The sequence below is a fragment of the Pseudomonas sp. FFUP_PS_473 genome (genome assembly GCF_002858665.1).
In the GTDB taxonomy this organism is placed as follows: domain Bacteria; phylum Pseudomonadota; class Gammaproteobacteria; order Pseudomonadales; family Pseudomonadaceae; genus Aquipseudomonas; species Aquipseudomonas defluvii.
The window spans coordinates 1-57,671 of sequence record NZ_PJQQ01000024.1 but is presented as its reverse complement, the minus strand read 5'-3'; the positions used below and the strand labels follow the sequence as shown (position 1 = coordinate 57,671).

Here is a 57,671-nt window from a genome sequence, read left to right as displayed (position 1 = left end):
CTGGGGAGTCCCAACGCCTGCGCATCGCCGCTGACACAACCGCTCAAGGCGATGTGTTCGATGAAAGCCCGAAAATTATGAACTAAATAGTTAGTCTTGTGACGATATCAAAAAATGAGGGTGGCTGCGACACGTTGTCATTTGCCAGAAAGGTCGATGTCAAAGCCGAACTTGGTCGCCAGCACCACGTGCTCACGAATCTTGCGTGTCTCTTTCTGAGGCGAGCCTTCCAGGCTCGTGAGCAGCATTCAGCATGGGTGCGAAGCACCCATTCGACCACCCCAGACCTTGCCCTCCAGCAATTTAGATAATATGTTAATAAAAATAAATCCTGGAGGCGCCATGTTCCTGTCATCAAGCGAGCAGATCGGATTCGAACGCTGGTGCCAGTCCCTACGCAGCATCTGCGGCAATTTCAGCACGCTGCCTTCTAGCCTTACCCGGCATTTCATCGGAGAAATCCACAGCCAGGCGATTGGGGCGCTGGATACGGCGCATATCCGTACTAATGCCAGTTTGATCAGTCGTGAGCGTATCGGTATCGACAGTGATGACAGTCACTGCTTCCTCATCTATCAGCGCAGCGGCCGCCAGCGGATCCGTCAGGCCGGGATGGAGGTGGAGTTGGGGCCGGAGGACATTGCACTGGTGGACTCGGCGAGGTTGTTCGAAATCGAGCCGCTGGGGTTGGTGGAGAACGTCTCTGTGCATCTGCCACGGGACATCGTCACCTGCAAATTCAAGGGCGATAACCTGTTCGGCAAACTGTCGCGCAATAATGTTTCCAGTCGCATGGTGCGTTCGCTGGTGCAGTCGATCGGCATGCTTGGCGACGGTGCCGCCAGTGGTGACGATGGACAGGCGATCCAGAGTGCGCTGGTCAGCCTGGTGCTGCCGGCGATATCCGGCCAGGCGCAAAGGCAGGAGCATCCGCTGGAAAGCAGTAATCTGTATTTGACTGCGCTGCGCCTGGTGGATGAGTCTTTGCATGATGTCGATCTGGGCCCGGCCTATCTCGCCGATCAGTTGCACACGTCTGTGCGCAGCCTTTATCGCCTGTTTGAAGAGCACGGTGAAAGCGTGTCGCGCTACATACTCCGAACCCGCCTGAGTAAAGTGGCCCATGACCTGTGCAGCCCGCCATTGCGCAGTCAATCAATCACCCAGATTGCCTTCAAGTGGGGCTTTGTCGATGTTGCCCATTTCAGCCGGGCGTTCAAGCGTCAGTTCGAAGTCTCGCCCCGTGATTACCGGGCGCATGCGTTCCAGAAGTAAGCCCAGTCGGTACTGGCAGAAAATGCCAACTGAATTGGCGGCCACAGTCAAGCGCAGCCCTCCCTCAAAACTTCTAATACCTCTACGTAGCGCAAGCCCTGCTATTGCGTGACCCGCGGGGGCGGTCTGCCCTGTGGATTCATAAAAACAATAAATGTGTCGTTGGAGTCAGAAACACATGAAAACCCTCTTTCTGCTGGCGGGTCTCCCATTGCTGCTTTCCTCCCTGCATGCCTCGGCTGTGGAAAGCACGCATCCTGCCCAGGTCGATACGAAACGCCTTGTCAACGCCAATCTCGAACCCGGCAACTGGATGAGCCACGGTCGTACCTATGATGAACAGCGCTACAGTCCGCTCAGAGGTGTCAATGACAAGAACGTCAGCCAGCTCGGCGTGGCCTGGACCACTCGCCTGGATATCGACAGCGGTACTGAAGCGACGCCCTTGGTGGTTGACGGGGTGATGTATACCACCGGTGCCTTCAGCATCGTCTATGCGATGAATGCGGCCACCGGTGAGCTTCTGTGGAAGTACGATCCGAAAGTGCCGCCAGCCAACCTCAGCCAGGGCTGCTGCGGCCCGGTCAACCGCGGTGTCGCGGTGTGGAACGGTAAAGTCTACGTCGGCAGCTTCGACGGCCGTCTGATCGCCCTCGACGCGGCTACGGGTCAGGAAGTCTGGTCGGTGGACACCATTCTCGATCGCTCCAAGAGCTACTCCATCACCGGCGCCCCGCGCATCGTCAAAGGCAAGGTGTTGATTGGCAACGGCGGTGCCGAGTTTGGCGTGCGGGGATATGTCACCGCCTACGACGCCGAGACTGGCAAGGAAGCCTGGCGCTTCTACACCGTACCGGGCGATCCGAAGCTGCCGCCGGAAAACCCGGCGATGGCCATGGCCCTCAAAACCTGGACCGGCGACAGTTGGGTAAAGTGGGGCGGCGGCGGCACGGCTTGGGACTCCATGGCCTATGATCCGGAGCTGGACCTTCTGTACATTGGCACCGGCAACGGCTCGCCGTGGAATTACCAGTTCCGCAGCGAGGGCAAGGGCGACAACCTGTTCGTCTCGTCGATCCTGGCCCTGCGCCCGGACACCGGCGAGTACGTCTGGCACTATCAGGTCACGCCGCAGGACCGTTGGGACTACACCGCAACCCAGCACATGATTCTCGCCGACATCAAGGTTGACGGCCAGGTGCGTAAGGTGTTGATGCAGGCGCCGAAGAACGGCTTCTTCTATGTGCTAGACCGCACCAACGGCAAGCTGATCTCGGCGAAGAACTACGTGCCGGTGAACTGGGCCAGTGAGATTGACCTGAAGACGGGTCGTCCGGTGCTGACCGGCGCCGCGGACTACTCCAAGGAGCCGAAAGTCGTACAACCGAGCTTCCTCGGTGGACACAACTGGCACCCAATGTCCTACAACCCCAACACCGGTTACGTGTACATTCCGGCCCAGCACACCCTGGCCGAGCTGAAGGCGGCCAAGGAGCCGGTGTTCGTCCCGAACAAGTCGGTAGTGAACTTCGGTCTGGACGTGCCCGACCTGCCGGAAGACCCGAAGATCCTCAACCAGATCCGCGACGCCTGGACCGGCGAGTTGATCGCGTGGGACCCGGTCAAGCAGGCGCCGGCCTGGAAGCAGGCGTACATCAGTGCAGGCAACGGCGGCACCCTGAGCACCGGCGGCAACCTGGTGTTCCAAGGCACCGCCGATGGAAGGGTTGTGGCTTACAGCGCCGACAAGGGCGAGAAACTCTGGGAGCACCGCGCCAACTCCGGCGTGATGGCTGGCCCCATTACCTACACCGTTGGCAACGACCAGTACGTGGCGTTCTCCGTGGGCTGGGGCGGTATTTTGCCGTTGCTGACTGGGCCGCTGACTAACAAGGGCAAGGTGCAGCCAGAGTCGCGGATCATCGCCTTCAAGCTGGGCGCCAAGGGTGAACTGCCGCCGCCGCGTCAGGCACCTGTGTTCCCCAACGTCGACCTGGAACTGACCGCCACGCCGGAGCAGTTGGTTCAGGCCCGCGGTATGTTCAACGGTTTGTGCGCCGGCTGCCATGGCCTCAACGCCATCAGCGGCGGTGTGGTTCCGGACCTGCGCTACCTGACCAAGGACAAACATGCGGCCTTCCCGGCGTTCGTCAGCGGCGCGCTGATCTATCGCGGCATGCCGAACTTCTCCGACATCCTCAAGCGCGAGGACATGGAGCTGATCCGTCAGTACCTGATCAAGCGCACCCATGACCTCCAGGCCGACCTGAAGGCCACTGCCGCGCACTGAGTCTCACCGCCGACCCAACCAAAGCCTTGGTGGCCCCTGAAAAGGGGCTGCCCGGGGCGCTTCACGCCAACAAAAACAACAACGAGAGTTCACCATGAAGATCATCAGTCCCTCGACCCTGGCGACCGGCCTGGCTGTGTTTGGTATTTCCCTGTCCGCGCTGGCCGACGTAAAGCCCGATCCGGGTGACTATACGGCGCTGCCCAAGGGCACCGACGTGGTCGTGCTTTACCAGCAGAACCCGCGCGGCGACAAGGTCTACTCCGGCGGCAAGAAGGTCGCCGACGACCTCGACCTGGACATGACCGTCGGCGTTCTGCGTCTGATCCACTTCACCGACTTTTTCGGCACCGGGTATACCTGGGACCCACAGATCGTTATCCCCTTCGGCCAGCAGGATATCGGCGCCAGCCATAGCAAGACGTCAGGGCTGGGCGACATCACCTTCGGCGGCACCTTGTGGACCATCGGCGATCTGGAACACAACGAGCACCTTGGCTGGTCGGTGTTCTTCACGGCGCCTACCGGCAGTGACAAGAACGAAGGTTTTGCCCTCAGCAACAACCGCTGGGCCGTGGACTTCCAGGTGGGCTACATCAAGGGCCTGACTGACAAAATCAGTTGGGATGTGATCGCCGAAGCTGAGTTCTATGACGATCAGCGCTCTACCGACGCGAAAAAGGACACGCTGCTGCAGCTGCACAATCACCTGCGCTACAACTTCACGCCTGACACCTATGCCGCCATCAGCTACAGGCACAACTGGGGCGCACGGGAAACCCTCGACGGCGAGACCCTGGCCACCAGCCACAACAATGGCACTGTCGGTTTCACCATGGCGACCATGGTCAACAAGCAATTGCAGTTGATGGGGCAGGTGATGCACGACACCTCGGTGCGTGAGGGGGTGAAAATCGATAATTCGCTGCAGTTTCGGTTGGCGTATTTCTATTGATCCGACTCGCTGGGGTAACGGGCCGCACGGCGGCCCCAACTTCCTGCCTTCGAGTGACCAACCTTCGTACCCTGCGCTTCTAAGTCCTGCTTAATAGCCATGTGCCTGTGAGCTTGCGCATGGTCTGCCTTAAACAGCGTCCAACCCAAGAGAGGGCGCCCCGGTACGTTGGAAAATGTCCAGCGCTGCCAAGTGGAACAACCCATGAAAAATAACCAGCGGCACCGTGCCGCACATCGCCGTAATGCATTCGGCGCACTTTTACTGACCACCACCGGCGCTCTGGCGGACTCATCCGTCGAAGTCGAACCGGTAGTCGTCACGGCTACCCGCACCGGTGACCAGTGGGCGCAGACCGCGCTGTCGGCCAGCGTCGTAGATGCCGCTGACAGCCGTGGCGAGCAGGCGTTGACTCTCGGCAATATGCTTTCCAGCGTGCCCGGTGTCGTCGTGCAGAGCCGCTACAACGCCGCCCAGGGCCTGCGGCCGGCGATCCGCGGTTTCGGCTCGCGCTCCAGTTTCGGCGTGCGCGGCATCCGCGTGCTGGTGGACGGCGTTCCCCTGACCATGCCCGACGGCCAGACTGAACTCGACGGCGTCGATATCGGCCTGGTGGAGCGTATGGAGGTCATCCGCGGCCCGGCCGCGGTGCTCTATGGCAACGGCGCCGGTGGCGTACTGGCGATCAACACCCGCGAGCCGGGCGACCATCCGAACGTATCCGGCAACTTCGGTTTTGGCAGCTCCGGCTATCGCTGGCGGAGCGTCGAAGCCAGCGGCACCGAAGGCAACTTCGGCACCTTGGTGGCGGTCAGCTCGACCCAGGTGGATGGCTATCGTGATCACGCTACCAGCGAAGCCAACAATCTCACTGGCAAACTGCGCTGGTGGGGTGAGACCGGCCGTTTGGCGCTGACCTTGCACGCCCTCGACAATCGATCCGAAGACCCCGGTGGTCTGACGCTCGATCAGGTTCGTACTGATCGTCATCAGGCGCGTCCGCAAAGCCTGAGCTTCGACGCTGACGAGCGCATCACCCAGCAGCGTCTGTCACTGGTTTGGGACGGCCAGTCGGTGGGCGAGGATACGTATCAGGTACGCAGCTACGTTGGTCAGCGCGACTTCACCAACCACCTACCGTTGGCGGCCAACGGGCAGACGAGCTACGAGCGACTGTTCGATGGTGTCGGCGCGCACTACAGCCATGTCGCAGACTGGTTCGGCCTGAGCCATACGCTGACGTTCGGTGCGGACCTGGAGTCCCTGCGCGACGACCGTGATCGCAACAACAACCTCATCGGAGGCGAAAAAGGTGCCCTGACCCAACGTCAGCGTGAAGAGGCCCAGAGCCTTGGACTGTTCATTGAAAACCAGACTGCGCTAGGCGAAAACTGGATGCTCAGCCTCGGCCTGCGCCATGACGAAGTGCGTCTGAGCATCGACGATCACTTCCTCAGTGATGGCCGCGATGACTCCGGTGATCGGGTCTTGCGCGACCTTAACTACAGCGCTGGCCTCAGCTACCGCCTGGACGAGCACCACACCCTTTACACGCGCGTTGCGACCTCCTTCGAAACCCCGACTGTCAGCGAACTGGCGAACCCCACGGGAGGCGGTTTCAACAGTAGCCTGGAGCCGGCCCACGCCCTCAACCAGGAAATCGGCCTGAAGGGCGAAACCGCGCACTGGCGTTACGAAGCGGTGGTCTACCGCATCGACACACGCGATGAGCTGGTGCCTTATGTCGATGGCCGTACCTTCTACCGCAATGCCGGCTCCACCCGCCGCGACGGCCTGGAACTGAGCGCGCGCTGGCAGCCCGACGAGCACTGGCAACTGACCACCGCCTACAGCCTCAATGACTACAGCTACCGCAGTTTCGAGAATTACGATGGCAAGCGCCTGCCGGGCATCCCCGTGACGAGCCTGTTTGGTGAGCTGAGCTATAGCCGGGACAACTGGTATGCACGCATCAACACCTCGGCCTACGACCGCCAGTACGCGGACAGCGCCAACACCGCACGGGTGGGTGGCTATGCGGTGGTTAACCTGCGTGCCGGTATGTCACTCAAGGGCAAGGCGAAAAATCTGGAGCCTTATGTGGGGCTGGATAACCTCACGGACCGGCGTTACTACGACAACTTGCGGATCAATGACAATGCTGGTCGTTACTACGAACCTGCTCCAGGGCGGACGTTCTATGCAGGGCTGAAGGTACAGTTCTGAGTGGGGAGGGCAGTGCTCAGCTTGCGGTACACGAACGCGTACCGCTGATTTAGAAACCGATCTCAAAGACTGTCCGGGTCCTTAACCGAGTCCGGTTCTTCGAATGCTGAGCGCACGGCTTCCACAACACGTTCTGCCCGGTGAGCGTCGTCCAGTTGCGGATACGCTTTTTTCAGCTTGCCAGATACCTGCCAGCCGTTCTCCTTGAGAGAACGAATGATCCGGCTCGCATCCTGATCCGGCATTTCCAGCACCTCTTTGAGCCGTTCCTGAGCACGCTGGAAAATAACCAGCACACGGGCCTCGTCTGCCATTTCGGTACGGACCGTATGCGCAACGACCTTAGCCGTGTAAAGAACGTGTTCGGTCAAATCGATAGGATGCTGCGTATCGTTGCATGAGTGGCCGCGAAAACACCTCCAGCGTACGGTCGTAGCGTGTCCGGAAATCGATCGAGCTCGTGATGGTGGCCGACACTGGCAGAGTCACGCCATCCGGCACCATGTTATCTCGGATCAGGGTGTCATTGATCAGGAAGCGGTGGATCCGGCCATTGCCGTCCCGCATGGGGTGGATGTATGCAAAAGCGAAAGCGATAGCCGCTGCTCGAGCCAGCGGCTCGGCGCCCCGCGTTGCCAGCTCGAACGCTTTCAGGCCTTCGAGCAGTTGCGGCAGCACCTCAAATTTCGGCGCAATGTAGTGCACGATGTGCTCGCGCATGGTCGCTTGCGCGACGAAGACCGGCGAGTGGCTTGAAACCCACCTGCAGTGTCGAATCCCTTAATGGGAGCTGGAAAATGATAGCCAGAAGAAGGTGGTACGTGAAAACAGTAATTTGTTGGGCGCGAAAACGCTAACGATCACTCAAATTTGATGACGAATCTGCTAGTTTTTCCGAAAACGATAACGCGCTAGAGGCCCCGCTCTACACTTGCCCTCAAGTCAGGCCCAGGCCCTAGTGGCACTTGGTGTGTTGGGGCCACAACATGCCAGCATGTGCTCAAGGTTGGGCTTAAGCCTGTAGGTACGCACTCACCCAGTCTTGAAATGCCGAGGCTGTGTGCCTTGCAACCAGGCGTTCAGCCGGTGAAACGGGCCTTTGATCCATAGCGGCAAGCCGGCCTCCTCGCTACCGAATAGCTCGAGCATTTCCAGTACCTCAGGCAGTGGGATACCGGCATGGTCGAAGAGGAACAGCTGGCGCTGGTAATCGCCGAACTGCTCGCGGAAGGTCAGTGTCTTGTCGATGATTTCCTGAGGGCTGCCGACTGACAAAGGGGTATCGCGCATGAACTCTTCCAGCGAAGGGCCGTGGCCGTACACCGGCGCGTTGTCGAAGAACGGGCGGAAACGCTCGCGGGCAACTTGCGACTGGCGGTTGACGTAGATGTGCCCGCCAAGGCCGACGATGGCCTCCTGAGGGGTGCCATGGCCGTAGTAGGCGTAGCGAGAGCGATAGAAGGTGACCAGGCGCTGGAAGTGACTCTTGGGCCAGAGGATATGGCTGGCAAAGAAACCGTCCCCGTAGCGCGCCGCCTGTTCGGCGATCTCTGGGGTGCGGATCGAGCCATGCCGGTCGATGTTTTCCTCCCGCCAGAGCATGGGTAAGCAGACAAGGAGATCCTTCATACCAGAAGTCATCGCCTATGCAGCCGCTGCCCGTTCCCAGTAGCAGAAGAATAAATTGCTGCGTTCGGTCACTGACTACGTTGCCAGCAGATTCGAAACTGCCCGCGAGCACATGGTGCAGATCGTCAAGGCGCAGCCTGGCGACAAGGCCAGGGGCGGGATCCCTTTCGACGAGCGCTGAAGGCCATACATGCGGCTTATTACAGAAAGATTGTACGACTACATTGAAATAGTACGTTAATGTGCGTACAGTCGTATCGTTCGATGTCGATACGGACCTCCAGGATTCATCTCACCCCAGCAGGGAGCTGAACATGAGGACAGTGATGCAGTGGCGTGACCTGCCTGCTGAGGCCGAGGAATGGGTAGCGCGTATCGAGGCGGTTCGGCCGCTGATTCGGCAGTATCGCGATTACGCCGAAGAACAAGGTGAAGCCCATCCCAAAGTCATTGCCGAGCTGTGCAAGCTGGGCTTTTCCCGTCTGTGCGTGAGCAAGGACTTTGGTGGCCAGCAACGGGATATCCGCGTCATTTCGCAGATCGTACAGCGCCTGGCCGCGCTGGATACCTCGGTCTCGTGGCCTCAGGTGCGGATGTTTTTCATGCCGCGCAGCGAGTGCCGCATCACCAACACCTACGTCCAGCAGGCCGATGGCGATGGCCTGAACGTGCGGGTCGGGCTAGCCGGGTCGATGCTCAACGAGCATGCCGTCAACACGGTCGGGCCAGTGCAGATGCAGGTTGGAGTTTTTCAAATGTTGAATTTCCAGGCGGTCGCCACCAGAGGCGACAGGGAGTAAGTCATGCGGGCGAAACACTATCTAGGGAAGGTAACGGCATCGGTGGTCACGCTTGCTGTGCTGGGCGGCTTGACGCTGCGTTACATGGCTCACGGAGAGGAACCGGCGCCCGCCCCTGCACTGGTACCCGCGGCACTGGCTCTGGTCAGGCAAGTGCCGTACACCTATTACCAGGTCGCCATCGGCCAGATCGAGGCTCGCCAGCAGGTGCTGCTGTCGGCCGAGGTCAGTGGGCAGGTGGTGGCGCTGGCCTTCGACTCGGGCGACCGGGTCAAGGCGGGCAATGTGGTGGTCAGGCTCAACACTTCGCCGGAGGAGGGTGAGCTCACCCGCCTGCGTGGCGAGTTCGAGGCCGCCAAGACCCATTACGCACGGCTGCAGGCGCTGGCGCGCAATGGTGCCGAGAGCCAGCGGGCGCTGGACAGCGCACGGGCGCAGTTCGATGCGGCCAAGGGCAACCTGGAGAACATCCAGGCGCAGATCGCGCAGAAGACCATCCGGGCACCATTCTCCGGCGAGCTGGGCATCCGCCAGGTTCATCTGGGCGACTACGTCCAGGCTGGCCGACCGTTGGCCACGCTCACCGACCTCAACGGGCTGCGGGTCAACTTCACCGTGTCCGAGCGTGACAGTGCCAGCATCGTCAAGGGGCAGGCCGTGGAAGTGGCGGTCGATGCCTGGGGCGGCATGACGTTCGAAGGCGTGGTCAGCGCCATCGATCCGCAGGTCAACAATTCCCATGTGATTCGTGTCCAGGCGCTGCTCAAGGACCATCAGGACAAGCTGCGCCCGGGCATGTACGCCAAGGTGAAGGTGCAACTGCCGGGCAAGGACGAGCTGGTCGTGCCGGAGACCGCGATCACCTACAACGCCTATGGCGAGAGCGTCTTCGTCACCTACGAGGAAAATGGCCAGAAGAAGGTGCGGCGCAAGAACATCAGCATCGGCGAGCGTCGCGATGGCTTGGCGGTGGTGCTCAAGGGGTTGCAGGCCGGTGAAGAGGTGGTGACGTCCGGGCAGATCAAACTGCAGGACGGCGTTGCCATTGAGCCCGTGACCGACACGGTGCGACTGAACGTCCAGCGCTGAGGAGCGATCATGCATTTCACTGATATTTTCCTGCGCCGCCCTGTGCTGGCGCTGGTGGTCAGCACGTTGATCCTGCTGTTCGGGATCATGGCTTTCAGCAAGCTTCCGGTGCGTCAGTACCCGATGCTGGAAACCTCTACCATCACTATCACTACCCAGTACCCCGGCGCCTCGTCGGAGCTGATGCAAGGCTTCGTGACGCAACCGATCAGCCAGGCCGTGGCCTCGGTCGAAGGCATCGACTACCTGTCGTCCACCTCTACCCAGGGAAAGAGCCTGGTGACCGTGCGCATGCAGCTCAACAGCAACTCGATCAATGCTCTGACTGAGGTGATGGCCAAGGTCAACCAGATCCGTTACAAGCTGCCCGAAGAAGCTTATGACCCGGTGATCGAGCGCACCTCGGGCGGCTTCACCAGTGTCGCCTACGTGGCGTTTTCCAGCGAGCAGCTGTCGATGCCCGAAGTGGCCGACTACATCTCGCGAGTGGTCGAGCCGATGTTCTCGGGGATCGATGGTGTCGCCAAGATCAACGTGCTGGGCGGGCAGACCCTGTCCATGCGCCTGTGGCTTGACCCGGACTTGCTGGCCGGCTACGGCATCACGGGCCAGGACGTGGCGGATGCGATCAAGGAAAACAACTTCCAGGCCGCGCCCGGCCGGGTCAAGGGCCTGTATGTGGTCAGCAACCTGCGGGTCAACACCGACCTGAGCAGCGTCGACGACTTCAAGGACATGGTCCTGCGCAACGACAACGGCAACATCATCCGGGTGCGCGACGTCGGTACCGTGGAGCTGAACGCCGCGTCGTTCGACACCAGCGGTGCGATGAGCGCGGTCCCGGCGATGTTCCTGGGCCTCGACGCGGCTCCCACCGGCAACCCACTGACCATCGTCAACGCGGTCAAGGCACTGATCCCCGAAATCGAGAAGACCCTGCCGCCAGGCGTCAAGGTGCAGATCCCGTTCGAGGTGGCGCATTTCATCCAGTCGTCCATCGACGAGGTGACCCATACCCTGGTCGAGGCACTGGTGATCGTGGTCCTGGTCATCTACCTGTGCCTGGGCACCTTCCGCACCGTGCTGATTCCCCTGGTGACCATTCCGCTGTCGATGCTGGGTGCAGCGGTGCTGATGCAGATGTTCGGTTTCAGCCTGAATCTGCTGACCTTGCTGGCGATGGTGTTGGCGATCGGCTTGGTGGTGGATGACGCCATCGTGGTGGTGGAGAACGTTCACCGTCACATCGAAGAAGGCAAGACACCGTTCGAGGCGGCCTTGCTCGGCGCCCGTGAGGTGGCCGGCCCGGTGGTGGCGATGACCTTCACCTTGGCGGCGGTGTATGCGCCTATTGGTCTGATGGGGGGGCTGACCGGGACGCTGTTCAAGGAGTTCGCGCTGACCCTGGCCGGCTCGGTGGTGGTATCAGGCATCGTCGCCCTCACGCTGTCGCCGATCATGAGCACCCACCTGCTCGATGCCAAGTCGAGCGAAGGCTACATGGCGCGCAGGGCCGAGGCTTTCTTCAGTTGGCTGGCCGAGCGTTATGGCAAGTTGCTGGGCATGTCGTTGTCCATGCGCTGGATCAGCCTGGCCATCGCCCTGGTGATCTTCTTCAGCCTGCCAGTGCTGTACAAGTCGGCGCAGAGCGAACTGGCCCCGCTGGAAGATCAGAACATCCTGCTGACCGCGATCAAGGCGCCGCAGCATGCCAACATCAATTATGTCGAGGCGTTTTCCCAGAAGCTCCACGAGGTGTTCCAGGAATTCCCCGAAGGCTACAGCGACTGGGTGGCCAACGGTACCGACGGCTTGTCCAATAGTGTCGGCGGCATCAACCTGGTGGATTGGGACAAGCGCGAGCGCAGTGCCAATCAGATCCAGCCACTGCTACAGCAACGGGTGAGCCAGATCGAAGGCACCAGCATCTTCGTCTTCCAGATGCCGCCGCTGCCAGGTTCCACAGGTGGCCTGCCGGTACAGATGGTGGTGCGCAGCGACCAGGACTACCAATTACTGTTCGACGTAATGGACAAGCTCAAGGCCAGTGCTCGCAGTAGCGGCCTGTTCGCTGTGGTCGACAGCGACCTTGACTTCAACAACCCGGTGGTCGAGGTTCAGGTCGACAGGGCCAAGGCCAATGCCATGGGTATCCGCATGAGCGACATTGGCAGGACGCTCAACAGCCTGATCGGCGAGAAGTACGTCAACCGGTTCGCCTACCATGGCCGTTCCTACGATGTGATTCCCCAGTCGGTGCCCCAGGACCGCCTGACCCCCGAGGCGCTCAATCGCTACTACGTCAAGGACCAGCATGGCAACCTGGTGCCGCTGTCGACCCTGGCTACCATCCAGGTCAAAGTCGAGCCGAACCTGCGTCCGCAGTTCAACCAGCAGAATGCCGCGACCTTCCAGGCCATCCCGATGCCAGGCGTGACCCTGGGCGACGCCGTGGCCTTCCTGAGCGAGCAGGCCGGGCAGTTCCCGGCTGGCTACACCTACGACTGGCAGTCCGATACCCGGCAATATGTGCAGGAGGGCAACACCTTGGTGCTGACCTTCGCCTTCGCCCTGGTCATCATCTACCTGGTGCTGGCAGTCCAGTACGAAAGCTTCATCGACCCGTTCATCATCCTGATCAGTGTGCCATTGTCGATCTGCGGGGCGCTGCTGCCGCTGGCGCTGGGCTACACCTCGCTGAACATCTACACGCAGATCGGCCTGATCACGCTCATAGGGCTGATCAGCAAGCACGGCATCCTGATGGTAGCGTTCGCCAACGAACTGCAGATGCAGCACGGCATGGGCAAGCTGGAGGCGATCCGGCATGCGGCCGAGGTGCGCCTGCGCCCAATCCTGATGACCACTGCGGCCATGGTGGTGGGGCTCGCACCGTTGATCTTCGCCACCGGCGCGGGTGCCAACAGCCGCTTCGGCTTGGGCCTTGTGATTGTCGTCGGCATGTTGATCGGCACCTTGTTCACTCTGTTCATCCTGCCGACGGTCTACAGCCTGTTGAGCACTGGCAGGCAGCCAAAGGTGCTGCCCGTCGCGGAGCACGACGGCCAGGTCATCGATGCCGCGGCGCGGGGATAATCCAATGTTGAAAATGACACGATGTGCACGGCCGCTGTCGCTGGCGGCCCTGGTGGTAATGGGTGGTTGCGTGAACTACGCCGGCATCGACCATCGTCAGACCCTGCTGACCCCCGAGGGAGCGCCTTCGGCGTCCCTGGCCGACGCGCGGCTGCCAGCCGCGCCTTGGCCGACCGACAATTGGTGGCAGCAGTATGCCAATGCCCAGCTCGACCGTCTGGTGGCCAAGGCCTGGGTGAGCAACCCCGGATTGCAGGAAGTGCGGGCGAGGGCGGACAAGGCCAACGCCTACCAGGAATACTACGACGCCGACCGTGCTCCACAGGTCGATGCCGCAGGTGGTGTGTCCCGCTCGCGGCTGTCGCGCCGTGAGGACTTCGCCGGACAGGGCAATCGCTATGTCAGTGTGCGCAGCCTGGGCGTGACCTTCGACTACGACCTTGACTTGTGGGGCGGCAAGCGCAGTGCCTGGGAGGCTTCGGTCAACCAGGCCCGGGCCGCGGAGGTCGAGCTGCAGTCGGCGCGCTTGCTGCTGGCCGCCAACGTGGTCAAGGCCTACAACCAGCTGACCTATGCTTGGGACGTGGTCGACCTGAGCGAGCGTGATCTCAAGCGTTTGCGCAACCTGCAGAGCCTGACCGGTGACCGCTTCCATAACGGTTTGGACAACAAGTCCCAGCTGCAGCGGGTCGATGGCCTGGTGGCGCGCGCCGAGGCGAGCCTGCTGGGGGCGCGCAGCGATGTGGAAATTGCCCGCCTGCAGCTATCGGCCCTGCTCGGCGCGGGCGTTGACGGTGCCCGCGACATCGTCCGGCCCAAGCCGCTGAAAAGCACCGAGGCGGCGCTGCCGGAGAGCCTGCCTGCCGAACTGCTTGGGCGGCGTCCAGACATCGTCGCGGCCCGCTGGCGGGTTGAGGCCGAGTCTCGCACGGTGGCCTCGGTGAAGACCCGTTTCTATCCCAACATCAACCTGCGTGCCGCAGGCGGTATCCATGCCATGTCTGGCGACAGTTTCAACGACACCGTCAGCCGGTTCTGGAACATCACGCCAACCGTGACCGTGCCGTTGTTCGATGCCGGTCGCCTGCGTGCCGACCTCAAACAGAGCAACGCCGACCTGGACCTGGCGATCGCCCGCTACAACGCCACGTTGAACACGGCGTTGCACCAGGTCGCGACGTCGGTGACCGAATTGCAGGCCGTCAACCGGCAGATCGGCCTGCAGCGTACTGCGCGCGATACGGCCCAGTCGTCCTTCGACCTGGCTGTAGAGCGGTTTGAAGTCGGGGAAAACAACTTCCTCGATTCGCTCAATATCGAGGAGCAATTGATTGAGGACGAACTGCGTCTTGCCCTGTTGAGCAGCAAGCAGATTGACTCGGCAGTGGGCCTGGTGACGGCACTGGGCGGTGGTTACCAGCCCGAGTCAGTGAACGTTCAGTAGATGCCCGTCTTCCGGCGCCAGGGTTGCATTCTGGCGCCGGCTTTACACCTTGAAACAATCCCTTTATCCGCCCCGCATGGTTTTCAACCCTTTGTTTTGCAAGGCCCAATGGGTTGCGCCTCAAGGGCCTCCGGTAGCACGTTTGCCGTGTCTGGCTCACGGAGCGCTGCAAAACTGGTGTATAGTCCTACATTGCTCGTACTAACAAACAGTCGCGATTCCAGATGCAGGCAGCCATAGGCTGACGGCCCGAGGTCAATGGGAGATTGCTTTCCCCCAAGGGCGCGACATGGAATCGTACCTGTTCAATACGAGGAAACCGCTGTGCCGACGCGCTTCCATGCTTCAGTACGCGGTGATCCTTGTAAGGTTATTGAGGTATCGCATGTACACTGCCAACCACCCCAGCATTGAACAGATCCGCCTGGAAAACGTCCTGACAGCACTTGGCAATCCGTTGCGCCTGACCGTGCTGAAGGTACTTTCCGATGGTGAGGAACACCCTTGTGGGCGCATTCTCAAGGGGGCATCGAAATCGACCATGACCCACCATTGGCGTGTCCTGCGTGACAGCGGTGTGATCTGGCAACGCCCTTATGGTCGCGAGAACCTGCTGTCGATTCGCCGCGAAGACCTGGAGAGCCGTTTCCCCGGGCTGTTGAGCTCTCTGCTCGAAGCCGTTGCGAATGACCCGCAGACCGTGCAGGTCATTCGCGACAACGAAGCACGTTTGGAGGAAGGCTGAGTCGCCTTCCTTCCTGGGCGCGCCCCTGGCTCAGATCGCCAGCTTGAGCGGTGTGCCAGCAGGCCCATGCAAGACTGGCCTAGTGACTGGGTAGAGGATGCTGTGGCCGCCCGCGCCGCGGATTTCGTTGATCCGGCAGTCGAAGCCCACCATTGCCTCGTCCATCGTTGGTGCGTCACTGCGGCCGGTGGACCACTTGGTGGCGAGGAAACGCTGTTTCATATCTAGGTGTTTATTGGCGAAAATTCCCGACAGGTGCTGATGGTCGAGACGGCGCTGCCGAGTCGGGCCATGGCATTCATGGCGTTTCATCAACCAGCGAAGGCAGCCAGGCGATCGTGCAGTGGTTGCTGGAGCAGCCGATACTGGCTGGTCTCATGGCGCGGCAGAAGAGCCAGCATGGTGAACTTGAACGGGCGGATGCAGGGCCGACCTATGAATAAGGCCCCACAGGTTTGTCGCAAGCGTCAAAGGCTATCCGGATCCCCAAAAAACATTTGGACGTTAATTTAAATCAATGGGTTATGAGTGTAGAAATGGTTTTATACCCCCAGATGTACCCCGTTTTGTAGTAATTGCGAGTGGACTATAGTGGGTGATTCAGGGTTAGGCGGCGTGGTACTGGGATCGGCTGGTAGGCGAGCAGACGCTTACTTTGCACCTTGATCATTATTTGGGCATTTCAGTGGTTGTTCCTGATGGCGCAGATGTGACAGCTCAACTTCGTCGCTGCTACCCGCCGCCGCAAACACCAGTGCTACATCACCACGGTGATGGGCGCAGTGAGCTCCAGCGCCATCGGCTCGGGCGCTAATTCGGTGAACAGCGCCAGTGCCGGTAACAGCAACTGCAATGCGCTGCTGAGTGCCGCGGGGCAGTGCCGCTGAACTGACGCTCTAGCCAGCTTCATTCGTGGAACTGGCGGAAGAAATCTTGAGTTCAATCGCACTCTCTCCACCCACGCTTTCGAACTCAAGCAGCCCAGCCGTGCTGGGCTCACCATCCCATCCCATCCCACTCCACCCCGCCGCTGTTCAAAGCTGATACAGCCCCCGTGTGACCGACGCAGTAATGCAGTTGCGCGGTGGCAGTCCTCCTATCGCAGCCTCGTGCATGCTTGCCAAACCCACCAGAAATTGGCAATCTCCGCTGAAATATCAAAACGATATCATGCAGTGCTCCAAGCCCTATGCATGGACGCTTTGGAGAAAAGGCAATTCCCATGCCGCACCCCGTGAAAACGATTACCCATGCGTTCGATGAGGCGCGTGCGTTGATGGCCGACTGGATCGCGTCTGAAGGTGCCAGCGACGCTGACACTTTGGGCGAGCTCGTCGGGGTACTGGATAATCGCACCCTCAACAATGCCATGCGCGTCATGTCCGGGCCTTTCCATCAAGGCATCAACCGCAAACTCTTGGCTCCACGCTACAAAGTCGCCCTCGACCTGCTGCAAAAATACGGAGTAATGGTCGACCCCAGCTCGCTCAGCGATGAAGCGGTCGAGCGCCTTCATCCGCGGGTCAACTACCCTCGCTTCAGCTACGGGCAAACCCTGCGCGAGTGGAGCGACGCAGTGTTGGGGGAGGGTGAGCAGGTGCAGTTCTTTCTGCCTCAGGCACCGCGGCGCAATACGCACCTGGCCACCGTGCAGTTCCTCAGTGATGACGTTCGCGAGCTGACCGACGCGTTAGTCAAAGCCGTCTGCCCTGCGGATGAAGCCGAGGCTGAGCCCGCCATCGAAGACCAGGCTTACGAGCCGCAAGTGCGATTGGCGCCACCGTCGGATTTCGCCGCAGAGGCGCAGGTCATTACCTCGGGCGCACGGCGTGGTGTCAATACGCTTATCGCTTTGGGTGAAGAAGCGCAGGAGCGCTGGTCGCCGGCCATGCGTGAGTGCATTGACGCAGTCTTGAAAAATCACCAGCAGGATGACGAAGCGGACACGCTGGAGGTGATGGTCGAGTTGGTCGATCGCCTGGACAAACTGGCCCGCGAAGCCCGTAAACTTCTGCAGGAACGTGATTCAGCCGCAAGCTGATGGGTTCGTTGCCCTGGCCCTCTTTTACCTAGCGTGTGGCAGTGCGTCGACACGTACAAGGACAGTCCCATGAATCAAGCTGTGAGCGAACGTCAACTTGCACCATCATCGCCGGTCGAGGTGGATGGTATTGCTGTTGCTTCTACGACTTTGGCCAATGTCTTCAAGGCCGCGAAAATTCCTTCCAGTGATGGCAACTTCATCTTTGGCCACCTGCGGCTGCCCGAGTATCAGCGGCCTTACCGCTGGGGCGAAGAGCAGCTTTCGCGGCTGCTCGACGACCTGAGGGCTTTTTTCAGTACTGACGCCCCAGCACACGACTTTTACCTGGGTAGCATCATCCTTCATCAGGACGGCGGCAATGCGCGTCAGCGCGGCCTGTTGAACATCATCGATGGGCAACAGCGCATCACCAGCCTTGCGCTGATTCATTACCTGCAGCATGGCGACAAGGGTGCGCCTGCATTGACCTACAGCTCACCAGAGAGCCATTCGCGCATCCACCGTAACCTCCGCTGGCTCGCACGCCAGCCGCTACCCGAGGTGGACTTCTCGCGTATCAATGTGACGCTGGTGGTCACGCGGCATGAAGATGATGCCTACCGCTTTTTCGAAACTCAGAACACGTCCGGTGTTCGTCTGGGCGGTGCAGATATTATCAAGGCCTACCACCTGCGTAGCGTACCCAACACAGCACAGGATGATTACGCCCGTGCGTGGGAGCGCATGGGTGACCTCAAACCTCTGGTCGCTACACTCATGAAGGCTCGGCATTGGCAAACGCTACGCTGGCGAAATGTAGCGAGTGATCGTGACCCGGTCCTTGAACGTAAGCAAATTGTTGCTGAGTTGGCTGAGCGTACATTGGCAGGTGGTGGCGATATCGCTTACCGGCCGCTGCAGGTGCACCGCGATGCCTGGGGGAAGGAGGCGCATGTCGCCCAGTTTGGTTACGCCATGCGTCAGCCGCTTGGGGCGGGCGTGAACACAATGCGCTTTGTGGAATACTTTCACGGTTTGCGGCAAACGTTGCTGGACACTGGCGCCCGCGCGCCCATTGGTTCATCGGCCTTTTACTACAAGCTTCTGGCCGTTGACGCACGCGGCAGCGTATTCCTGACCCGGGCCTATGACTGTGCGTTGCTCATGTACGCCAGCCAGTTCGGCAGTGCCCGATTGCTCGAAGCCAGCCTATGGATTTTCCGCATGGTGTTCGCGCCACGGCTGATCAACGATGTGAGCGTGCGAGAGGACGGGGTGCAAACCCACCTGCGCAACACGCCGCTGCTGGATTGGATTTTCACAAGCCATACCCACGAAGAGCTTCTGGGCTACCTGCGCGCGTACAAGTACTCTGTCAGTGCTCAGAATCTGGATGTAAACAGCATCAAGCAGCGCTTTGTTCGGTCAGTCTCTGCCACGCTCGGCCTCGAACTCCCATGGCCTAATTACGGCGAGGTCGCGGCGCGATACGACGCAGAGCTTTGCGCTGCCATCGACCGAATCTGTCTCGCTGACGCTGCCCGCCAAGGAGGCAAATGATGAATGCTCAGGTGCAATCCCAAGTACAAAGTGCAACAGTGCTGTGTGAACAGAACATTGCGCTGACGATTCCGTGCTACCAGCGACCTTATGTCTGGCCCAGTGAAGACGTGAAGGACCTGCTGGAGCAGATCATTCAGGCAAGCGCTGTTGATGAAAGCGGCACCCCTGAGCAATCGCACTACTTCATCGGTACCGTGCTGACCAGCCAGGTGCCGTCGGGCGTGGATTCGGCAGCAGACATAACCTACGAACTGATCGACGGCCAACAGCGCATGACGACGTTGATGGTGCTGGCATTGGCGTTTTGCGAGCAGATGCCTGATTCATCCTTGCGTTCGCTGGTTGTGCTGGGTAACGCACCACGCCTCACGTTCAACATTCGTGAGGAAGTCCAGGCGCGGTTGAGTGCCTGGGCGGGGCTGACAGACGAAGTTGCAGTGGATGACGAGGAAGCGTCCAACCCTTATCTGAAACACCTTTGCGCTGCGCGAAAAACGGCATCCGACAGGCTGGACAAGCTCTTGGCGGATGAGGGGCGCGAAGCCCTTGAGCGCGTTGGCCATTACCTTTTCAATCGGGTGACGTGGGTCAACAACGTCATGCCCGCCGGCATGGACCTCAACAAGCTTTTTGCCACCCTCAACACCAGCGGTGTGCAACTGGAACAGACCGATATCCTCAAGGCGCGTTTGATGGCGCGTATCAAGCATCATCGCGCCAGCTACGAAGGTATCTGGCAGGCCTGCGAGAACATGGGGGACTACTTCGAGAAGAACCTGCGCGATGTCTTCAAGCATACGGATTGGGGGGTACTGAAGTTCAACGACCTTGCTCAATATTCGCGGGAGCATTTCCACATCGAGCGTGCCGCTGCAGCTACTCAAGAAGGCCGCACCATCAGCGACATCTCATTGATGAAGCATGCCGCAGAGGCGCCATCTGAAACTGAAGAGGATGATGAGGCCCGCTATCAGTCCATCATCAGTTTCGGCTTGTTGCTGATGCATGCGTATCGCATCTACCAGCACGGTATCAAGGCTGCCGATATCGAGACACGGCTCAATGACAGCAACCTGAATGCAAGCTTTGCCGAGTTCGTCAATCGAGCCAGTGCCGCTGAAGCCAAGGCATTCATGGAGTGCTTGTGGCAAGTGCGTTTCCAGTTTGATCGCTGGGTGGTCAAGTGGGTGCGCCTGGGTGAAGAAGACGATCGTACGTTGCGCCTGTGCTCGTTCAATAACCGCAGCAAGGGCCACGGGCCGACCTGGCGCTCGGTCAATCAGGAAACCTCTGACCTGGGCCAGTTGCAAAGCGTGCGCTACTTCACCGGGGAGCGCAGTGCGCAGTATTGGCTGACGCCATTCCTGGGGCGGCTGGTTGAGAATCCAGCGTTGTCCGAACATCAGGTGCTTGCCCTGCTTGAGCAGATTGACAACGAACTGTCACTGACAGAGCTGACCCAGAAATACGCGAGTTACCAGTTATTGTCCCGCGACACCGTCGCATCGGCCCCGCTGGCAAGCAAGCTGGAATACCTGAAACAGGCGCACGGAACCGGGTTCGAGCATTACTGGTTCCAGAAGCTTGAGTACATCCTCTGGCGCGAGCGGCGCGCCTGCACCTGGATGGACAGTGACAAGTTGAATCTCTACCGCATCACCTCGAAAAACTCGGTAGAGCATGTGCATCCGCAGAACGAAGAGTTTGATCGATCACTCGCCGATGACTTGTTGCATGGGTTTGGCAACCTGGTGCTGCTCAGCCCGGGCGAGAACTCCTCGTACAGCAATCAGGCCGTGCTCAAGAAGCAGGCGGCATTCCTCGCCAAGCCCAAGTACGATTCCTTGAAGCTCGCGCACATGTTCCATGTGCTGGGTAATGGCAAGCATTGGGGCAAACCGCAGATCGATGCCCATTGCGAAGCGATGCTGGCGCTGATCGAGGCTCACTACAGTGTGTGAAACAACCCCGAGCGCGCAGAAACACCTGTATTGAGAGGTGGGTTGATAGATAAGTTGGGCAGGGCGACCCGCTATGCAGTCGCCCGCTCATAACGCTGTAATGTTCCTCGCAGCGTCTCGAGCAACTTATGGCGCAGTTCCACAGGTTGCTCGACCACCAGTCCATCGCCCTGCGACAGCATCCACCAGTTCAGCTGCCAGCTGTCACTGACTGTCGCAGTCAGGCGGTACCCACCTTCGCAGGCCTGCAGTGCCATGTCTTCTGCCAAGGGTGTTTCCCGCAGCAGGCGGGCGAGGCTTTCGCTGACCCATGCTTGCAAACTGATCTTCTGCGGGCCACCGAATTGCAAGGCATCGCTGGCAAGGTACTGGGGAAGGTCGAACTGAGCCGCGCCTTCGCAGGCAGCTGGCAAGATCTCGACGTTGAGAAACCGATGCACTGCGTACTGGCGCAGGTCCGAATAATGATCGGCGGTACCGATCAGGTAGGTGGCTACACCACGTTGCACCAGAGCCAGAGGGTTCAGCGTCAGTTCACTGGTCTTGTTGCCATGGGCGGAGTAGTAGCGGCAAGCGATCTGACGCTCTTCGAGAAGGGCCAGTTGAATCGTCTCGAGAATCTCCGCCGAGATGCTCGGCGCCTGCAGGTTGAGCTCTGGGCGAACACTGGCAACCTTGCTCATCCAGCGCGCCGCCAGGTTTTCATCGGCCATGTTCTCGAGCTTCTTGCGCGCATGCTGGAAGCGGCCCTGCAGTGCCTTGAGCATTCCGTTGGGCAGCAGCGGGCGAATGGTGTCTTCGATGAGTGTCAGGCTCAACGCTTCACTGACGCTCATACCGGGCAGGTCGATGCTTGCCCCCGGGGCCCAGTGCCAGCCGAACGGTTTGCCTCGGTCATTGCACGTCAGCGGGAACACGCGTGAAAGTTCGATCAGGTCGCGTTCGACGGTACGTTTGGTAATGCGATAGCCCGTATCCCGCATTTTTTCGAGCAATTCACCGCTGGTGATGCCGGGGCCCTTGGTGGGTAGCTTGTGTAGCAGTTCCCATTGCCGGCTGATGGTGTCGCGGGAGCTGATTTGTGGCAATTGCGAAGCTTCCTTGTCGAAGCCTGGGCGGCGGCATGCTACCCGGATGGGTAGGCCTTGGCCGCCTCCGGGCAGCAGATCTTTCAGGTAGGCAAACAAGTAATGCGCCTGCAGCGCCAGGCGCAAGATGCCCCGCCGCAGGGTGGGGCTATCGTGGGGCGTCAGCCTTGGAAAACATGCTTGATCAGGAATGCCTCCAGGTTGTCATCCAGGGTACGGACGACACCACCGTTGGGGGTAGCCCACAGCACGACCCGCTGACTGCGGTTGTCGTACAGGTAATATTGGCCGTCTCCCAGCTCCAGCAGCGGTACCGCAGTTGCTGGGTAGCTGGCGTCCGATGCCAGGTCCTTGTAGGCATTGAGTGCGTGCAGGAAGTAGTCTTCCGGCACGCCGAGGCCATAGGTTTCGTAGGCGTCATGGGCAATCACGCCGAAGCGCTCCAGGTACTCCCGGTACTCGTTGGCGAGTTCGAACCCCAGGTTCGATTCGAGCGTATCGATGTTTGCCTTGGTAGCAGGCCGGGTAGCTGCCTGTTGTTCTGCGACCAGCTTTTCCAGTGTTTTCATGTAGGCACTCGCTTACCGTTGGCTCTCGATCTGTTCGGCTCGCGCCTTCCAGTATTCCTTGCGTTCCTTGTCGAAATCGTCCCGTGCGATTTCCGACTCTTTTAGCTTGTTGTGCAGCACATTGTCATTGCCATTGCCCCTGTGCTCATCGCGTGTGAGCTCGGCCAGGGGAGAGTCCTGCTTTTGCCCAATATGGTGCAACTCGATCGGCCTGCCCTGCGCATCGAGCGGGGCGAGGCCCAGCTTCATGCGCTCCAGGTTGGTGCGGTCGAAAGCATCTTTCTGATCGTAATCGATATCGGTGCGGATCAATGCATCCTTGCCGTTGACCTGGGCCGGCTCCAGGTTGGCTTCTTCGTAGATACGCGCTTCGGCCTCGCTGTTGATGACGTCCAGCAATTCCTTGGGGAAGCCGAGCTTCTCCAGCCGTTCACGGGTTTCGTCACCCATGCCGGGCAGCTCGAGGCGGTTTTCCTGGGTCAGCACGATCGGCCGATCCAGCTGTGCGATGATCAGGCATTTGTCGGGTGTTTCCCTGGCGAGCAGGGCGAGGCGGGATGGGCCGTCAGCCTTCTCGATGGCAAAGTTCTCGAAGTTCACCGGACGCTTCCTTTTTCATGGTGCGCGTGCCACATCGCGTAAATGTCGAGGTGGCTTTCGTGCTGCAGGCTGTAGTCTTTCATCAGGCATTGCTGAGCGGCGAGGGCCAGCTCAGCTGAAAGGCCGTTGGCACTCTGTTCGAGCAGCCCGTCGAGCAATTGGTCCAGGTGCGTGTAGTCATTGGCCTCCTGGATGATCTGGTTGACCTGGCGGCGGCAATTCAGCGTATCCACCACCAAGCGCGCCAGGCGCTCGAAGGCTTCCGTTCGCCAGATGCCTGGTGCCTGCTGGTTACGGTACTGTGTGACGATCTGCAACAGGTTGATGCGGGTGCGAGCAGGCAATGGCAGCGCGCACAGGCCCTGCTGCAGCAGGTCGCAGTCAATCTGGGCAGGCGTAACCACGCGCTGGCTGAGCAGCAGCTTCAGCAGTTGGCCGTTGAAGTCACTGCGGGCGATGCCCGCCGTAGCTTGCGGCTGGTATCGGTAGGGCGCTTCTTCGCCTTTGAACTTGCGCACCTGGCACATTACAGGTTCGAGCCAGTCATTCTGATAGACGATGGCTACACCTTTGGGGAGCCGGGCAATCTCGTCCAGCTGCTCGTCATCCAGCGCCACGGATTTACCGATCAGGCGGCGATCGGTTTCATCGGGCAGGCGCATGATAATCTTGGTGTTGGTGTTGCGAATCGCGGCAATGTCCACGGCATGGGGCGATTGGTCTGCGATGATGAAACCTTCACCATAGGTGCGCATTTCGGCAATGGCATTGGTCAGCATTTCTACAGACTTGGCCATCAGCCCCGCACCTTCGGCGCCGCCTTCCGGGCTGCGTTTGAAGATGTTGTGGGCTTCTTCGAGCACCGTGACGTGGCGCAGGGGCTGGTTCATGCCGCCGTGGGCCATGCGGTGCTCGCTCAGGCGCATCACCAGGATACCCATGATCAGCGCCTTGGTTTCCGAAGAGCCGATGCGGCTGAGGTCGACGATCACATTGCTGTCGAACAGTACGTCGTTGTCGATTTCGTCGGCCACGAACAGTTGGCCATTGAGGCCGTTGGTGAGTGACCGAATCCGGGTCGACAGTGAGCCGATATAGTTGCCTTTGAGCTCCTGGGAATAGGCCGACGCCTCGATCACTTCCTGTAGTGTTTCCAGCAGGTCGACGAAGGTGGGGAATATTTCCTCGTTGTAGCGGTTGCTCGAGCTTTCCAGGTCCCAGCCGCAGCGCAGGTAGGCTTGCAGGATTGCGTCCTTGAGCACTGCGGGCATGGCAGCGTACATCGGCCAGCAGACGTTGAAGATCTCCACCAGGCGGTCGACATGCTCGAGCACGTGGATCGCTGCCGGGAAGCGGAACGGGTTGATTCGCAACAAGGCGCTGTGCGCCGGGTGGGTGCCGAGCACAGTCACGTCGCTGCGATGGCCGAACACATGTTTGTATTCGCCCTTGGCGGGTTCGATGACAAGGAATGGCACGCCAGCGGCGCTGACCTGGTCGAGCATTTCGTAGAGCGTGTTGCTCTTGCCTGCACCTGTGGAACCGCTGATGAACACGTGGCTGGACAGCTGGTCCATGTCCAGCTCGATGGTCTGCGGCAGGTTTTCCCACAGGTGACGGATATTGCCCAAGGACAGCTGTCTGGCGCCTGGGCGCCGCGTGGTCTGGCCGTCCAGGCGCTGCACCTTGCGTCCGAATGCCTGGGTTTCGACGACCGACACGGTTGAAGTGGAGCGCCGTGGCAGGCTCAGCTGGATTGCCATTTCCTTGCCGGAAATCAGCGTAGCAGGGGTCACGAACGGCACCGGCACGCGGCTGGCGAACGCAGGTTTGAGTTCGGGGTGGCTGAGGCGCGTGAGCCATTCCAGCACCGCAGACTTGTTGCTCGACGTCCAGGTGGTGAGCGCAAAGTCTTCGTGGCTGGATTTGCTGCCGCGTACCAGGCCCAGGAAGATACTTGCCAGCGATTCGGACGAGGCGCTGCTGTCACCGATGAAGTAGGCAGCAGAATTCCAGCCGCCGTAGGTCTTGGCTTCGTCGATACGTTGCAGATGGTGATCAATTCTGCCCAGCAACTGCTCGATGGTCTTGTCCACCGATTCGATCGACAACTGCCGGTTGCTACCGCGGGTACGGTTGACCGATTGGCTGTCGGTCGTGCTGCTGGTGTGGGTTGTCGACTGTGTACGGGCAGAGGACTCACTCCAGGATGTGCCATGGTTTTCGCTGGTGCCTCTGGTAGCCGAATGGCTGGTACCTGTGCTGCGTGTTTCATTGAATGCAGCCGCGATGCCTGACCCAACCTGGGCGCCGACCACCGCGCCCACCGGGCCCAGGAAAGACCCGGCAAGCGCGCCGATGGCGCTACCGGCAATGGCGGCTGCCTTCGATGCTTCGGTTTGCGAACTGAAGCTTTCAGTGGTGCCGTTGGTCTCGCTGGTGGAGGTACCGGTCGTGTGGCTGGTGCCGCGGGTTTCGGTAAGGCCAAGGCTGTGGCCAAGGGAGGTGCTCAGGCCTTGGCTGATACTCAGGCCAATGCTGTCGCTGTCTTGCTCGCCATAGGAAAGCTGCTGTTTTGCCAACGGAGAAAGTTGGGTCGCCACCTGTTCGTAGCCGATACGGATGGTATCCAGTTTCTGCGAAGAAACGGGTTCCGCCAGGATCAGTGCCTGGTATTCGCGCCGCTCTGCTGCGTCGATGAAGCGCTCCAGCCCCTGCATGAAGTGGTCGCGGTTTTCAGTCGACAATGCAGGTACGCCCGTGACAGCGGTAATGCTGGCAGATGGGTTGCTTTTCTCGTTTTCGAGCTTGTCGAGCAGCGCATTGGCGTCCTGGACCCTCAGCGGTTGCAGTGCACTACCCGGGAAGTGGCCTTTGAAGGTCTCGCGCAGCAACTCGCCGGAGTTGTGGCCGAGCATCTTGCCGGGTTCGCCACGGGTGCCAATGAACAGTTCAGTCTCGATGCCATTGGAGCGCAGGAACAGGAACACCGTATAGCCAGCGGCGCCCAGTGCTGTATAGGCGGCAGTGGTGCTTTCCAGCACCGACTGCTTGTTGTCCTGGACGATGCGCTCGACGCGGAATATCCGCAGGTCGCTGGCGCGGTTCAGGCTGATCCGCTGGTTTGAAGCGATGACCGGGTACAGCTCCAGTTCGCTTAGGTAGCTACGGTTGATCAGCGCACGCCCAGCGGCCAGGGTGAGCGTGGCGTTTTGCTGGATCTCGCGGATTGCCAGCGGGGTCAGGGTCGAGGTTGCCATGGCGTTATTTCACCAGCGCAACCAGGAAGACCACCAGCGCAGCTAGGGCGCCGCCGACAAGCAAAGCGGCTTTGAAGACTGGGTTGCGGTCGTTGTCTGCGGCGCGGGGCTGCGATTGGTGGCCTTGGTGAGCCTGGTGCGACCGGGAGTTCTGCGGTTGAGGGCGGTGCGAAGCGGGTGCGGCTTGGCCAGCGTTGGCGCTGGCGCTGGCACGTGGTTTCGGTTGCACGGGCGCGAAGCCCTCTACGCCTTGATGGCGCAACAGATCACGTACTTCGATGAGGTGCAGGAAGCGTTCCTGGGCGTAGTTGGTCTTGAGGTAGACAACCTGCAGCTCATAGTACTCGCTCGTCCACAGCTTCTGGTCAGACTCCATCGCGCGAGCGAATGACTTCTCAGAATAAGCTTCCAGAAGCGCTGGAACCTGCTTGGCCGCCCAGGCCAATGCAGCACGAAGGTCGGCAGAGGTCAGGCGATTGTCATCCAGCTCCATGCGCAGCGCGGTCCGGATCGTAAGCAGCTCGCCTTCCTGTACGAATTTCTTGAGGTTGGAGGAGGGCTCATAGTTTGACTGCACGTTGACGTCACTCTCGGCTTGAGGTTTTGAAGGCGTTTGCGTAGGCACAAAACCTTTCACCCCGGTTTTGCGCAGATGCTCGCGAACGGCAAGCAAGTGCTCAATGCGCTCCCGGGCGAAGTTCTGCTGAGTGAGCCACATTTGACGAGTCAGGTAGTCTGCACTCCAGCTCACGGGGTCGGGGTCAAGGGCATTTTTCCCAACCCCTGGCTCGAAGGCCACAAGCAGCTCCGGGGACTGTTTCTCGGCGCGATCCAGAAGGTCATTGAGCAGGATGGTGCTGGCGTTAGGGTCCTTGATTGACAGCAGATAACTCTTCCTGGCTTCGGCAAGCATATCGGTGGTCATGTTGGGGCTCCTTAAATAGCCAATGTGCTGTCGAGCTTGGTTTTGAAATTATCGATCCAGGCACGCAGTGCCTTGGCTTCGGAAACTGCAACCTCGCGGGCGTTTCGGTCTGTGGTTTTGGAGCTCAAGGACGTCAGCAGTTCGGCAAATTTGAGGTCAAATTCGCGGGTCATGAATGCAACGTATTGTCCGATCAAACGGTCCTTGCCAACTTCAATTTCCCTACGAGCGTTTTCGACCAGGCGTGTGAATTCGGCCTGGATTCGAGTGGAACGCTCCTGCCAGAACTTCTCGAGATCGACGTAATTTTCGTTGCCGTAATCCCGTACCGTTCGGGTCGAGCCCCAGGAGAAGGGGTTCCACCAAGAGCTGTCGCTTACCTCGCGTGTCCCAATGACAACGCGTTTTACTTGAATATCATCCTGGCATACGGACAGATTGAACGAGATGTTCGAGGCCGCCTGTTTAAGCCCCTCGAAAATTGGCAGGTTCAAGCTCTCGGTGCCTTGGAAGATTTCTGTGACGTAACGCTGATACTCGCTATGCAGGTCTTGGCGGATAAGCTCTTGGCTGGAGACGAACACCGACTCGTACTGGTTCACCAGCTTCCGATGGTTGAACTGCAGCAGCTCTTCCGCTTCTTGCACGCGCGCTTCGGCAATGCTTACCCGAACGTCGTTTTGCATGAAGTTTGCGCCCAGCTGCTTGATGATGGGCCCAATAACGGCTTCCAGCTTTGCCAGCTCAAGCTCTGTGTCTCGGGGGAGCGCCTTGCCCTCACGCTCCAGCTTGTCTTTGTAAGCTGCGGTGTCGAAACCTTTCTCCTGCCGCTGCTGCAGGCCCTGGATCTCCTCGTTCAGATGAGCCAGGGTCCTTTCATCTTGTTGCAATTGTTCGATCAAGTCAGTTTCATTCAAACCCACTCGAATGGCGTGACCCAGGGCTTCATAGGCGCGTTTGAGGCGGTGCGGCAGGTTGTACTTGTCGATGTACTCATCAATCATCGCTTCGACTGCCGGCAAGCCGCTGCTGAGCAGCAATGGGGAGTGGCGTTTTCCCTGCAGCGAGCGATGCACGCGAGAGGTGATCGGCATGTACTGCAGCATGTTCATGCTTGGCTCTTCGCTGAACATGTCTGCCATCGACTTATGCTCGTTGCGCTCCTTTCGCGTGTGCAGGTCGCTCGGTTTGCGGATCAAGCGAGTGAGGTTGGCAGAGATCGGATAAATCAGGGGGTTCTGAATACCATTACTGGTGAGATACTGGTTCACACGCTTGAGTACAGAAGGGATATCTTCTCCCTGCTCAGGATCAAACACGTCCATTTTGTTGATCACGAAGATGAAGCGATCCTTGCTTTGCTTACCACCCTTGCGCATGGTCTCGGCGACTAGGCTGAGCAGATTGCTGTCATCGTTGGTGCCCAGCTGGCTGGCATTCAGCACATACAGGATAAGCGGGTTGCGCCGGGAATCCTGAATGAAACTCATGGTCTTGAGCTGATGCTCTTGATCCTGGCTATTGTTGGGGCCGGGGGTATCGGTCAGGACCAGGCGCACGTCCTCGCGCTCGCGAATCGCTACGATGTTGCCTTCGATATCGATCAGCTGGGTGTCCTCGAGTTGGTTCCACTCTTTGAGGCATTCCAGGTCGACATTGTCAGCCGCACCCACTTCTTCACCTTTGCGATTGAAGCGTTTGGCCGTGAATCGATCGGTCATCCGATCATTGTCCGTGATCCGGGCAATTGTCGCAGTCGTCGCTTCGTTCGCCGCAGGGAGGAGGTCGCGCCCCAGCATCGCGTTGATCAATGTCGACTTACCCGATGACATGGTCGCGACGACATAAACATCGAAGTCACGGTTGAACGCTTCTTCGATGGACTTGCGAACCTGCTCGTTATCAGCGATGAACTGATCGAACTGAGGGTGCTCGCGCGCCTCGGCCATCAAGGCGCGGATCTGCTCCAGGCGTTGTTCGGTAGGTACGGTCTGGTGCCACTCCAGTTCCACCTGCATGCCATTGGCAATGGCCACGTTAGCGGCTTCCTGGATATCCAGGAAGTCAGACTCAACACCTGTAAAAGCGACATAGAAGCGATTGTCGCCATTGAACAGTTCGCTCAATTCGTCGAACAGTTTTTCGACCCACAACTGCAGGCGCGACTCCTTGTAGCTCGACAATTTGCAGCCGTCTGCCGGGGCCTGGTCGTTGATCGAGAAAATCGTTTCGACGGTGAAAGGGTTGTGCGTGATATGGATGCGGTTCATGGATTCTTGATCGATTGACGTTGATGTTTGATCAGGGCTTCTACGGTCTTCAAACCGCTGATGGCCACCAATTGCTGCAAATCGTTTTTTTCGCAGGCTTGCGCGTTGAGCGCTTTGAGCTGACGTTGCCGTTCCAGGCTGTTGAGTGCCTTGAATACGCCTTTCTTGATGGTGTCTGGCACCACCATCGCATGAAGTAGCGAGCGCTTGTTTTCCTGCAGGTCGGCAAGCGCCTGGTGAAGCCTCAGCCGCTGCGAGCGAGTCATGGCCTGGGCCTTGAGGGCCTTGCGGGCATAGAGCGCGACGTTGGCCATGGTCGGGATGATGATTGGTTGTTCAAAGCCAGTGGCTGTGAGGTAGCGGTGAGCCTTGCTGACATAGGCATCAATGGTTTCACCCATCTCAGGGTCCAGCAGGTCGACTTTGTTTAGGATGAAGTAGATCGTGTGGTCAGGTCGGGTCGCGAGTTCATCACGAATTTGCTCCAGCAGCGCGCGATCATCCTGCGTGCCCAGTTGGCTGGCATTAAGCACATAGCACAGGGCTTTGAAAGAAACAGTCCGTACCGCTTCGAGCATCAGCTCTGCATGCCTGTGGTCCTGGCTGTTGTTCGGTCCGGGGGTGTCATGCAATACCAGGCCAGATGCAGGGCTGGGTACGATTTTGAAGTTGCCTTTCAAGCAGATTCGCTTCACTTCGCTGTTGGCATTCCAGTCACGAAGCATTGCGGCTGAAGTGTCCTTAAGCCGCGCAATCTCTTGATCATCATGCGAGTAGCAAGCACCATCGAAGGCCCGCGCGCCTTGGCGATGTTCGACACGCGTTATGCAAGCGGTAGTGGCTTCGTTGGCGGTGTGCAGCAATTCTTGCCCGATCAGGGCATTGATGAATGATGTCTTGCCTGCACTCATGGTCGCCAGTACCAACACATCAAAGGGGGCGCTACTTGTCTGACGAGGCTTCGTTTTTCCCGAGCGGGCCACTGACCTTGTTGCATGCTTCATGTTTCTCACGGTCCTGTTGAGCTGATGGCATTCATGGCGATACGGAGAGTGCTGTTGAAAAATACGGGAGGCGAGGGCGTTCGCCCTGTCCCCTTAAAACAGGCTTGCATGAAGTTGCGACAAGTTGAGTCGCAAGCTCCATGCGACTGATCAGATCATCGGGGCGGCGTACCAGGTACGCGAACTACAAGGCGAGTTTGGGGCTGCATCCAGCGGCTGATGCTTCCGGTCAGGCTGGAGGAGAAAAAAGACTGTGAGCAGGCGCAAAGAAACGTCCTTGTGTCAGTTGGTGGCATATTGCTACTTGCGGCAGTATCGCATCTTACGAGCTATCAACGTCAAGCAGAGAAACTTGAATGCCACCATGGTCTGAGAGTGTCGCATCGGGCGCTACTGAATGCAGAAAGGGAGGTTGGAGCCTGTTGTGGTTACGCAAAAGGGGTAAGAGTCGTGCGGCTGCGCAGGCAAGGGCGACCCAGTTGAACAGGGCACGAGAGGTGACGCCGTTGATGAGTTTGTGCTGGATCGGGTAGGGCATGAATAGATGCCTGAGATTGTCCCCGGGACTCTGGCTTACTGCAGCAATTGTGCTTCTACAGGGAGTGCGCCCTCTACATCCATTCCATTCATGATGTTTTCAATGATGGTATCGCGCACGTCACGTATTTCTTTGGGGTAGCGGTTGGTGTGTTGCTTGTAGTACGTGGCCATCAACTGCTTGGCGTGCTTTTTCTCCGTTACCGCGATAAATGCAGACTGTCATCGCGACAATGTGATGGTCAGGATATTGTCCAAAGGCTTGTCAGTTTCCGGGCCGCCTCTACAGGACAATAATGACCAGGGGGGGGACCCGTCTCAAAGCCGATCGCCTGCACCACGGGGGCGCCTGGAAGACATCGACTACCGCAGCGCTCGCGCGCTGGCAAAGGCCTTGATCCTGAGACTGAACAGGAAGCGTTGGCTACGCGATGGGCTGAATTTGATAATTGGCGGCCCGACCGGAGTGAGGGAAACCTCGTTCGACTGTGCACTTGCCCAACTAAACCCGTCGGCTTGGCTGCAATGTGCGTTACTTGCGCTTACCACGCTTGATGGGAGAGCCGTGTCTGGCTAACGGCGAGGGTCCACTAGCGAAACTGACACCGACTACACTGTGGCTGGCCTATGATTCTTGAAGGGTGGTCAGGGCATACTTCAATTACTAGGCGGTGCTGGGAACTCGGTCGCGTCTCGATGGTTTTCGAGTTGCGGTCTGTTGCTTATGGTGGCCCCCCCCCAAGCGACGTAGACAGAGGAACAGGCTTCAGTAGCACGTTATGGACGCTGCTGATCTTTACCCAGAAGGACGCTTTGCGTCACGTACTTGAGGCAGGGGTGGATGCGGGGGCGCTCGTCTTTGGCACCCAAGAGGAACAGCGTGGTCGGCAGATTACCGAAAGCGCTGAGCATCTTCGGTTAGGGGTATCCTTTTCGAACCATCCAAAGCATGCCCTCAAATTTGCCCCAAATGTAGCAATTAGCTGGAAGTAAATGGCTATTCGAGGCTAGAAAAAGGCAGAAATGATCAGCTAACAAGCATGCGCGACGCCCCTAAAGACTCTCAGGATCCCCAAAAAACATCTGAATCCGCGAACGCAGCCAGCGTTCACCCGGGTCGTTGTCCTGTGCGCCGCGCCAGGCCATGTGCAGCTCAAAGCTGCGGACGTCGATCGGCAGTTCTTCGGCGCGCAAGCCGCCTGCAGCGGTCAGCACTTCGGCGGTGTAGTCGGGCACGATGGCCAGGATGTCGGTGCCGGTCAGCAGGCTACCCAGGCCATTGAACTGTGGCACGGCCAGTACGACATGGCGCTTGCGGTCGAGTTTGGCGAGTTCTTCGTCGATAAAGCCACTCAGGTCACCGGCGAACGACACCAGTGCATGGGGCCGGCAGCAGAAGTCGTCCAGGCTGAGGCTGCCCGGCATGCTGTCGGCCCGCAGCAGCTTGGGTTTGCTGCGCCGCAGTACCTTGCGCTTGGCATTTGCCGGCAGGTCACTGGTGTAACTTACACCCACCGAGATCTCGCCCGAGGCGAGCAAGGCCGGCATCAGAATGTAGTTCACCCGCCGCACGACCAGCACGATACCCGGGGCTTCGGCGCGAATGCGTTTGAGCAGTTGCGGCAGCAGGGCAAACTCGGCGTCGTCGGAGAGGCCGATGCGAAAGACCGCCGTGCTGGTGGCTGGGTCAAAGTCGGCCGCACGGCTGACGGCAGTGGAGATGGAGTCCAGCGCGGGGGAGAGCAGGGCGAAGATCTCTACCGCACGCGCCGATGGCTCCATGCTACGACCGGTGCGAACGAACAGCGGATCGTCGAACAGCGTACGCAGGCGCGACAGTGCGGCACTGATGGCCGGCTGGCCGAGGAACAGTTTCTCCGCTGCACGGGTCACGCTGCGTTCATGCATCAGGGTTTCGAAGACGATCAGCAGGTTCAGGTCGACGCGGCGCAGGTCGTTACGGTTCATCGCTTTGCTTCACTGGATGGGGCAGGGGTGAATCTTAAGGGGAAAGGCTGCTACCCTGCACCGAATAAATTGAACGTATGCCAGTACCTTCAATCAATGACAGGCATGTCGACTATTAATAGCCACGGATGGCCTAACCAGGAAAGCCCCGATAGAGTTCAGGGTATTAGCGATTCACTTGGCGAGGTTTGCGATGTCCCGCATGATCCGTTTCCACAAGTTCGGTCCGGCCGAGGTGCTCAAATGCGAAGAGCAGGCAGCGCCGACCCCGGCTGCCGGCGAGGTGCAGATTCGCGTCCAGGCGATCGGCGTCAGTTGGTACGACGTGCTCTGGCGGCAGAACCTCGCCTCGTCTCAGGTTCGCCTGCCGGCCGGCATCGGGCATGAGATGGCGGGCGTGGTCATGGCCGTGGGTGAGGGTGTCGATGACCTCGCCGTTGGTGACAAGGTCGCCAGCTTTCCGGCCAGCAGCGCCAATACGCACCCGGTGTACGGTGAAGTCATTGTGTTGCCGCGAGATGCCTTGACGCGCTACCCCGATGTCCTCAGCCCTGTCGAGGCCAGTGTTCATTACACGCCCTTGCTGATTGCCTATTTTGCCTATGTCGACCTGGCCAGGGCCAAGGCCGGGCAGACGGCGCTGGTGACCGATGCCAGCCACTGTGCCGGGCCTGCCTTCGTGCAACTGGGCAAGGCGCTGGGCATTCGGGTCATCGCTGCCACCAAGCAAGCGAGTGAGCGTGACTACCTGCTTGGTTTGGGTGCCGAGAAGGTGATCGTCACTGAAGAGCAGGACCTGCTCATGCAGATCAACAAGTACACAGAAAACCGTGGCGTTGACATGGTGCTCGATGGGCTGGGCGGGCCGCAGATGTCGTTGCTGGGCGATGTCCTCGCACCGCGTGGCAGCCTGGTGCTGTACGGCTTGCAGGGCGGTAACCAGACGCCGTTCCCGGCGTGTGCGGCCTTCCAGAAGAACATTCAGTTTTTCGTTCACTGCATTGGCAACTTCACCGGCAAGCCGGAACTGGGCATTGTTCAGGACCATGTGGCATTGCAGCGTGCGCTGCGTGACATCAACCAGTTCACCGCCGACCACTTGCTGACACCCCAGATCAGCAAGGTCTATCCGTTCGAGGCGTTTGTCGCCGCGCATCGGCATATGGATGAGTGCCCGTGTGGCGGGCGGATTGTGCTGGAGCTTGCTCCGCACTGACGGCTTGGGCCTGGTTGAACCGCGGCGTCCGCATCGTTTGATTTAGCGACAGGTCAGGTCTTACGGCTCCGGTTCGTACTGCTGTGGCGGGGCATCGGTAGCGCGAACGCTGCTTTCGATCTGCTCTGCCAGGTAATACACCCCGGCCATGACTCCCGAGGCTCGGTTTTCCAGCAGTGTTGCCCATTCTTCGTCCAGGGCGACGTTCAATATGACCCTGAGCTGCTCGACCATTTCAGGCCGCTCACTGTCATGCATCAGCGCACCAACGCCCGTCACTACCAGTGAAATCATCATTCCGGCAACCCGGCCTACGGCGGCCGCCGTTGCGCTCGCCGCACCGCGCACGGGCAGGGTGGACTCCAGTTTTTCGCTGGTGCGTTTTGCAACCGAGGACAACACCGCATCTGCCTGGTCTGCGCCACCTGCGCCCGTCGCGGTGCGCACCTGCGTTACCAGTGCCGCATACGCCGGCAGTTTGCTGACTGGGTTGGTGTAGACCAACTGGTAAAGCGATGCGTTGAGGGCAGGGGGTGGCCCCAGGCTGATCGCAGGGATACGGCTGAGCCGCAGGTTGAATTGGTCGGGCGGTAAACGGTAGCGCTGCACGATACCCTGAAGTTGCGGACCGAGCAGTTGGGCGTACAGCGCGATGGCTTGTTGCATGACCGCATCGGGATCAATCTCCTTGGCGACCGGCTCCAACACCCGTTCGTGGTATTGCTCTTGAAGGTATGCAGCCAGGCGCTTTTCGCCGGGTTCAGTGTCATTGCCGGCGTTCATTTTGTACCAGGCAACCTTGATGGTCAGCCATTGCTGGGTCCAGTAGCTGGTGAACCAGGGAATGAAGTCGGCTTCGGTCTGCTGGTAGACGCGGTCCCGCCAGGCTTTCATCGAGCGGCGTGCGTAGTCTTTGACCGACTCTGTGACTGCTTGCGAAGCACTGACAATTTCCCAGTCCACCTGCTGCCAGGTGGATTCAGGTATCACCACGGGCGCTTGCGTCTCGGGTGCCGGCGCTTTTGAGGCGCAGCCAGGGATTCCCGCCAGCAGTGCAATGATCAGGGTCACGGTCAGGGCGCGTCGATTCAAGACCGCGGTCCCCCAGAAGAGGTTCGAGAATGGGTGGGTTCTGCTATGCCTGAACCCCCGCCCGTACGCTACTTGTTAAGTATAGGTGGCGAACCGTTCGTTCAGCGCCCGTGCGGTACGGCGCCTTCTGTTCTGCTCAAGCCGCTGTCCAGTGGCTAACAGCGTTGTATGACGGCTGTTGCGCGAACAACAGTGGCGGTGTTCTTCCTGAAAAAATATTCAATAAAAACAATTGGATACGATTGGCACAAAAGCTGCTGATAGTCCTGCAGCCTGTCCGCCGGACATACCGAAACAGTGCCTTAGCCGGTGCGGTGTTTAGCCCGCACCCAGGTCCAATCGAAATCGACAAGGAAGAACCGCATGTCAATACACTGGCTTCGCCATGCAGCCCTGGGGGGGCTGCTGCTGGCGGCGAATGGCCTCGCTCTGGCGGCAGACAGCCCTTGGCAAGTGCGCCTGGGCGTCAGCAATATCGTCCCAACCTCTGACTCTGGCAGCATTCAGCCTGGCACGGTCGATATCGACAGTGATGCCGGCCCGACCTTCAACCTGGCGTACTTCCTGACACCAAACCTTGCCATCGACGTACTGGGTGGTCTGCCGTTCAAGCACGACATCAAACTGGGCGGCAGCAAGGTTGGTAGCACCAAGCAATTGCCACCGATTGTCTCGCTGCAGTGGCATTTCGCCCCCGACGCCCGTGTGCGGCCCTTTGTCGGTGTCGGCCTGAATTACACCTATTTCTACGACGAACATCTGGATAACGGCGCCAAGCTGGAGCTCTCCGACTCTTGGGGGGCGGCCTTCCAGGCGGGGCTCGACATTGCCATTGATGAGCACTGGAGCCTCGGCGGCGATGTGCGCTACGCGAAAATCGACAGCACCGTGAAGATCGATGGCCAGAAGGTCGGCAGCGTCGATGTCAACCCAACGGTGTACAGCCTCAACCTTGCCTATCGTTTTTGAAGGAAACTCGCCATGACTGACTTGCACACCCCATTGGCCGAGCAGGCCGACGCCTTTATCCAAACCCAATCAAGCACGCCAGCACAGCGCCTGACCAGTGAAGCCCAGGCCATTGAAACGGCCCGGCGCCTGGCCAGCGAGTTTGCCCGTGAGGCCGTTGCGCGTGATCGCGAGCGGCGTCTGCCGGTAGCCGAACTCGACGCATACTCCCAGAGCGGGCTATGGAGCATCGTGGTGCCCAAGGCGTACGGTGGCCTGGGCGCCGGTTACCGAACGGTCGGTGAAGTCTTCAAGCAGATCTCGTCGGCGGACGGCTCACTTGGCCAACTGGCGCAGAACCACTTCGTTATCCTGGCCCACATCGCCTTTGACGCCAGTGAGCAGCAGAAGCGCTTTTTCTTCGACCTGGCACTGTCAGGCGCACGCTTTGGCAATGCCTTCTCCGAGCGTGGCAGCAAGCACGTAGCAGACTTCCAGACCCGTATCAGCGCTGAAGGCGACGATTTTGTAGTGAGCGGCCAGAAGTTCTTTTCCACGGGGGCGCTGTTGGCGCACTGGGTGCCGATTGTCGCGGTTACCGAGGAAGGCTTGCCGCACCTGGCCGTGGTGCCACGCAATGCACCGGGGCTGAAGGTGGTGAACGACTGGTCCAGTTTCGGTCAGCGCACCACCGCCAGCGGTACGGTGCTGATCGATCAGGTAAGGGTACCTGCCGCGCAGGTGGTGCCGATCTGGAAGGCGTTCGACCGTCCGACCGCAGGCGGTGCCATTTCTCAGTTCATCCAGGCTGCCATCGATGCGGGCCTTGCCCGCGGCGCGTTCAACGATACCCTGGACTATGTGCGCCGGCATACCCGTCCATGGATCGACTCGGGGTTGGAGAAAGCCACGGATGATCCGTACATTATTCAGCAGGTGGGTGATTTGCAGATTCGCTTGCGTGCCGCTGATGCGGTACTGGACCTGGCGGCTGATGCGATTGACCATGCACTGCGCGAGCCGACAGAAGACAACGTGGCGCAAGCCTCACTGCTCACCGCCGAAGCCAAGGTGCTGACCACCGAAGTAGCAATCCTGGCCAGCAACCGCCTGTTTGAATTGGCGGGTACCCGGTCGACCCTTGAGGAATACGGGCTTGACCGTCATTGGCGCAACGCCCGCGTGCATACGCTGCACGACCCGGTGCGCTGGAAGTACCACATCGTTGGCAACTATGCGCTCAATGGCGTCAAGCCACCTCGCCACCCCTGGAGCTGATCGGCGTGTGCTGGCTAGGCACTGTGTGGTGTTGTAATGCGACCTAGATGTCCTGTTTTTATCCAAACGCTGGCGCCATCAGTGCCCGCTGTGGCGACCAAATGGTCGCCTTTGGGCAGGCGCATCCACGACAGGGTTGAGAGCAGGTCGCCATCAACCTCCACCTCACCGGCCAGCACCAGCAATTCGGCGCCATCCGGGCATGCCATCTCGATGTGCGTGCCTGGCACCAATACCTCCAGACGTACCGTTTCGTGACCGTCCTGGAACAATGGGATAACGCCTACACCCGGGCGTTGGGCATCCGGTATCAGCGTTGCGTGGTTCATGTCGATCACGCAGTGATGACGGTCTGCCGGATCGAACTGCCAGAGTTTGACGAAGATGATGCAACCATTGCTGGAGCGAGGTGTGTGCCGCGAGGTTGGAGGATTGCGCACATAAGTGCCGGCAGGGTAGTCGCCATGCTCATCCTGGAACACACCCTCCAGTACGATGAACTCCTCGCCGCCGTCGTGGGTGTGAGGGCTGAACTGACTGCCAGGCGCATAGCGCACGATGGAGGTGGCGCGTGCAACTTCGTTACCGATGCGGTCGAGCATTCGTCGCTGCACGCCCTGCATAGGGGAGTCTACCCAAGGCATGTGTGCTGCGTGCAGCACGATACGCTGGTCGAAGTCGGCGTTGATTTCCATGCAGGGGGTGCTCTCTTTGGCGGCGGTTCGGGTTACCTGTCACCCGTTAGTGTTGTGCCAACGCAGCGGCCGCGTAAGGCGTTAGTACTTGCCGTTGGGTAGCAGGCTCTTTAAATAAAAAACCCTTGCGTTCTGGCCAGGGCTTTTCCACGTCTGAGGGTGGTTATTCTTCGACAGTTTCGAGGGTGTTCTTGATGTGCTGAAACAGCGTGTCCTGGCACGTCCGGTATTGGCGTTCTAGTTCATCAAGCTCTTGCATTCTAGAAAGCCAAACCTCGTCGGATACAGTACTTAGATGTTCCACGGTGTTTTGCCAAGTAGCTTTGGCGCAGTCGGTGGCATTCAGCAAGGCTAGGAAGTGTGCGTCTACAGGCAGTGCTTGCGCAGAGTGTTTCCGTGACAACATTAAAAAACCCGGTAATCCATTGATTTAGTGTGGTTAATGTTAACCCTCTGCGAGCAAAAAATCGTGCTGTATACGACGAATGGATAGTGGGCTATCAATCTGTGCGCGGTGCTGTCAGAGGTTTTCCCCGGCCTGTCACAAGGCTTAAACATGGCGTCGGCAAAATGACGTCAAAATGCTTACGTGGCGATATTAAAGTGATATTATCCTGCGCTGGCGATGTGCAGGTCTGAGCTGTGAGGGTGTGCGTATCGGCCCAGGAGCAGATTATTTATAAGCGTATTCACGGATGGCATCGTAAAAAGAACCATCGGGTTTGTAACTTTCACATACCGCATTCATAACCGCTCAACTTATTCAGGGTTTGCCGTGTGCCTGGCGATTTAACGTCATGAACGCTGCGACGCAGTACCGCTCGCCTGAAAATCATCGGATATAAAGTTTTTGCCAGCGCGTTTAACACGTCGTGGCCGCCAAGGATTATGTGCATGTTCAATCAGCTAAAATTCAGCCAGAAAATTCTGCTCGCTGCCGCTGTGGTAGTGGTGATGATTTTCTCTTTATCCAGCCTCTATAGTTACTCGTTGCAGCGCGATGCGGTCAGCAAGAGCCTGGAGAACTATCTCAACGATGTTGGCGGCGCCACTGCCAAGGGCATCCAGAGCTGGCTGGCAGGGCGCATTTTGCTGGTGGAAAACACCGCCCAGTCGATTGTCCGTAACCCGGCACCTGAGGAGGTCGTTGGCCTGCTGGAACAAAAAACGCTGCTGTCGAACTTTGTGTTCACCTACCTGGGTAGTGTTGACGGCCGTTTTACCATGCGCCCGGACAGCAAGATGCCTGATGGCTATGACCCGCGCACACGACCTTGGTACCTGGCCGCCAAGGCGGCTGGAGGCACCATCCTGACCGAGCCCTATGTCGACGTGGTCACCGGCGGGCTGACCGTAGCCATCGCAACGCCTGCAGGCAGCGCGGGCGTGCTGAGCAGCGATCTGAACCTCAACGTGCTGAATGACACCATCAATTCGCTGAACTTCAATGGCTTGGGTTACGCGTTCCTCGTGAGCAGTGATGGCCGGATTCTGGTTCACCCAGACAAGAGCCTGGTCATGAAGAACCTGAAGGATGTGTACCCTCACAATACGCCACGTATCGGCGACAACTTCAGCGAGGCGAGCAACCAGAACGGTACGCGCATTCTCAGTTTTGCCCATATCGACGGCCTGCCTTCCGCTGACTGGTACATCGTACTGTCCGTTGATAAAGCCAAGGCCTACTCGCTGCTCAGCGAGTACCGCACGTCAGCGATCATCACCACGCTGGTCGCGGTCGCTGTGATCATGCTGTTGCTCGGCGTCCTGATCCACGTGCTGATGCGCCCGCTGAACGCCATGGGGGTTGCCATGCGTGACATTGCCAAGGGCGAAGGGGACCTGACCAAGCGCCTCACGGTACATACTCAGGACGAATTCGGTGAGCTGGCCACGGCCTTTAACCAGTTTGTCGAGCGCATTCATGCCTCTATCCGTGAAGTGTCGTCGTCGGCTTTCCATCTGAGTGATGTGGCGACCCAAGTAGTCACGGCTTCCAATTCGTCGATGCTCAACTCCGACGAACAAGCCAGCCGTACCAATAGCGTGGCTGCGGCCATCAATGAATTGGGTGCTGCTGCCCAGGAAATCGCACGCAATGCCGCAGAGGCGGCACATCAGGCCAGCGATGCGCGGGCGCGGGCGGAAGAAGGCCAGAGTATTGTGGACGCCACTATCAAGACGATGAACCAGCTGTCCGCCAGGATCAGTGACTCGTGTGGCAACATCGAGGCGCTGAACGGCAAGACGGTCGACATCGGGCAGATCCTTGAGGTCATCCAGAGTATTTCCGACCAGACCAACCTGCTGGCACTCAACGCCGCCATTGAGGCAGCGCGTGCCGGTGAAGCCGGGCGCGGCTTCGCTGTGGTCGCCGATGAAGTGCGCAACCTTGCCCATCGCACACGAAGCTCGGCGCAGGAAATCCAGCACATGATCGAGGAGTTGCAGGTTGGTTCCAAGCAGTCGGTAGAAACGATGGTAGAAAGCCAACGCGACAGCGAAAGTAGCGTCTTGATCGCCAATCAGGCCGGCTCCAGCCTTGGGGTTGTCACCGAGCGTATTGGTGAAATCGACAATATGAACCAGTCCGTGGCCACGGCGACAGAAGAGCAGACATCGGTGATCGAGGCGCTCAACCTGGACATCAACGAGATCAATACCCTCAACCAGGACGGTGTCGAGAACCTGCAAGCGACCTTGCGCGCCTGCAACGATCTGGAGCGCGAAGCCAACCGCCTCAAGCATCTGGTCGGAACCTTCCGCATCTGATTGCGGCGCAGCCGCTGCGCCAAGTGGGCCAAGGCGCAGTGTTGGACGGGTAGGGGCTTGCCCTTACCCGTCCTGGTGCTGGCGTGCGCCGTGCCGCAAACTCATCCAGTTCTCACGACTCAAGCGGTACATGCGCACTGGCCGGCCATGAAACTCGCGTAACTCGAATGTCGTAAAGCCGGTTTTTTCAGCCACCCTCAACGAGGCGATGTGCTCCGGTTCGATGACTACAACGACAGACGCCAGTTGTTTTCGAGCAAAAACGTCATCAACAACAGCGTTGCTCGCTTCGCAGGCAAGCCCTTGGTTCCAGTACCTTCTGGCCAGGCGATACCCCAGATTGGCCTCTTCTGCGCCATCAATCACTTCTGGCCCAACGCCACAAAATCCGACGAGGTCATTCGTGGCTTTTTCGACCAAGGCCCATGGGCCTATGCCGAGCGAGGCGTAGCAGGCCTGGCACCATTCAATAAAACGCCGGGTGGCCTGCTCGTTACATACCCCGCGCACCGAATACCTCATCACCTCAGGGTCGCTCAGCATTGCTGCCAGCGCGGGTAGATCGTGCTGTGATAGATGCCGCCCAATCAGCCTCGGCGTTTCAAATACATGCACTCATCTCTCCTTGTGCCTGCCCTTAAGTTGACCGGCGCGCGGGTGCGCGTCGTCCTTGCATGCAGCGTCAGTCGTCAATACGGTAACATCCTGGCCGCCGCTAGGTAGATCAAGCAACAACCGTTTACCTCTCTGGAAAATAGCGAGTAGCGCCCATGCACCTGCCGAGTGTGAACTGATGACCGCCTTGACTGCCCGCGAGGTGTACCAATGCTTGCGAGACGCCGCCCTGGGCATTCGACCCTTGCAGCGCCTTGACCAGCCGTCTGGGCATGGCCTGTTAAAGGTTGGCATTGAAGGGTGGCAACTGACGCTCGACTTCAGCGGCAACAGCCTGCACCACTGCCTGCATGGTCAGAGCCCGGATGGCCGAGTAGGGGCCTGCGACAGTTGGCAACGTACCGACCCGGTCAGTTTGCTCAGTACCTGGGAACTGGCCCAGGTCGAGCGGTTGCTGAAGGGCGCCTGAGTCAAGGCTGCACGAGTTCGTCGGCACACTGCTTGAGCCAGTCAATCAGCACCTGTACACGCTGGGGCATGGCTTCGCGGTTGGGGTAGACGAATAACCTGTGGCCACGGCGCTGCGATCAAGGGCTAGTGTCCAGCCAGTAGTGTACGGCCCCGGCTCAGGTAGGCGTCCATTTCTTCGTCCGGGACCATGCTGCCGCCGGTGCCCCACATGATGTGCGTCGCCTTGGCCATACGTGGGTCATCCAGCCCCAGGCGTGCCCTGTAGCCTTGTTGCTCCTGCAACACCCGCAGGAAACCGGGCAGCCCGGCCAGTGCCGAGGGCTCCAGCTTCAGGCCTTCGGTAGCCTCCATCAGGGCCAGCAGGCGGTAGAGTTCGTCATCGGTGACGGTGTAGTAACCGTCGATCAAGCGCTGCATGGCGCGCCCGACAAAGCCTGATGGCCTGGCCACTGCCAGGCCATCGGCGGCGGTGCGGTTGTCGATGCCGACGTCGTAGACGCTGACCGCATCGTGCAACCCGGTGTAAACCCCCAGCAGCATGCAGGGCGAGTGCGTCGGTTCAGCAAAGACGCAGTGCACCGCATCACCGAAAACCTGCTTGAGACCGAACGCCACTCCGCCAGGGCCACCGCCGACACCGCAAGGCAGGTAGACGAACAGTGGGTGCGCCTGATCTACCGTGATGCCTGCGGCGTCAAGCTGGCGTTGCAGCCGGCGTGCGGCCACGGCGTAGCCAAGGAACAGGTTCAGAGAATTTTCGTCGTCGACAAAATGGCATTTCGCGTCCATCTCGGCCTGCTTGCGGCCTTGCTCCACCGCTACACTGTAGTCGGAGGCGTATTCGATCACCTCGACCCCGCAGGCGCGCAGCCGGTCTTTCTTCCATTGCCGGGCATCGGCGGACATGTGCACGGTGGCCTTGAACCCCAGGCGGGCGCTCATGATGCCAATCGACAAGCCCAGGTTGCCGGTGGAGCCGACCGCGATACTGTACTGGGCAAAAAAGGCCCGGGCTTCATCGCTGTCCAGTGTGCTGTAGCTGTCGCCGGGTTGAAGCAAGCCGCCGGCCAAGGCCAGGTCCTCAGCGTGCTTGAGTACTTCATAGATACCGCCCCGGGCCTTGATCGAGCCAGAAATCGGCAGCAGGTTATCGGCCTTCAGCCATAGTCGGCCTTGTATCGGCAGCTGATGCTCCGCGCACAAGGCAGCCTGGAGCTGGGCCAGCGGCAGCAGCGGTGACTCGATGATACCGTCACTGGCCTGTGTCTCGGGGAAGGCTGATTGGATAAATGCCGCAAAGCGTTCAAGCCGGGAGGCGGCGTCGTCGACATCGGCGACGTTCAGCGGCACATCACCCAGCGCTTGCGCTGTCGGTGCCAGCGCCGGATTGAACCAGGTGGTTGGTTCAAGACGGATCAATTCGGCGAGCAAAGGATGGTTTTCGCACCCGTTGTCGATCATTTCATTGAGGGTCATGTTCTGCCCTTTGTTCTCGTCAGTGCGTGAGGTTGTGTAGATCGCAGTTGCAGCGATTAAGCCTCGGACGCTGGGGCTTTACAACGGATGTATGTTCAACGGATAGCTGATCTGTGGTCACCTGTGCAGGTTCGGCTGAGCACGTCGGGCAGGGCTTCGAGCCAGTGCCTGTCTACCAGGCTGCGCCATCACAAAGGAAGAAGCCTGTTCTGGATGACTTGCTTCATTACCAGCGTGGAGGTCAGCCGCTGCACATTGGGCAGTGTCGAAAGGCTTTCATCGTAGAGCCGCTGGAAGGCCGGCAGGTCCTGAGTGATGACCTGAAGCAGGTAGTCCGGCTCGCCAAACAGTCGCTGAGCGTCGACCACCTGGGGAATGTCAATCAGCGCCGTCTCGAACGCCTCGACCGCGCGCCTGTCGCCCTCTCGGAGCGTGACAAACACCATGGCAGAAAAGTTCAGGCCCAGTGCGCCGGGATTCAGCTGTGCTCGATAACCCAGCAACACGCCAGACTCTTCCAGTGCCCGTACTCGCCGATGGCACGGGGAAAGGCTCAGGCCCACGCGCTCGGCCAGTTCGGTGACCGACAGACGACCATCTTTTTGAAGCTCAGCAAGAATCTTCCGATCAGTCCGGTCCATGCAGAAGAATCTCCCCGTTAGCAGCGTATGCATGATGATATTCGAAAGAAAATTCTAGCAAGATTTCACTAATCTTCCTCGCACCCTTAACGGCTGTACTTTTCTGGCGACCAGAGGAGGGCGGCGTTTGATTCACGGAGCGAGACGATGCAGATGGCGATGAGTAAGCAGCAGGGGCGGGTGGCCCGATGACGTTCAGTGTGGTCGTTGCATTCTGGGCGGTGTCGATCCTGTTCATTATCACGCCCGGCGCGGATTGGGCGTATGCGATTTCGGCGGGCCTTAAGGGGCGTGTCGTCATACCTGCGGTGGCCGGGCTGCTGTCTGGCCACTTGATTGCAACCGTGATTGTGGCAGGCGGTGTCGGCACGCTGGTTGCCAGCCACCCGGTAGCCCTGTCGGTACTGACCGTTGCCGGGAGCACTTATCTGCTTTGGTTGGGCATCAATATGCTTGCCCATCCGGCTACACCGCACGCTGATGCCCGTCAGGCATCGGGCTCCTGGTCGCGCTGGGCAATCAAGGGGCTTTGCGTGAGCGGGCTGAACCCGAAAGTGTTCCTGCTGTTCCTGGCACTCTTGCCTCAATTCACGGATGTCACCGCGCCATGGCCCGTTCCCATGCAGATCATTGCGCTGGGGCTCATACACGCCTTGAGTTGCGGTGTGATCTATCTGCTGGTCGGGTTTGGTTCACAAGCCGTTCTTCGGGCACGCCCGGCTGCAGCGCACCTCATCAGCCGGCTCTCTGGTGCAACCATGATCATCATCGCGGTAGTGCTGCTCGCCGGGCAGCTGTCCGGTTAATTCTATTTCAGCGAGGCGACCCCCGATGAGCGACCAGCCTTTACCTTATGGCAGTGCCCCTCGTGCCCAACAGGCGACCCGCGTCAGAATTTCACACCTGAAACAGATGAAAGTTGACGGCCAGAAGTGGGCGATGCTCACTGCGTATGACATGTACAGCGCCGCTATCTTTGAAGAGGCCGGGATACCTGTCCTTCTGGTGGGGGATTCTGCCGGGAACAATGTCTATGGCAATGAGAACACCCTATCGGTAACCGTTGATGAACTTATCCCGCTGGTACGCGCGGTAACTCGCTCGACACAGCGAGCACTAGTGATTGCGGATCTGCCTTTTGGTGCTTACCAGGCTTCGGTGGAGCAGTGCTTTAACACGGCCGTCAGGTTCATGAAGGAGGCCGGTGCGCACGCTGTGAAACTGGAGGGCGGTATCGAGGTGTTGCCGCAGGTTGAGAAGCTTGTCAGCTCGGGTATCCCCGTCATGGCGCATATCGGTTTTACTCCACAACTGGAACATCAATTAGGTGGATACCGCGTACAGGGCCGTGGCGAAGATGCACAGCGACTGATCGAGAGTGCCAAAGCCTTTGAAGCCGCGGGCGCGTTCGCTATCTTGATCGAGATGGTGCCGGGGGACGTGGGTGGCGCGATCACTGCAGCTGTTTCGATTCCTACTGTCGGGATCGGCGCGGGTAACCAATGCGATGCCCAAGTGCTGGTCTGGCAAGACATGGCCGGGCTGCGCACGGGGCGGCTACCGCGGTTCGTCAAGCAGTACGCCGATCTACGTTCGATCCTTCACACCGCGGCAAGGGACTTTGCAGGTGAGGTAGAGGCAGGAACATTTCCCGGCCCCGAGCATACGTTTTAACCGCCGACTATCAGTAGCCAAGGAACCCCACATGAAAAGCCCGAGAGAACGTGCTGCTGAAGGTCTTCAGGTCGGCGACTGCTTTACAGTATCCCGCTGTTTCTCAGAGGACGATGTTCGTCAGTTCGCACAGATATCTCGGGACTACAACCCGGTTCACTGCGATGCCTGCTATGCCGAACTGCGCAGGTTCAAGGCGCCCATTTCCCACGGTCTTCTGACGGCCAGCCTTCTCACTGAAATCGGCGGGCAGATTGGTTGGCTGGCGACAGGGATGCAATTCGAGTTCAAACGCCCGGTTTACCCAGGCGAACAGATCACGTGCCATTGGCGCATCACTGACATCAACGAGCGGGGGCAGGCAAAGGCCGAGGTGATAATACTCAACGCAGAAGGCGTCACGGTGCTGGAGGCTTTGACCTCGGGTGTGCTGCCGGGCGTACAGGAGCGTGAACGCCTCAAAGAGATGCTTTGTGAGGGGGACCCCACCAACGGTGCCGCCGCGTCTGTGAGTTGATTGGCGGCCATGAACACCAAGCGGGCAGGGCGCTATGCCACTACCCGCATACACCGCTAGCGTGCTTCCGGCCTTGACCGGTCGGCCTCCATGCCTCCGAGTAACGCCTGCGCCAGCCCTTGAGCCATATCAACGGCCGTGCACGTGGACCAGAGCAGATGACGGGTTTCGCTGTCGACCACCTGACAGGCCTGTTCGTTGGTGGCGTAGGCGGAACGTAGCAGGATGGTGAGGTGGATCAGCACGTCTTCGACGTTGAGCCCGGCGCGAACACTGAACAGCGGATCGTGAGTGTCTTCGCAGGAACCGAACGTGGCGCAGGCGGTGGTTTTCAGGATGTTGGTGTGCGGGGGATCGGGGACTATCTTGGTCATGGTGGTGCTCCTGGAAAATCTGACCGCTGACCTCTTGCGCTAGGTGGACGGTCTCGCTGAGACCCTGTTCAGTCATGTTAAGGCTCAATAATGTCAATGGGCCGCTATGCCAAAAGGACGAGGTCATGCCGCTGCAAACCCGCAATTTTATTCTTGAAGCACTTGGCGACCTGGCCATTGGAGATTACAACGCGCGCCCCTTCGACTGCGCTTTCGAGTTGCTCGCGGCACCACCAAGCCGCAAGCGTCTGATCATGGTCGGCTTTAACGGCTCTCTTGCCGATGCCGTCCACACCAACGCCGGTTCAATAGGTGCAGGTTACGATCAGCCTGAGTTTTCCAATGTTGCCTATGGCCTTGATGGCGGTTGGGGGCCGAAAACCCTGGCTCGGCGCCTGACAGAGTTACCCACCGCACTGGGTTTTGAGTGGCGCGATACCGTTTACACCAATGCGCTGTTGATGTGCTCCAAAGATGCCGCATCGATACAAAAAGTTGCGCGAGGATCCTCTGCTGCGAGCCTGGAGTCACTGACACGCAAATCAATGCAGTTTTTCCAACGGGTGACGATGTCGCTCGCTGAACCAGAACTGATCATCGCGTACAGCAATGGGTTGGGGAGCCCGTCCGCCGCGAGGATCATGTGGGAGGCATTCGGCAACGGTGAGGCATTGGACCATGTCGATTCGTCTTCCTACCTTGCGACGTACGGGTTCACCGCTACCATCGCAGGGCGGAGGGTACCGGTTGTGGGAATACGGCATATGTCCAGGTTTGTACCAAGCGTTGAGAACATAAAGCTGGCCTGGACAAGGCAACGAGAGCGGGCTTGAAAAGCTGAGTGGCCAGTTAAAGCAAGACAACCAGCCACTTAGCCAGCGCCTCAGGCAATGGTGGAGGTCGAGCTTTTATTCGCGTAAATCTGAAAGAAAGACGTTTCAGTAGGGGGCTCACCACTCAGGCGGGTTTGTTGGTGGTCCAGACACAACAACGCTGCTCCGCGCGTTCGGGGCGTGATGCGTCTGGAGGTTTCGGTCAGTCGTACGCTCTGACAGCCGTTCCGACCTGGCTGAGAGAGGCTTACTCAAGAACGCCAGGGTCGCGGCGGATTTCCTCGCGTGCCATGGCTTCCCACAGGAACGGGAAGCCATTCGTATCGGTGCGCGTTCCGGTTGCGAGAGCGACGCTAGCGGGCAATGGTGAGCCGCCACCTAGCGTTTCGACATGCCAGGCCAGACGGCTGCGCCACTCCAATGTGATAGCGCGCAAGTGCGCCTGGCGAATGCCATTGGCCACCACCAGTACGCCGTGGTTTGCGAGCAGCGCCCATTTATGCGTGCCCAGTGCATCTACGACAGCTCGGCCCAATGCAGTGTCTTCCACCGTGCCTCGATACTCGTCATAGAGTACCGGGTCAGTATCAACCAGCGCGGATGTCTGGTCGTAAATCGGCGGAATTCGTCCGGCCGCCGACCACACCGATCCCCATCGCGGATGGTTATGGATCACCACGCCCACATCATGACGGGCTACGTGCACATCCATATGCAGATTGATGGCCGGCGTGATGTTCCATTCCCCCTCGATCACCTTGCCTTCCTGATCGAGGCGCACGATATCCGAGGCGGTCACTTCTCCCCAGGTGAGTTCCCAAGGGTTGGCCAGGTAAGTGCCATCGTCCTGGCGAACGGTGATGTGACCGGCGATGTGGTCGTTATAGCCTTCGCGAGATAACACCCGGCAAAGTAGCGCCACGCTCTGGCGCGGAGTCAATTCAGGCAGCAGCGCATAGCGACCTGGCCTGGGTATGTAACGGGTCAGCAAGTCGTAGTTCAGTTCATCCTTCAGCATGGCTGTTTCCTTGAGAGTCACGCGTGGAAAGGCCCGCGAGCGAATACCGAGGTACGCTGCATGCGCCGTTGATGCGGTTGATAGTCCAGGATGGCGTTGTGGAGGACGCTGCGGTTGTCCCAGAGCACCATGTCACCCACTCGCCAGCGATGGCGGAAGCCGAATTTAACGTGTTGGCAATGTGCATTCAGGTAGGCAAGGATCGCATCGCTTTCCTGGGTGGCCAGGCCGTCGATATGGGTGGTGTAGGTCGGGCTCAGATACAACGCCTTGCGACCTGATACCGGGTGCTGAATAACCAGCGGATGCAGGTGTCGACGGTTCATGTTGATGACCTCGACATAGCGATCATGCGTGACAACGTTCTGGCGCAGTGCCGCCGTCATCGGTCCGTTCATGTCGTGCCAGGCGCCAAGGCCTTCAAGGTAGCGCTTCATGCGCTCGGACAGCTCGTCGTAAGCCGTGGTCATGCTGATCCAGCAGGTGTCGCCGCCACTCGGCGGCAAGATCTGTGCGTGTGTCATGGTGACGATAGGTGGGCTTGGCAGAAAGCTCTCATCGTGGTGCCACATATCGGCGCGGTCGCCCAGCTTTGAGTCGATCACGGTGATCTGTTCAAAACCTTCGCCCAGGTTGGGATAGAAGGTGTGAACTTCAGGCTCACCGAAGTACCGTGCCATTGCCAAATGTTGCTCGGGCCTTAGCCCAGGGACGTGCAGCACTATGGCTTCATGTTTTATAAGTAGCGCCTCAAGCGCCTCCAGCGTTTCCGGCAAAACGATTGAAGCGGGATCTAGATCAAGCACCTCGGCACCCAGGTTTGGGCCAAGAGGCTGGACGCTGAACGATGAAGACATAGGCAATCTCCCGGTAGGGTTGGAATATCCGATCTTATGGGCCGTATCACGCTGCGTTTAGACGTTGTCTGATCGACGAAAATGATCATACTCACGTCGCCAACGTTGAGATATTCGCATTCCGGAAGCCCTGGAATTTGAAGTTAAGTGATTGATTTAAATGGATAAATATATAAATCGTGGTGCGGCGATAAACGCAGCACTCGGGTTTTCATGAGCAAGAGAGGCGATGAAACCACGATGGCCCCAACGTCTAAGCCGGAGCAGCTTCCTGCGTTACGCAAGCGTCCGACTCAATCACGCTCTCGCGCACTGGTCGATGCTGTGGAGCAGGCGTGCCTGCAGATTCTGGATGAAGCAGGCGAGGCAGCGCTGACCGTCGCGCGCATCGCGGAAATATCAGGGGTCGCAGTTGGGTCGATCTACCAGTATTTCCCCAACAAGGACGCGATCGTCGCCTTGCTGTACGAGCGAGTACTCGATGAGGAATCCGAGGCATTATTGAGGCTGCGCGAAAGGTTGGTTGGCGTGCCCTTGAAGTCGGCGCTGCGGGTAATTCTGGCCAATATCATTCGGGTCGAAACACGTCTGTTCAACTTGAACAAGGCGTTTCACTTGCGTTATCACTCGGCCTTGCACCTGGGAATGTGGCGCGGCCCTTATCACACGGCGGGAGAGTTCATCGAAGCGACATGGCTGCCGCTCCTGCACCTTTACCAGGATGAGATCGCCACCGAGCACCCTGCTTTGGCGGCTTACTTGCTCGGGCAGGGACTGCGCAGCGTCATCCGGTCCGTACTGGAGGACATGCCGAACCAGCTCGAATCCCCGGCGTTACTCGATAGCCTGGTGGCCATGGCGCTCGGTTGCCTGCGCCCCTCAACATTCGACTAATACGCCGTCACGCAGTCAGTGTTGGCTAACGCGGCACTCAGGCTGATCGAGTCGTTACGCATGAACAAGGGATGTTATCAGGGCTTCGGGTTGAATATTCCAAGCTGATATCATTCGCCAAATTGAATGCTGAGCAGACACAAATGAACCGTCGTAAAAAAATAAACCAGTTGTTAAAGGCTCATGCCAAAAAGGCGAGTGCCAAACTGGCACCGAAGAACAAGCCTAAATATGTGAGCAAGGCTGATCGATTGAAGCTGGAGCTGGCTGCTGAGTCCGACCAAGACTCAATTAGACCGTAAGCGTCTGCCCCCCCATGCGTTGCAGTGAATGAGTGGCCAACGCTATACGTTTGCTACCATTAATGAACGGCATCGAGATGGAGGTCTGCAGCGTGCAGAGTCGGCCTTCGCCTCCCTGGCATTGACCCACTTGTTGCAAGCCTGCCTGACCACATTGGAGGTGCAATGCGCATTCCATTGTTTTACGCGGTGTCCGCTGCACTCTTCTTGACCGGGTTTTCCTGCTTGGCGCAACCACTGGATGCGACCGAGAGCGCAAACACTGCCGATACAGCGGCTGTCACGGCGGCGGCCAAAGATGCCGTGTTTACCCAGGAACAGCTGGATCAAATGCTCGCGCCCATTGCGCTTTACCCGGACCCGCTGCTGGCACAGGTGCTGATGGCCACCACGTACCCCGGGGAGGTCGCCGAAGCGGTAACCTGGTCCAAAGCACACCCGGACGCCAAGGGTGATGATGCGGTCAAGCAAGTGGCGAACCAGCCGTGGGACCCTAGCGTGCAGGCTCTGGTCGCGTTCCCGCAGGTTCTGGCAACGCTGGGCCAAGATCCCGTCTGGGTACAGCGCCTGGGCGATGCCTTCCTGGCGCAACCCGACGATGTCATGGGCGGCGTGCAACGCTTGCGTCATCAGGCGCAAGCAGCAGGCAACCTTCAGAGCAACCAATATCAGAATGTGACGGTTCAGGCTGCTACGGCCCCGGCCCCCACGAATGCGACCTCCGCCCCCGCTAGCAGTACCTCGACCATCATCATCCAGCCTTCCGATCCGCAGGTGGTGTACGTACCCAGTTATAACCCGACAACCACCTATGGTACCTGGGCCTATCCCGCGTCACCTCCGGTGTACTACCCACCGCCGCCTGCCTATTACCCCGGCTCGGCATTGCTGGCTGGGCTGGCATTTGGTACCGGTGTGGCGATTATCGGCTCGCTGTGGGGCGATTGTGACTGGGGTAATAACGACATTGATATCGACGTCAATCGCTACAACACCATCAATCGAAACAACCAAATCACTCAAAATCAGAACAAGTGGCAGCACAACGCCGTTCATCGCGATGGCGTTCCCTATCGAGACAGCAGGAGCCGCGAACAGTATGGCCGGCAACTGAACGGTGCCAATCAGCGTGAGGCTTATCGCGGGGACAATGCACAGCGAGCCCAGGCTCGTGAGAAGGCCCGGGGTTCCATGGACAAGTACGGTATGGAACGACCGGCCACCAGCAACCGCGAAGCTCGTGATCGCGCGAATGCAGCTCAGCCCGGCGCCCCGGACAATAATCGGTTGCAAGCAGGTAACGACAGGCTGAAGTCGTCTGACAGGGGCCAAGGTACAGCCAGAAACGCTCGGGAGAGTCAGCAACCCAGGAATGCCACCCAGGAACGTGGCCAGGGCGAGTTGCAGGCACGCCAGGCTGCGCAAAAACGGCCATCCGCCAGCACTGGCAGTGCCCGCAACAATGTATTTGCCGGCGCTCGCTCGCCGTCCCAGGCTGACGCACAAGCCAGTCGTGGCCGTACCAGCCAGGTATCCGCCCAGCGCCCCAATGCCTCGCGATCAGCCGGCAACCCGATCAGTCGGCCGTCCAATCCACCTGCGCGTCAAAGGGGAGGGCGACGTTGAAAAACATTCCTCGAGTAAAGGCCCTCATCGGCCTGCGCCCTCATGCCTTGGTGATAGCCGCTAGTGTGGCATGGTCGTGCATTGCTGCCGCACAGCTGGCATTTCCAACGCCTGAAAAGGCCGCTGAAGCGTTCGTTGAAGCCGTGGGGACGGAGCACGCCGATCAGGCTCGTCTAACCGAATTGCTCGGTGAGGAGTGGCGCAGTTTCATTCCGCGCGAAGGCGTGCAGCGCAGCGATGTGGATGCGTTTTTGCAGCAATACCATGAGCAACACTGCATTGAAAAAACTGGCGATAACAAGGCGCTTCTTTCTGTTGGCAGTGACCACTGGACACTGCCCATACCCCTGATAAAAGGCGAGAACGGTTGGCTTTTCGACATCAAGGCCGGTAGTGCCGAAATCCGTGCACGTCGAATTGGCCGAAACGAACTCGCTACGCTGCAATCGGTGCTGACCTATCACGACGCCCAGACGGACTATGCATCAGTCGACCGTGATGGTGACGGCGCACTCGAATATGCGCAGAAAATCTTCAGCACCCCCGGCAAGCATGACGGCCTCTACTGGGCGGACGACGACAGCGGTCAGATCAGCCCGTTAGGGCCGTTGTTCGGCAAAACCATTGCCGGCGAAGACTGGCATGGTTACCGCTTTAGGATTCTGGATGGCCAAGGTCCTTCGGCACCTGGCGGCGCCTACAGCTACCTCATCGGTGACAAGATGAGCCGTGGTTTCGCACTGATCGCCTGGCCGGCGAAGTATGCTGACACCGGGGTGATGAGTTTCATGATCAGTCATGAAGGGCAGGTTTTCGAGAAAGACCTGGGGCCTGCTGGTGATAAATTGGCGCAGTCGATGAAGCGCTTTGATCCAGATGACAGTTGGAAGGAGGTCACTGTAGATAACGACTAACACGTGGGGCGGCGGTCAGTAGAAGCGCCTGACTTTTACCTGTCGTGCTGATCGTTGTACTCGCGACTGGTACTCTGTGTCGTCTGCCTGCGCGCTGAACTGTCTACCGAGGCCTTGCATGCCACTGTCTATCCGTACTGAAACCTGCTGGATCGATACGCCATACGGGCGACTGTTTTGTCGTCGCTGGTTTCCTCTGAGCGTATCAAGCAACACGCAAAAGCCACCGATCATTCTTTTCCATGACTCCCTTGGTTGCGTCGCGCTGTGGCGGGATTTCCCCCAGCGGCTGTGCCAGGCAACCGGGCATGAGGTCATTGCCTATGACCGGCTCGGCTTCGGGCAGTCTGACGCTTACCCCGGGCGATTACCGCTGCACTTTATCCGAGACGAAGCCGAGTGTTTTTTTGCGCACCTCCGGGCTGCGTTGAAGATCGATCGTTTTATTGCCCTGGGCCACAGCGTTGGCGGCGCCATGGCGGCGAGCTGTGCGTCCTTGTATGCACCGGTGTGCATGGGGTTGATTACCCTGTCGGCGCAGGCGTTCGTCGAGGACCTGACGTTGCAAGGCATTCGAACGGCCGAGGTGCAATTCGAACAGCCGGAGCAGATGGCGCGTCTTGAGAAATATCACGGCGACAAAGCACCGTGGGTGTTGTCCGCCTGGACCTGTACTTGGCTTTCCCAGGCCTTCAGGGCGTGGACTATTGAACGCACGATTGACGCAATCCATTGCCCACTGCTTGCCATCCATGGCCAGTACGATGAGTACGGGTCGGCGCTGCATCCGATGCGTATCGCAAAACTGACGACAGCCACGGGTCAGTATTTGATCGTGGATGATTGCCACCATGTCCCCCATCGGGAGGCACCTGAAGCCGTGCTTGAGGCGGTCGGTCATTTTCTCGGTGTTTCCTCGACGGCCCTCCGCACAGCCTGCACGTAATCCATATGACCGGTTACCTCGCCAAGTGAGCATGCCGTGGCCTGAGGTACCGAAACGTCCTATTGTTGGGCAGTGGGGGATCACAGAGAGGACCGCGCGATGAGCAACGAACAGGAAGCACCTGAGACACACGGTGTGACGGTGAAGTTACTTGCAACGCTTGACCTTGGCCCTGAGATCGCCGGCATGGCAGGGCGCCAACTCAGAATGCGCCTGGTGACTATCGAACCCGGAGGCGTCTTCGGCCCGATGCACAGCCATAAAGACAGACCAGGTACCGTTTACATCTTGCAAGGCACGATTACGGACCATCGTAATGGTGTCGCCACGGACTACGGGCCGGGAGTAGGGTGGCCCGAGGACAGGAACACCACCCACTGGCTTGAGAACAGAGGCGCGATTCCGGCGGTGGAGATCTCGGTCGATATCGTCAGGCAAGCGTAAATACAGGCCCGACCGTTAATGCGATCGGGCCTGTCAATATCCTCATCTGCTTTGAATTGTGTTATTGCGGCCACAACTAAATACAGCGTGTCTTAAAAGTACAAACGCATTCATTGCCGTATTCATATCAATCGTTTCCGCTGGGTGTAAGGCTCACCTGCACCGGGCGTTGAATCTTGAATACCTGAGCCTGCCAGAACGCCGGGTGCGGCGTGAGGCCGTCAGCAGCAACGCGGGTTGCTGCTGCGCAGCCTGGCCTGGCCAGGCGGGACCGGCCAGCGGCCATTGCTCAAAAGCACAAGACTTCCAGCCGAAAAGCCGGATAATGGCGGCCAAATCGTTTGGCTCGTATTCAGGTAATCCCGCATGGAAATCAAGGTTAACTTTCTCGACAACCTTCGGCTTGAAGCCAAGTTCGATGACTTTACGGTGGTGGCTGACCAACCTATCCGCTACAAGGGTGATGGCTCCGCACCGGGTCCGTTCGATTACTTTCTGGCTTCATCGGCTTTGTGTGCGGCTTACTTTGTGAAGTTGTATTGCCAAACGCGCAATATTCCCACCGACAACATTCGCCTGTCGCAAAACAATATTGTTGATCCGGAAAACCGCTACAACCAGATCTTCAAGATTCAGGTCGAGTTGCCAGCGGATATTTCCGAGAAAGACCGCCAGGGCATTTTGCGCTCCATCGACCGTTGTACGGTAAAGAAGGTCGTGCAAACCGGGCCTGAGTTTGTGATTGAAGAGGTGGAAAGCCTGGATGCCGATGCCCAGGCATTGCTGATGCTGAACTCAGCGTCAGACGCGAGCACGTACATCCCCGGCAAGGACCTGCCACTGGAACAGACCATCGCCAATATGTCTGGCATTTTGGCGGGCCTGGGCATGAAGATTGAAATCGCTTCGTGGCGCAATATCGTCCCCAACGTATGGTCGCTGCACATTCGCGATGCGCACTCGCCACTGTGCTTCACCAACGGCAAGGGTGCGACCAAGGAAAGCGCACTGGCGTCGGCGTTGGGCGAGTTTATCGAGCGACTGAACTGCAACTTCTTCTACAACGACCAGTTTTGGGGTGAAGACATCGCCAATGCGGCGTTCGTGCATTACCCGAACGAGCGCTGGTTCAAGCCAGGCCGTAGAGATGCACTGCCGGCTGAGATTCTCGACGAGTATTGCCTGGAAATTTACAACCCTGACGGCGAGCTACGCGGCTCGCACCTGTACGACACCAACTCCGGCAACGTAGAGCGCGGCATCTGTTCTCTGCCGTATGTGCGTCAGTCGGACGGCGAGGTGGTGTATTTCCCGTCCAACCTGATCGAAAACCTGTTCCTCAGCAATGGCATGAGTGCCGGTAACACGCTGGCTGAAGCGCAGGTGCAATGCCTGTCGGAAATTTTCGAGCGTGCGGTGAAACGCGAAATTCTGGAAGGTGAAATCGCACTGCCTGATGTCCCGCACGAAGTGCTGGCGAAATACCCCGCTATTCTCGCCGGTATTCAGGGGTTGGAAGAGCAGGGCTTCCCGGTGCTGGTGAAGGATGCGTCCCTTGGCGGGGCGTACCCGGTGATGTGCGTCACCTTGATGAACCCGCGTACTGGCGGCGTATTTGCCTCCTTCGGGGCGCACCCAAGCTTTGAGGTGGCGCTGGAGCGCAGCCTGACGGAACTGCTGCAGGGCCGCAGTTTTGAAGGCCTGAACGATTTGCCTCAGCCTACCTTTGAAAGCAACGCAGTGACTGAGCCGAACAACTTTGTCGAACACTTCATCGACTCCAGCGGTGTGGTGTCGTGGCGCTTCTTCAGTGCCAAAGCTGATTTCGAATTTGTTGAGTGGGACTTCTCCGGCGAAGGTGAAAACTCCAATGCCGAGGAAGCTGCGACCTTGTTCGGCATTCTCGAAGACATGGGCAAGGAAGTGTACATGGCGGTGTACGAGCATTTCGGCGCAACCGCCTGCCGCATTCTGGTACCGGGTTATTCGGAGATTTATCCGGTAGAAGATCTGATCTGGGATAACACCAACAAAGCGTTGTTCTTCCGCGAGGATATCTTGAACGTGCACCGTCTGGATGACGCCAGCCTGGAAGCACTGGTTGAGCGTTTAGAAGACAGTGAACTGGACGACTACACCGACATAGCCACCTTGATCGGTATCGAGTTTGACGACAATACCGCCTGGGGTCAGCTGACGATTCTAGAGTTGAAGCTGCTGATCTATCTCGCCTTGCAGAAATTTGAAGAGGCGAAAGAGCTGGTGGAAGCCTTCCTGCAGTTTAACGACAACACGGTCGAGCGCGGTTTGTTTTATCAGGCCTTGAACGTGGTGCTGGAAGTACTGCTGGACGATGACTTGGCGCTTGAAGATTACGAAGTCAATTTCCGCCGGATGTTTGGCAACCCGCGGATGGACGCCGTGTTGGGGTCAGTGGACGGCAGCGTGCGCTTCTTCGGCTTGACGCCTACGAGCATGAAGCTGGAGGGGCTCGACAGGCACCTGCGTCTGATCGAGAGCTATAAAAAACTGCACACGGCGCGGGCCAATGTGTCGGCGCTGTCCCGCTAATAGCGCAGCCGTGAAAAGCCAGGCACTGCCTGGCTTTTTTTTGTGTGCGCCAGGCATGGCGCGTTGCGCGTAAGCGCAACCCGCTTGGTTGTGGTGGCCAAGTGGGTGACTTGGAGGTGAAAGTCCTCTACACACCCGGCAAGGGGAAGTGTTAGCCGGAGGCAAGGGTGTCGCGGGTGA

Annotated in this window: 47 protein-coding genes and 3 pseudogenes; 30 read left to right on the top strand and 20 right to left on the bottom strand. The window is 58.9% G+C overall.

The genetic code is table 11. The features are described 5' to 3' along the window. The first annotated feature begins 342 nt into the window (after nt 1–342). The 4 genes from feaR to CYD26_RS17015 all read left to right on the top strand — a co-directional run bounded on the left by feaR (nt 343) and on the right by CYD26_RS17015 (nt 6,746). On the top strand, nt 343–1,275 hold the full coding sequence (gene feaR / locus CYD26_RS17030) for a transcriptional regulator FeaR (protein WP_102053143.1): 933 nt from the start codon (nt 343–345) through the stop codon (nt 1,273–1,275). A gap of 178 nt (nt 1,276–1,453) precedes the next feature. Beyond that, entirely contained in the window at nt 1,454–3,565 is a 2,112-nt protein-coding gene (locus CYD26_RS17025) for a PQQ-dependent dehydrogenase, methanol/ethanol family (protein ID WP_102053142.1), read from the top strand. Nucleotides 3,566–3,659: 94 nt separating this feature from the next. Continuing rightward, on the top strand, nt 3,660–4,520 hold the full coding sequence (locus CYD26_RS17020) for a transporter (protein ID WP_065758969.1): 861 nt from the start codon (nt 3,660–3,662) through the stop codon (nt 4,518–4,520). Between the two features lie 204 nt (nt 4,521–4,724). Beyond that, entirely contained in the window at nt 4,725–6,746 is a 2,022-nt protein-coding gene (locus CYD26_RS17015; RefSeq protein WP_102053141.1) for a TonB-dependent receptor, read from the top strand. A 62-nt stretch (nt 6,747–6,808) separates the two neighbouring features. Here CYD26_RS17015 and CYD26_RS17010 read toward each other — a convergent pair. Both CYD26_RS17010 and CYD26_RS17005 read right to left on the bottom strand, forming a co-directional pair. After that, nucleotides 6,809–7,493 (bottom strand): annotated as a pseudogene (locus CYD26_RS17010) (Fic family protein); the annotation flags it as partial. A 285-nt stretch (nt 7,494–7,778) separates the two neighbouring features. Next, nucleotides 7,779–8,375 (bottom strand): LLM class flavin-dependent oxidoreductase, encoded by a 597-nt coding sequence (locus CYD26_RS17005; protein WP_256588040.1) that lies wholly within the window; start codon nt 8,373–8,375, stop codon nt 7,779–7,781. 314 nt (nt 8,376–8,689) lie between these two features. Between CYD26_RS17005 and CYD26_RS17000 the strand changes: the two genes are divergently transcribed. The 5 genes from CYD26_RS17000 (at nt 8,690) to CYD26_RS16980 (ending at nt 15,549) form a co-directional block, all read left to right on the top strand. After that, nucleotides 8,690–9,175, top strand: coding sequence for an acyl-CoA dehydrogenase family protein (locus CYD26_RS17000; RefSeq protein ID WP_145991798.1), 486 nt, complete (start codon nt 8,690–8,692; stop codon nt 9,173–9,175). A gap of 3 nt (nt 9,176–9,178) precedes the next feature. Further along, entirely contained in the window at nt 9,179–10,264 is a 1,086-nt protein-coding gene (locus CYD26_RS16995) for an efflux RND transporter periplasmic adaptor subunit (RefSeq protein WP_065758975.1), read from the top strand. A 9-nt stretch (nt 10,265–10,273) separates the two neighbouring features. Beyond that, nucleotides 10,274–13,360 (top strand): MexW/MexI family multidrug efflux RND transporter permease subunit, encoded by a 3,087-nt coding sequence (locus tag CYD26_RS16990; protein WP_102053140.1) that lies wholly within the window; start codon nt 10,274–10,276, stop codon nt 13,358–13,360. Between the two features lie 4 nt (nt 13,361–13,364). Next, nucleotides 13,365–14,804: an efflux transporter outer membrane subunit gene (locus tag CYD26_RS16985; RefSeq protein WP_102053139.1), complete on the top strand. Its 1,440-nt coding sequence runs from the start codon at nt 13,365–13,367 to the stop codon at nt 14,802–14,804. Between the two features lie 385 nt (nt 14,805–15,189). After that, nucleotides 15,190–15,549 carry a helix-turn-helix transcriptional regulator gene (locus CYD26_RS16980; protein ID WP_065758978.1) on the top strand — a complete coding sequence of 120 codons (360 nt, stop codon included), beginning with the start codon at nt 15,190–15,192 and terminating at the stop codon, nt 15,547–15,549. A gap of 30 nt (nt 15,550–15,579) precedes the next feature. On the opposite strand, the gene CYD26_RS16975 is transcribed toward CYD26_RS16980, so the two are convergent. Together CYD26_RS16975 and CYD26_RS25125 are read right to left on the bottom strand one after the other, a co-directional pair. After that, nucleotides 15,580–15,771, bottom strand: coding sequence for a hypothetical protein (locus CYD26_RS16975; protein ID WP_178081717.1), 192 nt, complete (start codon nt 15,769–15,771; stop codon nt 15,580–15,582). A 535-nt stretch (nt 15,772–16,306) separates the two neighbouring features. After that, entirely contained in the window at nt 16,307–16,459 is a 153-nt protein-coding gene (locus CYD26_RS25125) for a hypothetical protein (RefSeq protein ID WP_158240134.1), read from the bottom strand. Between the two features lie 312 nt (nt 16,460–16,771). Here CYD26_RS25125 and CYD26_RS16970 point away from each other — a divergent pair, with 312 nt between their 5' ends. From CYD26_RS16970 to CYD26_RS16960, 3 genes are all read left to right on the top strand, one after another. Then, nucleotides 16,772–17,590 (top strand): hypothetical protein, encoded by an 819-nt coding sequence (locus CYD26_RS16970; RefSeq protein ID WP_256588039.1) that lies wholly within the window; start codon nt 16,772–16,774, stop codon nt 17,588–17,590. Nucleotides 17,591–17,659: 69 nt separating this feature from the next. Next, nucleotides 17,660–19,132 carry a DUF262 domain-containing protein gene (locus CYD26_RS16965; RefSeq protein ID WP_102053138.1) on the top strand — a complete coding sequence of 491 codons (1,473 nt, stop codon included), beginning with the start codon at nt 17,660–17,662 and terminating at the stop codon, nt 19,130–19,132. Further along, the gene (locus CYD26_RS16960) at nt 19,132–21,096 is read left to right on the top strand and encodes a DUF262 domain-containing protein (RefSeq protein WP_158240133.1); all 1,965 of its coding nucleotides are present in this window, start codon (nt 19,132–19,134) and stop codon (nt 21,094–21,096) included. Before CYD26_RS16965 ends, CYD26_RS16960 begins: the two co-directional genes overlap by 1 nt. A gap of 71 nt (nt 21,097–21,167) precedes the next feature. Here the strand turns inward: CYD26_RS16960 and CYD26_RS16955 are convergent, their stop codons facing one another. From CYD26_RS16955 to CYD26_RS16925, 7 genes are read right to left on the bottom strand one after another with little or no spacing between them, the layout of a single operon-like run. Next, nucleotides 21,168–22,310 (bottom strand): helix-turn-helix transcriptional regulator, encoded by a 1,143-nt coding sequence (locus CYD26_RS16955; RefSeq protein ID WP_371917238.1) that lies wholly within the window; start codon nt 22,308–22,310, stop codon nt 21,168–21,170. 35 nt (nt 22,311–22,345) lie between these two features. Further along, nucleotides 22,346–22,753 carry an SMI1/KNR4 family protein gene (locus CYD26_RS16950; protein WP_102053136.1) on the bottom strand — a complete coding sequence of 136 codons (408 nt, stop codon included), beginning with the start codon at nt 22,751–22,753 and terminating at the stop codon, nt 22,346–22,348. Between the two features lie 12 nt (nt 22,754–22,765). Then, nucleotides 22,766–23,353 carry an HNH/ENDO VII family nuclease gene (locus CYD26_RS16945; protein WP_102053135.1) on the bottom strand — a complete coding sequence of 196 codons (588 nt, stop codon included), beginning with the start codon at nt 23,351–23,353 and terminating at the stop codon, nt 22,766–22,768. Then, nucleotides 23,350–26,613 carry an ATP-binding protein gene (locus CYD26_RS16940; protein WP_102053134.1) on the bottom strand — a complete coding sequence of 1,088 codons (3,264 nt, stop codon included), beginning with the start codon at nt 26,611–26,613 and terminating at the stop codon, nt 23,350–23,352. Before CYD26_RS16940 ends, CYD26_RS16945 begins: the two co-directional genes overlap by 4 nt. A gap of 4 nt (nt 26,614–26,617) precedes the next feature. Further along, on the bottom strand, nt 26,618–27,538 hold the full coding sequence (locus CYD26_RS16935) for a hypothetical protein (protein ID WP_256588038.1): 921 nt from the start codon (nt 27,536–27,538) through the stop codon (nt 26,618–26,620). Between the two features lie 11 nt (nt 27,539–27,549). Continuing rightward, nucleotides 27,550–29,808, bottom strand: a complete 2,259-nt coding sequence (locus CYD26_RS16930) for a dynamin family protein (RefSeq protein ID WP_102053133.1) — start codon at nt 29,806–29,808, stop codon at nt 27,550–27,552. Then, on the bottom strand, nt 29,805–30,719 hold the full coding sequence (locus CYD26_RS16925; RefSeq protein ID WP_256588037.1) for a dynamin family protein: 915 nt from the start codon (nt 30,717–30,719) through the stop codon (nt 29,805–29,807). The genes CYD26_RS16930 and CYD26_RS16925 overlap by 4 nt, the downstream gene beginning before the upstream one ends. Nucleotides 30,720–31,651: 932 nt before the next feature. On the opposite strand from CYD26_RS16925, the pseudogene CYD26_RS25555 reads away from it, so the two are divergent. After that, nucleotides 31,652–31,951, top strand: a pseudogene (locus CYD26_RS25555) (ATP-binding protein); the annotation flags it as partial. A gap of 451 nt (nt 31,952–32,402) precedes the next feature. On the opposite strand, the gene CYD26_RS16915 reads toward CYD26_RS25555, so the two are convergent. Next, complete coding sequence (locus CYD26_RS16915) at nt 32,403–33,317, bottom strand: LysR family transcriptional regulator (RefSeq protein WP_102053131.1); 915 nt, start codon at nt 33,315–33,317, stop codon at nt 32,403–32,405. A 193-nt stretch (nt 33,318–33,510) separates the two neighbouring features. Between CYD26_RS16915 and CYD26_RS16910 the strand changes: the two genes are divergently transcribed. Then, complete coding sequence (locus tag CYD26_RS16910) at nt 33,511–34,533, top strand: zinc-dependent alcohol dehydrogenase family protein (protein WP_099774558.1); 1,023 nt, start codon at nt 33,511–33,513, stop codon at nt 34,531–34,533. Nucleotides 34,534–34,593: 60 nt separating this feature from the next. Here CYD26_RS16910 and CYD26_RS16905 read toward each other — a convergent pair whose 3' ends face one another. Beyond that, nucleotides 34,594–35,625, bottom strand: a complete 1,032-nt coding sequence (locus CYD26_RS16905; RefSeq protein WP_102053130.1) for a hypothetical protein — start codon at nt 35,623–35,625, stop codon at nt 34,594–34,596. Between the two features lie 363 nt (nt 35,626–35,988). Here CYD26_RS16905 and CYD26_RS16900 point away from each other — a divergent pair, with 363 nt between their 5' ends. Both CYD26_RS16900 and CYD26_RS16895 read left to right on the top strand, forming a co-directional pair. Further along, nucleotides 35,989–36,594 carry an OmpW family protein gene (locus CYD26_RS16900; RefSeq protein WP_102053129.1) on the top strand — a complete coding sequence of 202 codons (606 nt, stop codon included), beginning with the start codon at nt 35,989–35,991 and terminating at the stop codon, nt 36,592–36,594. A gap of 12 nt (nt 36,595–36,606) precedes the next feature. After that, nucleotides 36,607–37,851, top strand: a complete 1,245-nt coding sequence (locus CYD26_RS16895; RefSeq protein WP_102053128.1) for an SfnB family sulfur acquisition oxidoreductase — start codon at nt 36,607–36,609, stop codon at nt 37,849–37,851. Between the two features lie 14 nt (nt 37,852–37,865). Here the strand turns inward: CYD26_RS16895 and CYD26_RS16890 are convergent, their stop codons facing one another. After that, nucleotides 37,866–38,546, bottom strand: a complete 681-nt coding sequence (locus CYD26_RS16890) for a cupin domain-containing protein (protein ID WP_102053127.1) — start codon at nt 38,544–38,546, stop codon at nt 37,866–37,868. Nucleotides 38,547–39,434: 888 nt separating this feature from the next. Between CYD26_RS16890 and CYD26_RS25985 the strand changes: the two are divergent. Continuing rightward, nucleotides 39,435–40,463, top strand: a pseudogene (locus tag CYD26_RS25985) (cache domain-containing protein); the annotation flags it as partial. Nucleotides 40,464–40,553: 90 nt separating this feature from the next. Further along, nucleotides 40,554–41,318, top strand: a complete 765-nt coding sequence (locus CYD26_RS25980) for a methyl-accepting chemotaxis protein (RefSeq protein ID WP_371917239.1) — start codon at nt 40,554–40,556, stop codon at nt 41,316–41,318. Between the two features lie 63 nt (nt 41,319–41,381). On the opposite strand, the gene CYD26_RS16875 is transcribed toward CYD26_RS25980, so the two are convergent. Beyond that, nucleotides 41,382–41,933 (bottom strand): GNAT family N-acetyltransferase, encoded by a 552-nt coding sequence (locus CYD26_RS16875; RefSeq protein ID WP_102053124.1) that lies wholly within the window; start codon nt 41,931–41,933, stop codon nt 41,382–41,384. A 178-nt stretch (nt 41,934–42,111) separates the two neighbouring features. Between CYD26_RS16875 and CYD26_RS16870 the strand changes: the two genes are divergently transcribed. Further along, nucleotides 42,112–42,402, top strand: coding sequence for a hypothetical protein (locus tag CYD26_RS16870; RefSeq protein ID WP_102053123.1), 291 nt, complete (start codon nt 42,112–42,114; stop codon nt 42,400–42,402). A 125-nt stretch (nt 42,403–42,527) separates the two neighbouring features. On the opposite strand, the gene CYD26_RS16865 is transcribed toward CYD26_RS16870, so the two are convergent. Together CYD26_RS16865 and CYD26_RS16860 are read right to left on the bottom strand one after the other, a co-directional pair. Next, on the bottom strand, nt 42,528–43,880 hold the full coding sequence (locus CYD26_RS16865) for a D-serine ammonia-lyase (RefSeq protein ID WP_102053122.1): 1,353 nt from the start codon (nt 43,878–43,880) through the stop codon (nt 42,528–42,530). A 188-nt stretch (nt 43,881–44,068) separates the two neighbouring features. Then, a complete protein-coding gene (locus CYD26_RS16860; RefSeq protein WP_065761496.1) occupies nt 44,069–44,521 on the bottom strand; it encodes an Lrp/AsnC family transcriptional regulator in 453 nt (150 codons plus the stop codon). A gap of 188 nt (nt 44,522–44,709) precedes the next feature. Between CYD26_RS16860 and CYD26_RS16855 the strand changes: the two genes are divergently transcribed. From CYD26_RS16855 to CYD26_RS16845, 3 genes are read left to right on the top strand one after another with little or no spacing between them, the layout of a single operon-like run. Further along, complete coding sequence (locus tag CYD26_RS16855) at nt 44,710–45,327, top strand: LysE family translocator (RefSeq protein ID WP_102053121.1); 618 nt, start codon at nt 44,710–44,712, stop codon at nt 45,325–45,327. 25 nt (nt 45,328–45,352) lie between these two features. Further along, a complete protein-coding gene (panB, locus tag CYD26_RS16850; protein ID WP_102053120.1) occupies nt 45,353–46,195 on the top strand; it encodes a 3-methyl-2-oxobutanoate hydroxymethyltransferase in 843 nt (280 codons plus the stop codon). Nucleotides 46,196–46,226: 31 nt separating this feature from the next. Then, entirely contained in the window at nt 46,227–46,712 is a 486-nt protein-coding gene (locus CYD26_RS16845) for a MaoC family dehydratase (RefSeq protein WP_102053119.1), read from the top strand. Nucleotides 46,713–46,768: 56 nt separating this feature from the next. On the opposite strand, the gene CYD26_RS16840 is transcribed toward CYD26_RS16845, so the two are convergent. Continuing rightward, complete coding sequence (locus tag CYD26_RS16840; protein ID WP_102053118.1) at nt 46,769–47,086, bottom strand: DUF3077 domain-containing protein; 318 nt, start codon at nt 47,084–47,086, stop codon at nt 46,769–46,771. A gap of 125 nt (nt 47,087–47,211) precedes the next feature. Here CYD26_RS16840 and CYD26_RS16835 point away from each other — a divergent pair, with 125 nt between their 5' ends. Further along, nucleotides 47,212–47,919: a hypothetical protein gene (locus CYD26_RS16835; protein ID WP_218197059.1), complete on the top strand. Its 708-nt coding sequence runs from the start codon at nt 47,212–47,214 to the stop codon at nt 47,917–47,919. A gap of 247 nt (nt 47,920–48,166) precedes the next feature. Here CYD26_RS16835 and CYD26_RS16830 read toward each other — a convergent pair whose 3' ends face one another. Next, on the bottom strand, nt 48,167–48,937 hold the full coding sequence (locus CYD26_RS16830) for a class II aldolase/adducin family protein (RefSeq protein WP_102053117.1): 771 nt from the start codon (nt 48,935–48,937) through the stop codon (nt 48,167–48,169). A gap of 17 nt (nt 48,938–48,954) precedes the next feature. After that, nucleotides 48,955–49,794, bottom strand: coding sequence for a TauD/TfdA family dioxygenase (locus tag CYD26_RS16825; protein ID WP_102053116.1), 840 nt, complete (start codon nt 49,792–49,794; stop codon nt 48,955–48,957). Between the two features lie 213 nt (nt 49,795–50,007). On the opposite strand from CYD26_RS16825, the gene CYD26_RS16820 reads away from it, so the two are divergent. The 7 genes from CYD26_RS16820 to CYD26_RS16790 all read left to right on the top strand — a co-directional run bounded on the left by CYD26_RS16820 (nt 50,008) and on the right by CYD26_RS16790 (nt 57,491). Continuing rightward, complete coding sequence (locus CYD26_RS16820) at nt 50,008–50,688, top strand: TetR/AcrR family transcriptional regulator (RefSeq protein ID WP_102053115.1); 681 nt, start codon at nt 50,008–50,010, stop codon at nt 50,686–50,688. Between the two features lie 143 nt (nt 50,689–50,831). Beyond that, the gene (locus CYD26_RS16815) at nt 50,832–50,990 is read left to right on the top strand and encodes a DUF2986 domain-containing protein (protein WP_099776657.1); all 159 of its coding nucleotides are present in this window, start codon (nt 50,832–50,834) and stop codon (nt 50,988–50,990) included. Between the two features lie 165 nt (nt 50,991–51,155). Continuing rightward, nucleotides 51,156–52,616, top strand: a complete 1,461-nt coding sequence (locus CYD26_RS16810; protein ID WP_102053114.1) for a DUF3300 domain-containing protein — start codon at nt 51,156–51,158, stop codon at nt 52,614–52,616. A gap of 26 nt (nt 52,617–52,642) precedes the next feature. Then, nucleotides 52,643–53,530 carry a DUF2950 domain-containing protein gene (locus tag CYD26_RS16805; RefSeq protein ID WP_102053159.1) on the top strand — a complete coding sequence of 296 codons (888 nt, stop codon included), beginning with the start codon at nt 52,643–52,645 and terminating at the stop codon, nt 53,528–53,530. A gap of 118 nt (nt 53,531–53,648) precedes the next feature. Next, nucleotides 53,649–54,476, top strand: coding sequence for an alpha/beta fold hydrolase (locus tag CYD26_RS16800; RefSeq protein WP_102053113.1), 828 nt, complete (start codon nt 53,649–53,651; stop codon nt 54,474–54,476). Nucleotides 54,477–54,575: 99 nt separating this feature from the next. Continuing rightward, nucleotides 54,576–54,920, top strand: a complete 345-nt coding sequence (locus CYD26_RS16795; protein WP_065761607.1) for a cupin domain-containing protein — start codon at nt 54,576–54,578, stop codon at nt 54,918–54,920. Nucleotides 54,921–55,286: 366 nt separating this feature from the next. Next, entirely contained in the window at nt 55,287–57,491 is a 2,205-nt protein-coding gene (locus tag CYD26_RS16790; protein WP_102053112.1) for an OsmC domain/YcaO domain-containing protein, read from the top strand. Nucleotides 57,492–57,671: the final 180 nt, after the last annotated feature.

Excerpts from the sequence above, each read along its gene's own strand:
- feaR (WP_102053143.1), top strand. The coding sequence starts at position 343 with ATGTTCCTGTCATCAAGCGAGCAGATCGGATTCGAACGCTGGTGCCAG.
- CYD26_RS17025 (WP_102053142.1), top strand. The coding sequence starts at position 1,454 with ATGAAAACCCTCTTTCTGCTGGCGGGTCTCCCATTGCTGCTTTCCTCC.
- CYD26_RS17020 (WP_065758969.1), top strand. The coding sequence starts at position 3,660 with ATGAAGATCATCAGTCCCTCGACCCTGGCGACCGGCCTGGCTGTGTTT.
- CYD26_RS17015 (WP_102053141.1), top strand. The coding sequence starts at position 4,725 with ATGAAAAATAACCAGCGGCACCGTGCCGCACATCGCCGTAATGCATTC.
- CYD26_RS17005 (WP_256588040.1), bottom strand. The coding sequence starts at position 8,375 with ATGAAGGATCTCCTTGTCTGCTTACCCATGCTCTGGCGGGAGGAAAAC.
- CYD26_RS17000 (WP_145991798.1), top strand. The coding sequence starts at position 8,690 with ATGAGGACAGTGATGCAGTGGCGTGACCTGCCTGCTGAGGCCGAGGAA.
- CYD26_RS16995 (WP_065758975.1), top strand. The coding sequence starts at position 9,179 with ATGCGGGCGAAACACTATCTAGGGAAGGTAACGGCATCGGTGGTCACG.
- CYD26_RS16990 (WP_102053140.1), top strand. The coding sequence starts at position 10,274 with ATGCATTTCACTGATATTTTCCTGCGCCGCCCTGTGCTGGCGCTGGTG.
- CYD26_RS16985 (WP_102053139.1), top strand. The coding sequence starts at position 13,365 with ATGTTGAAAATGACACGATGTGCACGGCCGCTGTCGCTGGCGGCCCTG.
- CYD26_RS16980 (WP_065758978.1), top strand. The coding sequence starts at position 15,190 with ATGTACACTGCCAACCACCCCAGCATTGAACAGATCCGCCTGGAAAAC.
- CYD26_RS16975 (WP_178081717.1), bottom strand. The coding sequence starts at position 15,771 with ATGAAACAGCGTTTCCTCGCCACCAAGTGGTCCACCGGCCGCAGTGAC.
- CYD26_RS25125 (WP_158240134.1), bottom strand. The coding sequence starts at position 16,459 with ATGAAGCTGGCTAGAGCGTCAGTTCAGCGGCACTGCCCCGCGGCACTC.
- CYD26_RS16970 (WP_256588039.1), top strand. The coding sequence starts at position 16,772 with ATGCCGCACCCCGTGAAAACGATTACCCATGCGTTCGATGAGGCGCGT.
- CYD26_RS16965 (WP_102053138.1), top strand. The coding sequence starts at position 17,660 with ATGAATCAAGCTGTGAGCGAACGTCAACTTGCACCATCATCGCCGGTC.
- CYD26_RS16960 (WP_158240133.1), top strand. The coding sequence starts at position 19,132 with ATGAATGCTCAGGTGCAATCCCAAGTACAAAGTGCAACAGTGCTGTGT.
- CYD26_RS16950 (WP_102053136.1), bottom strand. The coding sequence starts at position 22,753 with ATGAAAACACTGGAAAAGCTGGTCGCAGAACAACAGGCAGCTACCCGG.
- CYD26_RS16940 (WP_102053134.1), bottom strand. The coding sequence starts at position 26,613 with ATGGCAACCTCGACCCTGACCCCGCTGGCAATCCGCGAGATCCAGCAA.
- CYD26_RS16935 (WP_256588038.1), bottom strand. The coding sequence starts at position 27,538 with ATGACCACCGATATGCTTGCCGAAGCCAGGAAGAGTTATCTGCTGTCA.
- CYD26_RS16930 (WP_102053133.1), bottom strand. The coding sequence starts at position 29,808 with ATGAACCGCATCCATATCACGCACAACCCTTTCACCGTCGAAACGATT.
- CYD26_RS16925 (WP_256588037.1), bottom strand. The coding sequence starts at position 30,719 with ATGAGTGCAGGCAAGACATCATTCATCAATGCCCTGATCGGGCAAGAA.
- CYD26_RS16915 (WP_102053131.1), bottom strand. The coding sequence starts at position 33,317 with ATGAACCGTAACGACCTGCGCCGCGTCGACCTGAACCTGCTGATCGTC.
- CYD26_RS16910 (WP_099774558.1), top strand. The coding sequence starts at position 33,511 with ATGTCCCGCATGATCCGTTTCCACAAGTTCGGTCCGGCCGAGGTGCTC.
- CYD26_RS16900 (WP_102053129.1), top strand. The coding sequence starts at position 35,989 with ATGTCAATACACTGGCTTCGCCATGCAGCCCTGGGGGGGCTGCTGCTG.
- CYD26_RS16895 (WP_102053128.1), top strand. The coding sequence starts at position 36,607 with ATGACTGACTTGCACACCCCATTGGCCGAGCAGGCCGACGCCTTTATC.
- CYD26_RS16890 (WP_102053127.1), bottom strand. The coding sequence starts at position 38,546 with ATGGAAATCAACGCCGACTTCGACCAGCGTATCGTGCTGCACGCAGCA.
- CYD26_RS25980 (WP_371917239.1), top strand. The coding sequence starts at position 40,554 with ATGCTCAACTCCGACGAACAAGCCAGCCGTACCAATAGCGTGGCTGCG.
- CYD26_RS16870 (WP_102053123.1), top strand. The coding sequence starts at position 42,112 with ATGACCGCCTTGACTGCCCGCGAGGTGTACCAATGCTTGCGAGACGCC.
- CYD26_RS16865 (WP_102053122.1), bottom strand. The coding sequence starts at position 43,880 with ATGACCCTCAATGAAATGATCGACAACGGGTGCGAAAACCATCCTTTG.
- CYD26_RS16860 (WP_065761496.1), bottom strand. The coding sequence starts at position 44,521 with ATGGACCGGACTGATCGGAAGATTCTTGCTGAGCTTCAAAAAGATGGT.
- CYD26_RS16855 (WP_102053121.1), top strand. The coding sequence starts at position 44,710 with ATGACGTTCAGTGTGGTCGTTGCATTCTGGGCGGTGTCGATCCTGTTC.
- panB (WP_102053120.1), top strand. The coding sequence starts at position 45,353 with ATGAGCGACCAGCCTTTACCTTATGGCAGTGCCCCTCGTGCCCAACAG.
- CYD26_RS16845 (WP_102053119.1), top strand. The coding sequence starts at position 46,227 with ATGAAAAGCCCGAGAGAACGTGCTGCTGAAGGTCTTCAGGTCGGCGAC.
- CYD26_RS16840 (WP_102053118.1), bottom strand. The coding sequence starts at position 47,086 with ATGACCAAGATAGTCCCCGATCCCCCGCACACCAACATCCTGAAAACC.
- CYD26_RS16835 (WP_218197059.1), top strand. The coding sequence starts at position 47,212 with ATGCCGCTGCAAACCCGCAATTTTATTCTTGAAGCACTTGGCGACCTG.
- CYD26_RS16830 (WP_102053117.1), bottom strand. The coding sequence starts at position 48,937 with ATGCTGAAGGATGAACTGAACTACGACTTGCTGACCCGTTACATACCC.
- CYD26_RS16825 (WP_102053116.1), bottom strand. The coding sequence starts at position 49,794 with ATGTCTTCATCGTTCAGCGTCCAGCCTCTTGGCCCAAACCTGGGTGCC.
- CYD26_RS16820 (WP_102053115.1), top strand. The coding sequence starts at position 50,008 with ATGAGCAAGAGAGGCGATGAAACCACGATGGCCCCAACGTCTAAGCCG.
- CYD26_RS16815 (WP_099776657.1), top strand. The coding sequence starts at position 50,832 with ATGAACCGTCGTAAAAAAATAAACCAGTTGTTAAAGGCTCATGCCAAA.
- CYD26_RS16810 (WP_102053114.1), top strand. The coding sequence starts at position 51,156 with ATGCGCATTCCATTGTTTTACGCGGTGTCCGCTGCACTCTTCTTGACC.
- CYD26_RS16800 (WP_102053113.1), top strand. The coding sequence starts at position 53,649 with ATGCCACTGTCTATCCGTACTGAAACCTGCTGGATCGATACGCCATAC.
- CYD26_RS16795 (WP_065761607.1), top strand. The coding sequence starts at position 54,576 with ATGAGCAACGAACAGGAAGCACCTGAGACACACGGTGTGACGGTGAAG.
- CYD26_RS16790 (WP_102053112.1), top strand. The coding sequence starts at position 55,287 with ATGGAAATCAAGGTTAACTTTCTCGACAACCTTCGGCTTGAAGCCAAG.